Raw genomic sequence first — 57671 nt, forward strand, 5'->3', positions numbered from 1 at the left:
CTCCGTCAATCTCATGATATCTTTATAATCTGCGTATGCTTCATACAACTCGATCATCGTGAATTCTGGATTGTGACGCGTTGAAATCCCCTCGTTACGGTAAACACGACCGATTTCATACACTTTCTCCATACCACCAACAATTAGACGCTTCAAATGAAGCTCAATTGCGATACGCATGTATAACTGCATGTCCAACGCATTGTGATGCGTAATGAATGGACGAGCAGCAGCACCACCAGCAATTGCATGAAGTGTTGGCGTTTCCACCTCTAGATAACCGTTGTTATCTAAATAACGACGCATAGATTGAATAATTTTAGAACGCGTAATAAACGTTTGTTGTACATCTTGGTTCATAATTAAATCAACATAACGTTGACGGTAACGAAGCTCTACATCTTTGAGTCCATGATATTTTTCAGGCAAAGGAAGAAGTGATTTCGTTAGAACTTCAATTTCTTTTACTTTAACGGAAGTTTCACCTGTTTTTGTTTTGAAAACAGTACCTTTTACACCAACCATATCACCAAGATCAAGTAGATCAAATGCGCTGTATTTCACATCGCCTACCGCATCTTCACGCACGTAGATTTGGATTTTACCTGTGATGTCTTGCAAATGAGCAAAGCTTGCCTTACCCATCGCTCTTTTTTGCATAATACGACCTGCAAGACTAACTTCATTCGCTTGTGCATCAAGGTCTTCCTTACTTACATCATCATATGCTTTAAGCACTTCTGCTGCATGATGCGTACGGTCGAATTTGTCTCCAAATGGATCGATTCCCATCCCACGAAGTTCATCCAATTTGTTACGTCTAATCTGCAGCAATTCATTAAGCTCCACTACTTCTTCACTCATCATGATCATCTCCTTAACAGCATCTAAAAAAATAGCGATTTAAGCGGAAAAAGCTTCCAGAGGAAGCTTTTCAAAGCACATCTTATGTCATGAAAAATACCTTATTTTTTAATATCTAAAATTTCGTATTGGATTGCACCTACAGGTACTTGAACATCAACACGATCACCTATTTGCTTACCCATAATTGCTTTACCAACTGGACTTTCATTCGAAATCTTACTATTAAAAGGATCTGATTCTGCGGTACCTACAATTGTGTATTCAACCGTATCGCCAAACTCCATATCTTTAAGCGTCACAATGGAGCCTACGCTCACTTTACTCGTATCCACTTCATCATTATTAATGATTCGAGCATTACGAAGCATCTTCTCGAGAGTCAAGACTTTACCCTCAACAAAAGCTTGCTCGTTCTTCGCATCTTCGTATTCGGAGTTTTCACTAATATCGCCATAGCCGATTGCTACTTTGATTCGCTCCGCTACTTCGCGGCGTTTAACAGACTTAAGGTATTCAAGCTCTTCCTCAAGTTTTTTTAACCCGCTTTGCGTAAGAAGGACCTCTTTCTCGCTCATTTCATCCAATCTCCCGTCATGTGAATATTTTTCCAATCGCTTAACGAATGAACTCACTTTATCCTAATATATTACGAAGGCATCTCCTGATGACTTGTCATAGACGTGGGTTCTCTGGAAGTATAAATTTAAACGCATAAAATCCCGCCTCACGGATATAATCCCGCGGGGCAGATTTACCAACAAATGTTGGGAATTGCTAACTATTGACTGATTATATTGCAATGAATTCAAAAAGTCAATGAAAGCGCCTTACTGCACCATGCTCTTTGCTTCGTCATTTTCCGCGGTTACATCGGCTTCTCCAGAAGCAATATAACGCTCCAAAATGCTAACCATACCTGATCTTGTCGTTTCTTCCATAATCGCATCTTTCACCCTAGCTGCCCCACGCATTCCTTTGAGATACCATGCTAGATGCTTACGCATTTCCTTTACAGCTACCCGCTCCGTCTTAAGTGCAATGAGTCGGTCCATATGCAAAATCGCAATGCGCATTTTCTCCTCAGCCGTCGGATCTGCTGGAAGTTCACCATTAGACAAGTATTGTACAGTACGATACAACATCCATGGGTTACCCAGTGCAGCACGACCGATCATAACGCCATCACAACCCGTTTGATCCAGCATACGTCTTGCATCCTCAGGGGTATTCACATCGCCATTACCGATAACCGGAATTGAAACAGTCTCTTTAACTTGGCGAATAATGTCCCAATCTGCGACGCCTGTGTACATTTGCTCACGCGTACGACCATGAACAGACACAGCTGCACCGCCGCCACGTTCAACAGCTTTCGCATTTTCCAATACATAGATGTGGTCACTATCCCAACCGATACGCATCTTAACCGTTACAGGTTTGCTAACCGACCCTGAGACGGTACGGATCATCTCCTCGATCTTGTCAGGACGAAGCAGCCAACGTGCGCCAGCATCCGATTTTACAATCTTAGGTACTGGACAACCCATATTAATATCAATAATGTCTGCATTTGTCTGTTGATCGACAATTTTAGCAGCCTCTACTAATGTATCTGTATCTCCACCGAAAATTTGCAAAGACAGCGGCTTTTCGCGATCATCCACATACAACATCTCTAGTGAACGTTCGTTTCCATGTAAAATTGCTTTATCACTTACCATCTCTGCACAGACCAGGCCGCAACCAAACTCTTTTGCAATTAAACGAAACGCAGGATTACACACTCCCGCCATTGGTGCAAGAACGACTTGGTTTGGTACTTCAATATTTCCTATTTTAAGCATTTGCTTTACCCTCTTTCTACCGTTTGTGCCATTGGCACTTGCAATTCCTCTACTTCAACTTGAAGCACGCTTGATATGCGACTTAGCATCTTATGATCTGGTTTCTTCGCTCCACGCTCAATTGCGCCAAGAACTGCAATAGAAACCCCAAGTAAATCAGCCAACTCCACTTGTGTATATCCTTTTAATTTACGAAAAGCGCGTATGCGCTGTGCTAATGAGCTTTTCTCCATAACATGACGCCTTCCTTTCCATCCAAACCTTCTAGTATGTTCGCAAGCTTAGTCAAACGCTCTTGATTAGACATACATTGGGTTGCGACTTCAACGAACGGAATCATGACAAATGCTCTTTCCTCCATTCGCGGATGAGGAAGATGGAGATCTTCCGAATGTATCTTTTCCTCACCATATACCAATAGATCAAGATCTAATGTTCGCGGTCCCCAATGAATCTCACGTGTACGCCCAAGTTTCAATTCGATGTTTAACATCGTGTGCAGCAATTCATGAGGTGTGAGGGAAGTTCGTACAGCTATGACCATATTTAAAAATGCATCCTGATCCGTATATCCAACAGGCTCTGTCTCATAAATGGATGAGCGAGCAGCCAGTGTAATTTGCTGATCTTGTTCAAGGCATTCCATTGCTTGCTGCAGGAAGCCATTACGGTCTCCCATATTTGAGCCTAGTGCAATATAGGCTATGGACGCTTCACTAGTCATTGGCAATCGTCTCCCGGCTGCGTGTAATCTCTACTGTAACACCTTGGAAGTGAATATCAAAAGGTGGATGAGGTTTAATGACACGCACGGTTACCTCGTTAATGATAGTATAAGTATGCAACAAACGGGATGCAATGCATTCAGCGAGTGCTTCAATTAGCTTAAAAGGTTCCCCTTGTACAACCTGCTTGATATGTTCATAGGCTTCCGCATAATTAACGGACTGTTCAATGTCATCGTTTAAGCCAGCTTTGTGCAATGGGAATACCATTTCTACATCAACATAATAACGTTGCCCAAGTACATTTTCTTGTGGAATTACACCGTGATAGCCGTAAAATTCCATTCTGGTTAGTATGATTTTATCCAAGTTAAAGCCTCCTATATGAGTTCAGGTTGCATTCTTACGATGGCATCTGTCATAACAGCCACACGCTTCATTGCTTTTACATCATGTACACGCATCACATCACAACCTTGTGCAATACCAAGCGCAACAGTAGCTGCCGTGCCTTCGACAACATCCTCAGGCGGTAAACCACCAAGTGTGTTACGAATCATTCGCTTACGCGAGGTGCCTAGCAAGATTGGATATCCGAGCCTCGTCAAATCTTGCAGATGATTCATAAGCAGCAAATTCTGCTCTTGTGTCTTGGCAAATCCAATACCAGGGTCAAGTATAATTTGGTTGTCATCTACACCCGCAGCATGCGCAATTGCGATACTCTCTAGCAAGTCTTTTGCTACATCCTGCAGATAATCGACATAATCAATCTGCTCACGGTTATGCATTAATATCACAGGACAACGATGCTTTGCAGCAACCGTTGCCATCAAAGGATCACGCTTAAAACCCCAAACATCATTAATTATGGCTGCCCCGGCATGAAGGGCTTGATCTGCTACTTCTGCTTTATAAGTATCAATTGATATTGGAACGGAAAGCTCACTAGATATCGCTTGAATAACAGGTATTACTCGTCGTAATTCCTCTTCTTGTCCAACTTCTTCTGATCCAGGGCGCGTCGATTCTCCCCCAATATCAATAATGTCTGCCCCTTCAGCAATCATTTCCTTCGCCCGCTTCAAGGCTGTCTCCACTGTAACGTATGATCCTCCATCTGAAAATGAATCTGGCGTTACATTCAAAATACCCATAATAAGCGTTCTACGCCCTAATTCCAAATCTTGATTATGGTAACTTAATGTACGAATCATGCTTCACTTCCTATACATTGTTGATACACATTCAATAATAGCTGTGTAATAGGTCCCGGACCCTTTGTAGTTGAGTTTAATGAACAATCTGTCCCGTCTGGAAAAAGCAATGTATATACAGGTGAAATTTCCTGAATCGAGTTCGTCAAGAATACTTCATCCGCACACTGAAGTTCTTCCCATGTGTACAAGCCTTCTTCAATAGCTATTCCCGCTTCATGTGCTATTTTTAATATGAATTGACGCGTAATACCCGGTAAAATACCGGTAACGAGTGAAGGCGTACAAAGTTTCCCTTGGGCCACAAAAAATATATTAGAAACAATACCCTCAGCTATATACCCGTCTGCTGTTAGCATAAGGCCTTCTGCTTGTGCCGCTGCAACCTGAGGATATTGAAGCATTTCACGTTTGGCTAAAATATTATTCATATAGTGTAGGGACTTAAAGCGAACAGCACCTTCAGGTGTATTCCGTCTTAATTGCAGCAGCTGTAGCGCCTTGCCATCATGAACGATTCTTTGGTTACGCGGTGGTAATTCTTTCACATACATAATCTCTTTGGGCTGCTCGTACAATTGCCCTGGCAAACCTAATATATCGTCACCTGCGGTTATCGTGTATCGAAAATAAGCATCTTTAAGGCCATTTGCCAGCAATAAGTTTTTTACCAACTCATTTACATGGTTAACATTTGGTTTAAAGCGAATTCCCATCTCTTCACAACTTGAAGCTAAACGCTGAAGATGTTTCTCTAATAAAAAGGGTTGACCACCGTAGGTGCGAAATGTTTCAAACAAACCCATACCGTAAAGAAAACCGTGATCATAAATGGAGATCACGGCTTCTTGATCATCAACGAAACGACCATTTAAACTTATCTTCATCCGAGCACTTCTTTCTCCTTCACACGTAAAAAATTACGAAGCAGCTGTAATCCATGATCGGTAATGATGGATTCTGGATGGAATTGTACGCCTTCAATGGCATACTCTTTATGACGCAAGCCCATGATCTCACCCTCGTCTGTCCATGCACTGACTTCAAGACATTCTGGTAATGTCTCTTTACCGACAATCAAGGAATGATATCGAGTAGCTGTAAAAGGGACAGGTATTTCATTGAAAATCGTTAACCCATCATGATGAATAGGCGATGTCTTGCCATGCATCAAGTTAGCAGCACGTACCACTTCTCCACCAAATGCTTGACCAATCGTCTGATGACCAAGGCACACCCCCATGATCGGAATTCTGCCTTTAAAATGATCCACAACAGACAAACAAACGCCGGCTTCATTCGGTGTACAAGGCCCTGGTGATAGTAAAATGTGATCTGGCTTTAAAGCCTCAATACCGGCAATGTCGATTTCATCATTTCGCCTTACCACAATCTCTTCCCCGAGCTCCCCTAAATATTGAACCAGGTTGTAAGTAAATGAATCATAATTATCAATGACTAAAATCATTTTGGCTCCTCCTCTGCTCTTACCTTTTCCCTTTTTAGGATGAAGGTCTAACTACACTACGCTCTGCTCAATTCTTGCTCACTAAACTCAATTGCTTTCCATACTGCCTTAGCCTTGTTAAGTGATTCCTTGTATTCTCGGCTTGGCACTGAATCGATTACGATACCTGCTCCTGCTTGCACGTGTCCTATTCCTTGCGCAGCGACCAATGTACGTATAATTATATTAAATTCCATATCTCCGTTATAGTCAATCCACCCCATCGCACCTGTATACGGTCCTCGACGGACAGGTTCTAGTTCTTCAATGATTTCCATTGTTCGAACTTTTGGTGCACCTGTAATTGTACCTCCCGGAAATGTAGCTGCTATGGCGTCAAATGCATTTTTCCCTGCTGCAATCTTGCCTTCTACCTGTGACACAATATGCATGACATGGGAGTAATACTCAATTACCATAAAATCATCGACTTTCACGCTGCCATATTCTGAAATACGACCTAAATCGTTACGTTCTAAATCAACAAGCATAACGTGCTCAGCACGTTCTTTTTCATTATGAATTAACTCATCTGCAAGTCTTTGATCTTCTTGTGCATTAGCCCCACGACGACGAGTACCCGCGATTGGACGCGTACGGAGCACTCCTTTTTCCAATTGAACAAGAAGCTCCGGGGAGGCAGATGCAAGTGTAAAATCACCAAAACGCATGAGTCCCATATAAGGGGACGGGTTAATCATTCGTAACCATTCGTAGATCTCTTCCGCACTGGATTGCAGTGGCCGACTCTGTCTGACGGATAAATTAACTTGAAATACGTCTCCAGCAGCAATATAGGATTGAATTTTCTCCACAGCTTGTTCAAAATCTTCACGACGAAAAGCAGGTGTAAGCTCACTTAGTTTTTCAACGTCAATGGATAAACCTTCGCCACGGTTATGACTCTGCTCAAGTATTTGCTCCCGCCGTTTCCGGTGTTCAAAAGCACGTGAAGCATATACAAGCTTATTCCATTTCTCATACATGGTGTTCGCAGCACGTTCTGCTGTGCGATATGCTTCTTGTAGTGCCAGTTCATTTTGCGCAAGTTCATGAGAAAGACCTGTGTGTACAGCCATATATATTTCTTGAGTTTCCTGATCAACAATCCAAACTTCATTGTACATCGCAAAACTAAAATCAGGCACTGGTAAATCGTTCGCAGCATGCTGTGGTAAATGTTCAATACAGCGCGCAACATCATATCCCCAGAAGCCTACACAACCTCCAATAAACTTAGGTGCTTCTTCCACTCGTGGAGAGCGATAAGGGAGCATCCATTCCTTTACGGCATGCAGCGCATTCATCTCAAGTACGATTCTACGCGGTCCGCCATGCCCATCTTCTTCCCATACTTCTGCACGTTCGCTCGTACCACGAATAATGGAGGCAGGTGATAAACCAACCATCGTATAACGGCCGCCTTTTCCACTCTCTAAAACAAATGATTCCGGCGCTGCTTCTTTCCAAGTTTCTTCCCAAGAAGGAATGGTATCTTGTTCAAGTTGTTTTTTCATGATAAAAGGAAGCATGGTGTAGCTTCCACAATTCGCCCAGTCTTTCCACTTCTCAAATGATGTTACGTTCAACTGTTATTGACTCCCCTCTACAACCATTTGCTGCCTACCCTTGATGATTGTCCATTAGTATACTTCAAACTGGAAAATTTAAAAACCCCTCAGCAAGGAGCTGAAGGGTCATATCCCATTCGGGTAAAAACAATCAAAGCTTACTGTTTCAATTAATCCTCAAAATGGTAAAGAGGTGTTGATAAATAACGCTCGCCATTACTAGGTACGACGGCAAGTACTCTCTTGCCTGGACCTAAATCTTTGGCAATTTTCAAAGCAGCATAAATCGCAGCACCTGAAGATATGCCACCAAGGATTCCTTCCTCTTTCGCTACACGACGTGATGTTTCGAATGCATCATCATTCTCAACAGCAATGATCTCATCATAAATGTGTGTATCTAAAATGTCAGGTACAAAACCAGCGCCGATCCCTTGTATCTTATGCGGACCTGGCTTACCACCTGAAAGTACAGGTGAGCTGCTAGGCTCAACCGCATAAATCTTGATGTTCGGGAAGTTATCTTTCAAAACAGAACCTGTTCCTGTAATCGTTCCACCCGTACCGATACCCGCTACAAAAGCATCGAGCTTGCCATCATAGCTATTAATGGCCTCAACGATTTCTGGTCCGGTCGTTTCGCGATGTACTTTCACGTTCGCTTGGTTCTTGAATTGTTGTGGAATAAAATAGCTCGGATTCTCAGCCTGCAATGCTTCAGCACGATTAATCGCACCTTTCATCCCCTCAGCACCCGGTGTTAAAACAAGCTCAGCACCATAAGCACGAAGCAAGTTACGACGCTCCATACTCATCGTCTCCGGCATAACAAGAATCGCTCTATAACCTTTAGCTGCAGCAACCATGGCAAGCCCAATTCCTGTGTTACCGCTAGTCGGTTCTACGATTGTATCGCCGGGTTTCAACTTACCTTCTTGTTCTGCAACTTCAATCATTGAAATCGCAATACGATCCTTCACGCTAGCACCTGGGTTCTGGAACTCCAGCTTCACATAAACCTCTGCACTACCTTCAGGTACAACACGGTTCAAACGAACAATCGGTGTATTCCCAATCAATTCAGTAATGCTCTGCACAAGCTTAGCCATTGCAATCTTCCTCCTCAGCATTCGCAAAAAATATCGTTATATAATTTCCGAGTAAATCAGTTGGTTTTTATTAAGTTAATCTTATCAAGGCTTCCATAGATTGTCAACTAAATCACTCGGAATTTGGCAGAAACTTTCCGTCCAAGATTTGTGCCTTATGTTTTAAGCGAAGTGCACCTACTACGTCTTTAAGTGGAGGTGCTTTCTGAAGAGCTAGCTGTTTTTTGATCTTTTCACGAACGACTGTCGGGTCATCCTTTTCTTCTGTACGTTTGTCTTTTAGTAAAATGATGGCGTAACCGTTTGTTAAAGAGATGATCCCACTATACTCGTTCTTTTTTAATTTTTTAGCTGCTGTCATAATCGGTGTCGATACGAAAGGATCGTTTTCAAATATCCAGCCTAGATCTCCATTAGTGCTTGATGTTGTCTCATCAATGGAGCGATCTCTTACGATTGTTGAAAAATCCTGTCCCTTTTTCAGTTCTTTCAGCGCTTTATCGGCATGCTCTTTCGATGCTAAAATCATCTGCTGTATATGATATTCCGTCCGTACTTTAAACTCTTCAGCATGTGTGCGCATATATTCGTTAATCTCTTCATCTGTGATGGTAACGCTGCGTGTGGCGATATGCTCCAGTAGCAGCTTATAGTATGCATCATCATGAAGTTCCTCTTGGGACAATCCAAGTTGATCTTTCATCGCTTTAAAATAATCTTCAATACTTTCGTAACCTTCACTATTCATTTTCAGCTCACGATTGATTTCATCATCCTCAACGGTTATACCAACTTCTCTAGCTTCTACACGAATGGCCTCCCGCTCTATAATTTGATTAATCATCTGATTGCCATAATGTTTAATTAATTGGTTCTGAATCTCTCCCATTGTGATTTGGCGATCGCCGATCTTGGCAATTACTTTGGTGGAATCAACATCTCCTTTAGAGTCTTTCGGATTCCCGTTGTTGGAAGACCCTGCTTCACCGCCATTGAGCACCAAAATCAGCAGCACCGCTATACAAACACAAAGCCCGCCGATGATTGCTCCTATTCCTCTTTTTGCCATGACCCCTAATTGCTCGCCTCAGCTTCACTATAATTTGTCGATAATCGACTGAATTTCTTCCCCTGTAAACGCATATATCTCATTACAAAAATGACACTGTACTTCGGCCTTTTGATCTTCATCGAGTAGTAGTTGAAGTTCTTGCTTACCAATCGAAATCAAAGATTCTTCTACACGCTCACGAGAGCATTTGCACTTAAATATAACATCCTTCGTCTCTAACACTCGGAAAGATGGAAGCACTTCTGTCAAAATCTCTTCCAACGTTAATCCTTGCTCTAACATCGTTGTCATCGAAGGAAGTTGTGGTAATCGCTGCTCAATTGCTGTAAGTTCCTCATCTGTTAGGCCAGGCATTAATTGAATGATAAAACCACCCGCAGCTTTTACCGAGTAATCAACATCCACTAATACACCGAGTGCAACCGCAGAAGGCGTCTGCTCAGATACGCTAAAATAGTATGTGAAATCCTCTGCTAGTTCACCAGAAATGATCGGCGTTGAGCCACGGTACGGCTCTTTAAGACCTAAATCTTTAATGATGTAAAGAGCGCCATCTGTCCCTACTGCTCCAGCCACATCCAACTTACCATGAGCATTCAGTGGCAAATCAACAGTCGGGTTGGATACATAACCGCGGACTTCCCCATAAGCATTCGTATCCACGATGATTTGCCCAATTGGGCCACCACCCTGTACTTGGATCGTCAGTTTTTCTTCCCCTTTGAGCATCGCCCCCATCATTAAGCCGGCTGCTGCTGTCCGTCCAAGCGCCGCTGTTACTGTTGGTGTAGCTTGATGTCTACGACTGAGTTCATCTGTAATTGCTGTTGTACATACTGCAAAAGCGCGGACTTTACCTTCAAGTCCCGTTCCACGAATCATGTAGTCTTTCAATGAAGTCACCTCTAATACTTATATGTTCTAAACGTTTTTTTCATAAATAAGTTGCAAACCTTGCAAGGTTAAAAGTGGATTAACGACGTTAATCGTACGGGACTCAGAGGCAATTAATTCAGCAAGTCCTCCTGTTGCAACAACAGTAGGTTCCACCTTAAATTCCTCTTTAATTCGATCCACAATTCCGTCGACCTGTGACACATAACCATAAATAATACCAGCTTGCATCGCAGAAACAGTGTTTTTACCCACTACACTTTTCGGCTTCACAAGCTCAATTCGAGGCAACTTAGCTGCACGTTGATACAAAGCTTCTGTGGAAATACCGATCCCCGGAGCGATCGCACATCCTACGAGCTGACCTACTTGGTCAATGTAGTCGTACGTCGTCGCTGTACCAAAGTCAACTATTACGCATGGTGATCCATATTGCTCAAGAGCAGCTACAGCATTTACAATGCGATCCGCGCCCACTTCTTTGGGGTTGTCCACTCTAACGTTAAGACCCGTCTTTATGCCGGGGCCAACGATATAAGGTGTCTTTTTTAAATAATGTAAACATAAGTTTTCTAATACAAACATAAGTGGCGGCACGACGGAGGAGATGATGACTCCTTCGATCTGTTCCAACTTTATGTCTGCATAACGGAATAAGTTATAGACCGTCATCCCATACTCATCCGCGGTCGCTGAACGGTTTGTACTAATCCGCCAATGATGAAGCAGCTCCTTTTCCTTGTACAAACCTAGTACAATATTGGTATTACCCACATCTATAACCAAAATCATGTAAACGTGTTCCCCTTCCGCTCATTAAGATCCAATGAAATGTCCAAAGCTGCTACGGAGTAAGTGAGCTGGCCTATAGAAATAATATCTACACCTGTCTCTGCCATTACTCGAATTGTCTTGGGCGATACCGATCCAGAACCTTCCACCACAATATGCGGGGCTCGGTTCTTAATAAGAGCTACAGCTTCCTTCATTTGCGCAGGAGGCATGTTATCAAGCATAATGATGTCGCTACCTACTTGAAGTGCCTCTTCCAACTGTTTAAAGTCTTCGACTTCCACTTCGATTTTCATGGTGTGTGGAATCGCTTCTCTAGCCGCCAGAACAGCAGCTGTAATGCCACCGGCACCTTTAATATGATTATCTTTAATCATGACAGCATCATACAAACCAAAACGGTGGTTATGACCACCGCCGATACGCACTGCGTATTTTTCAAGTAAACGCAGCCCTGGTGTTGTTTTCCGTGTATCCACTAAACGAACAGGTAAATCTTCTACCGCTGCAACAAAGGAGCGTGTCTTGGTTGCGATCCCTGATAAACGCTGAAGTAAATTAAGGGCTAATCGCTCTCCAATCAAAATACTCCGTGTGCTTCCAGTAACCGTTGCAATGACCGTACCTTTGCTTACTTGGGTACCGTCAATGGCTTGAGCCTCAAATTGCAGACTGGAATCAACTTCAGCGAATACGGCTTCTGCTACTGCGATGCCAGCTAGGATACCGTCTTCTTTTACATGAATAATACCTCGGGATTGACTTGCAACAGGAATCGTAGAAAGTGAAGTCACATCACCTGTTCCTACATCCTCTTGTAACCAGTGCTGTATCTGTTCAGCTAATAATCGCTTATTTAAATTATGCATCTAAAATCCACTCCTCAGACATGCCACGCTCATTGTGGAAAACAATATGTTTTTGCCACTGGGCATTATTAGGTTCTGGAAAATCCTCACGATAATGACCGCCACGGCTTTCCTCTCGATGAATTGCTGCTTGCGCAGTTAACAGCGCACAGGTAAGTAAGTTCGCAAACTCGTATTCTTCACGTCTTGTTAAACAAGTATCAAAGAAAGAAAGCTGTCTGGACAATTCGTCGATTGCTTTATGCAAGGTCTGCGAAGTACGAAGTAGCCCCACATAGCGCAGCATGACTTTCTGTAACTTGAGCCTACGTTCTACAACAGCTTGCTGCGCAACTTCTTTACGAGATGCAGATGCATGATCAAGTGAGCTGGCATGCTCTAACGCAGCTTCATTAGAGGCTGCAGGACTACCATTAGTCACCAGTGGTTTAAGCGTTCTGATACGCTCAATGATTCGTCGACCAAAGACGATGGCCTCTGACAACGAGTTAGACGCCAGACGATTTGCACCGTGTACACCAGTGGAGGATACCTCACCACACGCGTAAAGACGCGGTACGGCAGTTTCGCCATGCAAATCTGTCTTGACCCCACCCATCATATAGTGAGCGGCAGGAGCAACTGGGATCCAATCACTTGCAAGATCTAAGCCGTAGCGCATGCAAAATTCATATATTGTCGGGAATCGATGTTTCACCATTTCTTCCGGTTCATGTGTTACATCAATATAAACATACGTCGATTTCGTTAATTCCATCTCCGAAACAATCGCTCTTGCAACAATATCACGTGGCGCTAATTCTAGCAGTGGGTGATATCGCTCCATAAAGCGCTCACCTCGTATGTTGCGAAGAATCGCACCCTCACCCCGAACCGCTTCAGATATTAAGAAACGTGGAGCACCTGGATAGCAAAGTGAAGTCGGATGAAATTGAATAAATTCGACATCTTGAATCAAAGCCCCCGCACGATAGGCAATCGCAATCCCGTCACCCGTTGCAATATCTGGATTCGTTGTATAACGATAAAGCTGACCTGCCCCACCTGTACAAAGAATCGTTGCCTGACCACGAGCCACGACACGCGAGCCATCTGGTTTTTGCACAAGCGCTCCGTAGCATTCTCCAGATTCATTCTTCAAAAGGTCAATTACAAAATGATCGTCCCAAAGTGTAATATTCGGATCACTCTTCGTCTTCTCAGACAAAGCACGAACAATCTCAGCCCCAGTTGCATCTCCATTGGCATGTAGAATGCGACGTTGGCTGTGTGCGCCCTCTTTCGTAAGTGCAAGAACGCCATTCTCTTCATCAAAGGTCGTTCCCATCCGAATCAGATCCTTTACCCCATCAGGACCTTCATGGACTAGTACATCAACAGCCTCACGAGAACAAAGACCTGCCCCAGCCATTAATGTATCTTGCAGATGATACTCAGGTGAATCATCATCTGCAATTACCGCTGCAATTCCACCTTGCGCGTATCTCGTATTTGAATCAAGTAATGACTTCTTCGTAATCATCAAAACTTGATAAGTCTCACTTGCTTTAATCGCTGTAAATAATCCGGCAATACCAGCTCCAATCACAATCACATCGGTATCGATCACTGGCAGATTGTCTATATCGACATCAACTAACGTTCTAGGTATCTTCATCGCATAAGCACCTCTAAACAAGAGAGTAGCGCATGCTACTTCACGAGTAACATGCGCTCCAGTGATTGTTTGGCTTGCTCGGCCACATGATTCGGCACATAAATTTCCGGTTTCATTGTTTCGAGCGCTTTAACCACTTTTTTCAAATTATTCACTTTCATATTTGGACATACCAAATACTTCGTTGCAAAATGGAACTTTTTCTCTGGACTATCAAAACGCAGCTGATAACCTGTTCCATCTTCCGTACCTACAATAAATTCCTGGCAAGAAGATTCTTTACAATATTTTATAATGGCAGTTGTTGAACCCACGAAATCTCCCATTGCAACTACTTCAGGTCGACATTCAGGATGCACAACAAACTCTGCATTAGGGTGCAGTCGCTTCATTTCTTCGACATCTTTAATCGTAAGCATATCGTGCGTGTTGCAATAGCCTTCCCAAATGATCATTTTTTTGTTTGTGAATTTAGATACATAGTCTCCCAAATTTTTATCTGGTACCCAGATGACTTCGTCTGAATCTACTGAATTCACAACTTTAAGTGCGTTTGCTGAAGTACAACAAATATCTGTCTCTGCCTTCACTTCTGCTGATGTATTAATATATGCAACTACTTTGGCATTCGGATGCTGGCGCTTCAAAGCTCGAAGTCCTTCTACGTTAACCATATCGGCCATCGGACAACCTGCACGCTCATCTGGAATGATAACTGTCTTGGTTGGAGCTAGTATTTTGGCGCTTTCGCCCATGAAATGCACACCGCAAAAAACGATGACATCGGCATCAGTCGAAGCTGCCTTTTGTGCTAACAAAAAGGAATCTCCGCGGAAGTCCGCAATTTCCTGTATTTCATCTCTTTGATAATAATGAGCCAATATGATTGCATTCCGCTCTTTCTTCAATTGAATAAGTCGCTCTCTTAGCTCACGATTCTGCTCTGCCTTATGCTGTAAAGCTAAAGCTTCCATGATCATCCCCCCGATCATTCACTCGTACATTTGTTCATCCATGCATTAGAATAGTGCATACGATTTACAACTAATTTACAGGAACCAACACCTAGTGTCAATCCACAATACATTAGGGAATACAAGCAAAACCGGACTGTGCAGATTGCACAGTCCGGTTCATGACTTCCTATTATACGTCTTTTGGATCTTTATTCGGATCTGATTCTTTATCTTCGATCTTAACCTCTGGTTCTGGATCAGCCTCAGGGGTAGATTCTACTGCAGGTGCAGCTTTGATAATCTCAGCATCTTTATGTGTACCAATGGTTACTTTAATATCGTCATTCGAAGATTCATCGCCCTTAATGACCCCATTTTCCAAAAGCTCGATAATTTGATCTTTGTCCAGCGTTTCGCGTTCGAGTAACGCATTTGCAACCAAGTGCACTTCTGCAGAGTGATCAGTCAAGATTTGCTTCGCACGATCGTAACAAGCACGAATCATACTTTGCATTTCTTGATCAATCTCGTAAGCAATCGCATCACTATAATTTTGTTCGTGTCCGATATCGCGTCCAAGGAACACTTGACCTTGTGATGAGCCAAATTGTAATGGACCCAGTTTCTCACTCATACCAAATTCCATAATCATGCGGCGAATAATATTCGTCGCCTTTTGGAAGTCACTGTATGCGCCAGTACCAATTTCTCCAATGAACAATTCTTCTGCAACACGTCCGCCAAGTAAACCCGTAACTTTATCAAGCAATTCGCTCTTCGTCTGAAGCATACGGTCTTCGCCTTCCTTAGGAAGCATTAACACGTATCCTCCTGCACGACCGCGAGGAATGATTGTAACTTTATGAACCATCTCTGCATTCTCAGCATAGTAACCAATAACGGCATGACCCGCTTCATGGAAGGAAACCGTCTTCTTCTCACGTTCAGAGACAACCCGACTCTTCTTCTGTGTGCCGACAATGACACGGTCGAATGCTTCTTCAATCTCTTCCATTGAGATGTCTTTACGATTACGGCGAGCTGCAATTAGTGCAGATTCGTTTAATAAATTCTCAAGATCAGCACCCGTAAATCCGGTTGTATAACGAGCAATTGTATCTAACTTAACATTACCCGCCAATGGCTTATTGCGTGCATGCACTTTAAGAACTGCTTCACGGCCTTTAACATCAGGGCGGTCAACCGTAATTTGACGGTCAAAACGACCTGGACGAAGTAAAGCCGGATCTAAAATATCTGGACGGTTTGTTGCTGCGATAATAATGATACCCTCGTTGGCACCAAAACCATCCATCTCAACGAGCAACTGGTTGAGTGTTTGCTCACGTTCATCGTGACCACCACCAAGTCCAGCACCACGCTGACGACCCACAGCATCAATCTCATCAATAAAAATAATACAAGGTGCATTCTTCTTCGCGTTCTCAAACAAATCACGAACACGGGAAGCACCGACACCGACGAACATCTCCACAAAGTCCGAACCGGAAATGGAGAAGAATGGAACCCCAGCTTCACCAGCAACTGCACGAGCGAGCAATGTTTTACCCGTTCCTGGAGGTCCGTTAAGCAGGACACCCTTCGGAATGCGAGCACCCACTGCTGAGAATTTTCGCGGATCTTTGAGGAACTCAACGATTTCCACAAGCTCTTGCTTCTCTTCATCAGCACCAGCTACATCTTCAAAAGTAACTTTCTTCTTCTCATCGTTGTAAAGACGCGCTCTGCTTTTACCAAAGTTCATCACTTTGCCACCGCCGCCTTGCGACTGGTTAAGCAGGAAGAAGAACAATACAAACATGATAACAAGCGGAATAATTGAGGTCAGGAAGCTTAGCCATAAGCTCTCGCCTTCCATCGGCAGATGCTCCTGAGTGATACCGCTATCGTCAATCATAGCGAGCATTTTATCGCTTGCTGGACCGCGTGTTTCGAACGTTGCATGGTTGCTCTTCAACGATCCTTTTATCAAATAGGTATACTTGTCAAATTGAACTTTTACTGATTCCACATTATTATTCTTCAGTTCCACTTTGAACTTATCATAACTCATTCGATCAGTTTGCCCATTCTGATTGCTTACAAAGCTGACAATACCAACGACTACCAGCACTACAATTAAATAAAAGCCACTAGTCCTAATAAACCGATTCATTCTCTACCACCTCTCAAACGACACACTTTTATTATTTTACCACAGCTGTTAAGTGCATCACAACAATGCTACTTGCAAGCTGTAGGTTGCCCTGCTTAGTTAGAATAAATCTCTGGTTTAAGAACGCCTACATAAGGAAGATTTCTGTATTTCTCAGCATAATCGAGTCCATATCCAACAATAAATGCATCCGGAATGGAGAAGCCCTTATAATCTGGCTCTAATTCAACTGTTCTACGTTCTGGCTTATCAAATAGAGCAACAACTGCGATGGATTTCGCATTTCTGCGCTCCAACACGTCGATGAGGTAGCTAAGTGTTAATCCACTATCAATAATATCTTCGACAATAAGGATATGACGACCTTCAATTGGAACATCAAGATCTTTTAGAATTTTGACGACACCTGAAGATTTTGTGGAATGTCCATAACTAGATACCGCCATAAAATCAAGTTCGAGCGGAACGGTGATCTTTTTAACAAGATCAGACATAAAAATAAATGCGCCTTTCAGAACGCAAATAACAAGCGGATTCTTATCTTCATATTCCGCTGAAAGCTGAGCGCCAAGTTCGGCAATTTTGTTCTGAATAACCTCTTCACTGTAAAGTACTTCTTGAATATCGTTGTGCAAGGGTATTCCTCCTACATCATATTATGAGTGAGTACATGTTTCCATGCTCGTGTGAGAATGCCCCTAATCGAAGGAATCCACCATCACATGCAGCACACGCCGCGTGTTCGAATCAACGGCCGCAAAGCGAGATCGCCCATAGCCTGGAATCCACAAAATCTGCTGATTTGCATCAAGTAGAAGCGGAATCCGATCACGTTCACGTGGCGCCACTTTGGCGTCAATGAACATATTTTTTACTTTTTTCGATCCATTTAAACCAAATGGTTCAATCCGATCCCCATCTCTACGATTACGAATACATAAAGGCAGTTCAAGCTGGTCTAAATCAAAAAAAGCTTCTTTCTGTTCTGCAGAAGACAAAACAAACGATCTCTCTTTTAAGTGCATATTATCATGTTGATCTATCACATGAAACTTGAATGTGGAAGCAATTTCGGGAATCGATATCGCCCCACCTAGCGGATTGCATTCATATTGGAATGAATCAGTATCCCGCCACTCTTTAATAAAAGAAAGCTGTTCGTATTCGCGAACAATGAACATATGTCCACAGATGAGCTGCCGCATATTTGGGCTGGTCTCGCGAATCATGGATTCACGAAGCATTTCAATTCTTGTAAAGTCTAGCCATTCGGCCGGGCAAGCAAGATAACTTAATATTAATTTAATCAAGCGTCGTTGTAAAGCGAGGGGGAGCTGGATGAAACGACGGTGAGGTAATCTCACTTCATCATTACGAAAAATAGCGATGTCCTGAAGGACTCGCTCCGTCTCCTGCTGCATGTAATCCTCTTCTGCTTGCATCATTTCCGCCAATCGACCAAGTGCAAGTGGAAGTTCTTCATTATATTTTTGCAAAAAAGGAATAATGTCTAGCCGAACTTGATTTCGAAAATATTTACGAGATTCATTTGAAGCATCCACGCAATATAGAATTTGCTCTTGCTGGCAGTAGGAAATAAGTTGTTCCTTGTTCATACGTAATAATGGGCGAATCAGTTTCACTTGATGATCCATTCTCTGATCCCTGATTCCACCTAATCCTGAAGGTCCTGTGCCACGTAATATTCGCATCATCATCGTCTCTGCTTGATCATCGGCATGATGCGCTAGTGCAATATGACCTGCACCATATTTCCTTGCGACATCATGAAGAAAATCATACCGCTTCTGCCTAGCTGCCACTTGCGGATTCAGAGATGTCTCTGCAATGTAGGCAGGCACATTAACTTCTGCGATCTCACATGGTAACCCAAGTGCATATGCAAGTTCAGCCACTTGAATCGCTTCTACTTTGGATTCTTCAACCCGAAAACCATGATTCACATGGGCAACAATCAACTTCCATTGATGTGCTTTAGAAAGTGAGAACAGCAGATGTAGCAGCGCCACGGAGTCAGGTCCACCTGAAACTGCAACAATAACAGTATCCCCATCAGCTAGTAATTGTTTGGCTACAATCTGCTGCTCAACTGCAGTCTTGAGTTCCATCGTATTCCCCATTTCTTGATGCACTTCCTTACACTTTTCTTTTCTTCGATTCGACTATTTGGGCCAATACAAATATAACGTAAACCCGAATACGACAAGAGATGCGGTAAAACAAATCGGCAGCCATTTCCCACGCACTGGCTCTGCCTTCTGTTTGCTTACTTTAAGAAAAAGCTGGCGCCAAACTTGGCTGGCTTCTTTCGCTGATGTGAATTGCTGCTGTAGCATTTGTTGCAGGACCGGCTTAGCACTTCGAAGCATTGGAAGTTCCTCTAAGAGTTGAAGCAGATCGCTGACACTCCGATTTTGCGGGAGCCCTTGCGACCACCGATTGATGTTCTTATCTGTATCGAACGCTCTGATCATCAGCACCGCGAACGAGAATAGATCATAACTGGGTTCTGCAACCCGTGATCCAGCACCCCAAAAGCCTCTATCATAAAGCTCTGTGAACTGTTTCACGGACCTACCTAATGGCGTAACTCCACCGAAGTCAACCAGCTCCACATGTCCATAAGTGCATACGAGCACATTTTCCATTTTCAAATCACCAAAAACAAATCCTTGTGCATGCAGCTCCTGCAGCTTATTCAGCAAATGCAGTCCAATGACATACATCCAGTCTGAATCATGCGTCTCCATAAACTGTGTGAGTGAAGTTCCTTCAATATATTTCATGACAAAGAAAGGATACTCCTTCCCTTGCCATACCAAATCATCCACATCACGCAGCATATCGCGAAACGAAGTCGATGTTGCCGAAATACTACGCAATGCGTTGATTTCTGACTGATGATCGACTGTCTCAAAACCAATTTTAAGTGCATAATGGGCTTTACCCGATCTGACAAGATACACCTGACCGTTAGCGCCCGCACCAATTAATCGCTCAATTGTATAGATTTTTCCATTCCATTTGCCGCGCAGCGTTAGACCCGCCCGCAGATCGAGATTAAACAACGTAGTCACCAAGAATCCCGTCCTTGCTACTATCCATCGATGGTTTTTCCGCAACATATTCCACTACTTGCAATAGAGCTGGACCCGTAGGTGTTGTCCCCCTCATGTTTATTTTATAGAACATCTTATGTATATTTGCAAGGTCTTGAGTCCATGGCGAATCCATCTCCAATTCCACATCACCACTTACGGAACCTGGAAAATGAAACACCGCAACCTCACTACGCCCTGCTCTCGCTCGCAATGAAAGCAGCAAGTCCTGTAGTGCTTCTCGCACGGCTGCAAGCTTCGGTTTCATTGAAGCGCTCGTATCTACGAGCAAAGCAACACGCATCGTGCTATTCTCACTCATCTCATCAATGACATGCACAACTTCAGCTCGCTTATCGGGTGGAAGCTGACTGATCTGATCGTCACCTAATATATTTCGTAATTCCTTGCCTACCGCTTTTTCAATCGTACCAACAACCGTCTTCCTTGTCATCATTTGCACCGTTTGCGAAAGTTGCCTGGATGACACGATACGACTCATTCCGTTACCCGCCCGAGCAATTTCTATAATTTCTTGCGAGCCTAGCTGCCCCAGTTCACCATGATCCACTACACCAATCACATTTACAGTAATACCTTCTTCCATCGCATGAGCAGCCGCAATCACAGGGCTTATCCCTACATTGGAACAACCATCCGTAATTAATAAAATTTGTTTTAACATTACAAATCCCTCCCTAATCTTCTAATGCTAGAATCGATATCTCTAGTTTCTCCAAAATAAGAGAGGGATAAACGATAGTTTCACTATTTTAAGTACGTATTCCTTACGCAAAAAAGCCTCCGAAACCGAATTCCTTCGATCCCAAAGGCATGATTGACGACTACAATATTTAACCTAGCTAACTATTTTAGGTCGCTCAATACGTGACAGACCCGGCCAGCGGAACGTTGCCCACTCTGGTTGGCGCTTCTCAATTCTTGCAACAACCACCATCATATCATCTTGCAATGCGCCTGTATGACGTACCACTTGATCCAACAAAGCATCTGCCATATCTTGCGTCGTCGTGACATCAAGCTCACTGATTGTTCGTTTCATCCACAGTTCTTTATTCACAGCATGCCCAGGTGCATCGAAAATGCCATCCGTCATCAGTACGAGGTAATCACCATCAAGCAGCTTCATCGATACCAGATCCACTTCAATGTCTTTAATGATCCCAACGGGAAGGTTACTCGCCACAATCGGAATCACCTCATTGCCCCGTTTAATAAAACTCGGTGTGGACCCGATCTTCATGAATGTTGTATCCGCACTATATAAATCAATTAACGCCATATCGACGGTCGCATACATCTCTTCCGGTGAGCGAAGCAGAAGTACGGAATTCACCGATTTAATCGCTAATTTTTCATCCATCCCGGATTGTAGGAATTGCTGCAGCATACCCAGAGCCGCTTCGCTCTCTTTACGTGCGCGTTCCCCATTCCCCATACCGTCACTCAGCGCAACAGCGAACTTCCCATTGCCAAGCTCCACAGCACTATATGAATCTCCCGATAAATAGCTGCCACCTTTTCCAAGTGATGCGATACCTGTCTCCACGTTATACGCCTTCGCAGAACCGAATAGCACGGATGCATACCCTTCTCCACGATCCAGCTTTTCCTCACTTTTCACTGCTATGTTCTCTCCGACAATTTCACTGAGAAGGGGAGCGATAATTTTCCTGGATTCGTCAAAACCACGTGTATACTGGTGGATCATCTCAATTTCTATCTTACCTTCATCAAGGGAGATGATATCTACACTGTGAATAGATAATCCCAAATCTTCAATCGCTTCCCGAATTTGTTCTTCTTGTAAAAATAATTCCTGTCCTTCGCGTTTAATTTCCTTCGCTAGATCTTCCATCACCTGCGACACACCTGAGAGCTGTTCAGCAACAAGTGCGCGTGAATCCGCAAGCTGCTTACGCCATTGCACATTATTTTGATAATACCCATACTGCTCTTTCATCACTTGAAGAACTGCATCTGTCTTCGTGCAAACCGATTTCCACTCCTTGCGAATATCTTTCTTATCGAATTGACCCTTCACTTCGATCTCCGTCATCATATCTGTCATGTACGAATACGTTTTATAAAAATTTTGATCCCAACATCTTTCCCGTTTAAAGCAGCTCTGACATGTCTGTGCTGTAACTGCATTCATGAAATGGTCGACATCGTTTTCCCTCTGCCGCAAAGGGCTTTCTCCTGTTAGTTGTTTAAAGGAACTCGCTAATTGACGAAATACCGCTGAAAACTGTTCAACACGCCCTGCTGTCACATCACGTACACGCCTTGCGTAATCTTGCTGTCCTTTCAAGTTCTCTTGTGTGCCTGGAACGTATTTCGCTAACGTTTGCAGTACACTTCGAGGTGTTAGTAAAAATAACCCGATCGCAACAAGCGACTCCCAAGTTGAGCTTAATATTGTACTACTGCTTCCCACGTAAAATGAAAGAATAGAAGAACCGATCAAAAGACCGAGTGATACGGTTAGCCTACGACCATCCTTCAGCATACCCGCAAGCATACCCGAAAAAGCAAGGAGACTCATCTGATAAACCGCATTCGCATCCGCCAAACTCAAGATGAGACCACTGATGACCCCCACCGATGCTCCAAATGGTGCTCCTCCCACCATCGCGAACAGTAGAATCAAGTAGCGTGACTCTACATTTTGGATCATAACAGGCCCAACACTCCAACCTACCGCACCCGTCATAACCGATGCTAGTAAGATAATTAGACAGATGATTTCTTCGCTTCTTAGCTGATAATTACGACGTGTTAAGGTGAATACAGGAAGGGCTTGTACAAAAATATAGGTCAGTACCGCACTTAATAGTGCCTCCACTGTCGTTAGCATTAATACATACCAAGTCAAGTCAGCCACCACTAAATGGAAGAACAACTTGACCATAAAAAGTGTCCCAAATACGATAATAGGTGCGATTGAAACTTCAAAGCGCTCATACTTTTCAATCGATTTCTGAATGAGTAGAAACACGCCCATTGTGATGACAAATTGCCCTACACTGGGATGTGCCGACAGTAAGCTACCACAAAATAATGCGACAATCACCCAAGGAACTAGCTCTTTGCGTTGATAATAGATGACGGCAAAATAAGCAAGTGCGAAAGGAGCAAGTTCTTCAAGTATCATTGCCCGTCCTAGCAGAAAACCCATGAAAAGCAGCAGTATGGACCATTTTCTAGCTATGATCGCTTGCACAAAACGATTCCCTATCGCAATTGTGTATAATCCATCTTGCATTCGTCCTATCACACTTGCTCCTCTTAGCCCGAACAACGTACTGATACTTCTCTTTTGCATGCCCGATCACACCACCCAATTCTATTAGTGTTCCCTATTATATGGATGCTCTAGTATAAAGTTTGTCAGAATACGTGGGCTTGTCAAAAGAAATTTCCGACACCTTGCGGCAAGTAGCGAAACTTGGCTTATGTCTGGCGTAATAGGCAATTCCCATCCCATTTCAGTTCTAAATGTCAGATTAACTCCCTGATGTCCGCCACCAATTGGTAGGGATTGCCGTAAGGATATGTCGAGAAGAGAAAACAAAAAACCACACTTATCATAATAAGTGTGGTTGAATCTCTAAACCAATTAGTCGCGTCTTCCGCCACGTCCACCGCGTTTAGACTCGGTGCTCTTTTTCAGAGACGAAATACGTTCTTCGCTATCTTTTAGGAAACGAGACATTTTATCCTCAAACGACATCCGATTGTTCGCCGGCTTGAAACCACCGCCACGAGGGCCACGATCTCCGCGAGGGCCACGGTCACCACCTGGACGACCCATACCACCGCTGCTAGGACGACCTGCGCCACCTGGAGGACGGCTACTAGATCCATCGAATCGACCGCCTTGCCGTTCTGGACGAGGGGCATCAGCAGGCTTGTCAATCGTCTGTTTAATCGATAAGCCAATTTTCCCATCCTTGTCCACATTGATCACTTTAACAGTAACTTTGTCATTCAGTTTCAAATGATCATTGACGTCTTTCACATAGTTGTCTGCAATTTCCGAGATGTGTACAAGGCCGGTGACTCCTTCAGAAAGTTCGACGAATGCTCCAAAGTTAGTGATTCCGGTCACTTTTCCTTCTAACTTGCTGCCCACTTCAATTGCCATAAAATAAAATGTTCCTCCCTTAATATGTTCAAAAAACAATGGCTATGCAGATTATAACCGATGAAAAGAGCACGGTCAACACTACTCGAGCCCTTTTTTCCATCTATACCCATTTATGGGCTTGGGGTCGTAAATAACGTTTCCCCATCTTTGGTGTAGTTCAGTTCTTTACGAATTTTTTGTTCGATATATTCCTTATCGTTCAGACGCGCAATTTCTTTCTTTGCTGTTTCTGTCGTCTGCTGAACCTGCGCCAATTCTTTACTTAAATCTTGTAACTGTAATTTCTTATCCTTAAGCATCCCTTGCTGATTCCATAATGTCACTAGAGCCCATCCTAGAAAACATAGCAGAAAAACCGGTAGTAAACGTAATTTACGACCCGATTTTTTGGAGGTCCTTTGCACCGCTTTTTGATTCGTATTATTCCGCACCGTGCAACCTTCCTCCCGCTAAGAGCAATTAAGTATCTTTACGACGAAACCGACTACGGACCCATCCGACTACACGTTTTACAAAAACAGGCATTTTGATGAATCGAATCATAGGACGAGTTATCCACATAAAGAATCGCCAAAAAGGATACAACAATTGTAGCACAGTTTTGCCTAGGAAAATAGCTATCGCACATAAAATTCCCCAAATCACCACACTAGCGCGGTATAATCCTACCACAGGTGCGATAATAAAGATTTCTACCACTCTCACACACAGCTTGTACAGCCACTTTACAGCCTGTATAAGCAGCTCTATCGTCCTTACAACAAGTCTACTGAATATAAAATAATAGACGATTACGCCTGCTACTAGGCCTATAAAAACGAACAATCGAATTTGTCCATGATTACTTTGGTATAACAAACGGAAAATCAGGATCGTCGCCACAATCCAATAGACCGTGTCGATTACCATTAAGCTCCACCGAGGTAAACGTAGTTCCTGATACAGCACACGAAATATATCATATATACTGCCCAGCGCCATACCTCCGCAGAACATCATGAATAACGTCATAAATTGAACGTGAAGTGTCACTTAAACAGCTTTCCGAAAAGTCCCTTGGATTTCTCTTGGGAGTGTGCGTCCACATAAGAAAGATCATGAACGAATCCTTCAATGGCGACAAGACCTTGCTCAAGGTTTAAATTTTTGATGTGCAGATTCTGCCCTTTAATCATTAAATAGCCACAGTCTGTCTCAAGCAAAAATTCTTCACTGTCAAAGCTCTCGACATTCAGAACACCTGAAATTTCGAGCAGCTTGCGATTTAGCATCTTGATCTCTTGACGTTTGCTTTTAGTCATATCGTTCATAGGCATATCCCCCTCCTTCTACCATTAACGTATGGAGGAGCTTGGCCATTTAGAACTAGAAAATAGCTTCCGTAATACAGCAAATAAAAAGAGAGCCCGATCCGATGATCGCAAGCTCTCTATTTTCCTAAAAAAGAGGTTCGTTCTTATAAGGTTCTTCCTTCAGAAGGGTAAACATATTGGCAGCATCTTCTTTACGTGTCGACTCCGAAAGCATGTCCACTCGCACCGTAACTTTCTTCTGTCCGAATTGAATGGCAATCTCATCGCCGACCTTCAAAGAAGAGCTTGCTTTCGCATCTCGTCCGTTAATCCAAACTCGGCCTTGGTCCGAAACGTCCTTAGCCACTGTCCGGCGTTTAATCAGTCGAGATACTTTTAAAAACTTATCTAAACGCATTACTTAACTGCTTCTTTAAGCTTGTTACCAGCTTTGAATGCTGGGATTGTGGATTCAGGGATTGAAATCTCTTTACCTGTTTGTGGGTTACGTCCAGTACGACCAGAACGTTTGCGAGTTTCAAATGTACCGAATCCGATTAGTTGTACTTTATCTCCTGAAGAAAGAGCTTCCGTAATTTCACCAAGAACACCGTTTAATACCGTTTCAACGTCTTTTTTAGTTAATCCGCTTTTTGTCGCGATGTTGTTAATCATATCCGTCTTATTCATAATTTCATTTACCTCCCAAAAAATAGTTGAATGAGTTCAATGCAAATCGTATGATCCGCATTTCTTTATTCTGGATAGCCTTTCAAATTCCTGCTTTCGACAACTAGGATCGAAGAACTTTTTTCGTGATATCCAATTCAAGGACGATGTTTCCCTTTCTCCTTCGCTTCTTGCCACAAGGCTTCCATCTCTATTATATCAGTTTCGTCAAAAGATTTCCCCTGTAGGCGCAAACCCTGTTCAATGTAATGGAAACGATCAGTAAATTTACGAGTAGCAGCAATTATCGCTTCCTCCGGATCGATTTGCAGCTTTCTAGCTACATTCACGATAACAAAGAGTAGATCGCCTAATTCCTCAAGCTGATCTGGCTGATGACCGCTCTCGATTGCCTCACGTACTTCAGTAAGCTCCTCTTGTACTTTATCCAGTACGTCCAACGCACTTGGCCAGTCGAAACCGACTTTGGCTGCCTTCTTCTGCAGCTTCCATGCTTTTAAAAGGCCCGGCAAATCTCGCGGTATTCCTGCAAGTATGGATTGTTCCTTTGGTTCGATACCTTTGCTTCGCTTCTCCTCAGCTTTAATACCATCCCAATTCGCAAGCGCTTCTTCGGCATTATTCGCATTACGATCACCAAATACATGTGGATGACGTCGAATAAGCTTCTCATTAATCGCTTGAATGACGTCATAGATGGAAAATACACCTGTCTCTTCTTCAATCTGAGAGTGGAACATAACCTGCAGCAGCAAGTCACCTAATTCCTCGCGCATCGCATCTGGATCATCATCATCAATGGTTTCAAGCACTTCATATGTTTCTTCGATTAAATTGTTACGAATCGAAGTATGTGTCTGATCACGGTCCCAAGGACAGCCTTCTGGGCTGCGTAAAATCGCGACAATTTCGTGCAAACGATCGAATGAACGAGCTTTCACGATCTCATTGTCTGAACGCGGCACCCAAATGAGTGACAGATTGCCGTAATCTTGAATGTGATCCAATTCATAAATGGGCACTTGCTTTATCTTCTCTTGCCCAGGCACACCTAAAGCGTGTCCAACTGTGACCTTATAATCATCTGGATAGCGCTCCATGAGCGTAAGCTTCGCATCAGATGCCGTATACACATCGTACACTTGTCCAATGATCATATGGGTTTGTGTATTTAGCATACCTGCTGTCATACTTGTGGCATCTAGCAGTTGGAAACCATCAATCGGATCAAAACCAAATCGTAAGAAGGCTTGATCCAAAAAGCTCTCACCACCCAAGATCTGAAGCTCAATACCTAACTCTGGGCATCTTGTGCGAAGCAATTGTACCGTAAACTCTGCCACCATTGGATGCCCCGGGACTGCATAAATGATTTCCTGATCCGCATGTTCGGTAGCTCGTTCCATCAATTCATGGGCTATGCCTTCATATACTTCCTCAAAGCTTGCACTTTGCTCATATTGCGCATCAAATGATACGTAAGCGATGTTGTTGTCATGAAGCAGGCTAATCATCGGGTGTTGATCCGTTCGAAGATAGACTTTATTCGCAGCTTGCAGCTTCCGCCATACGCCAAGTGTTAGTTGATTCTCATCACCAGAACCTAGTCCGACTACCGTAATTCGACCGGAATGTAACGTCATCTGTTGTATCCTCCTTCAAAAATATAAGATCAGCTAGGGTCGCCTAGCGCTTCTTCAGAAAAGGTTTCAGCCGCTTATATACGGCTGGCACATGCTCCAAGGTGCTGATGTCCAGCACCTTCAGCTTCAGCAAGGCGCCGACATATACAGCGGCGCCCACAAGCACGGCGACCAGCGTCAGCACGGTCGCCGCAAGACGCTCTGGCAGCGGATGTCCCGCTGCCGCCAGCCCTGCCTCGCCTCCCCTTAGGAGGGCGAGCACCACAACTCCCATCACGCCGCAGGCGACGATGGAGAGGATTACCGCGCGCCAGCCCGTCTGCGCCGCGCTTGTACTTGTGCGCGCACGTACGCGCACCAGGTTGAGCGCCGCGCAGACGGCGAATGCCGCGACGGCGGCGGCTGCTCCCCCCGCAATGCCATAGCGGGGGATGAGCACAAGATTGCCGATGATCTTGACGGCCACGGCAATCAGCATGTTAACGGCGGGGGCACGTACCTCGCCGATACCATTGAGCACGCTGGTCGTGACGATGTTCAGCGTGCTGAAGATAGCAGCGAATGCAAGTATCGACATCGCCGTCGTTCCTTCCGTGGTCGCATACAGCATAACATCGACCGGCTCTGCCATCAATGCCAGCCCAACCGAGGCGGGAAGCCCGATCAGCCACGTAAGGCCGATCACAGTCTGGGCACTTTTGTGAAGCAGTATCTCTTGACCGCTTGCCTTTGCTTCTGCAAGAGCAGGCACAATCGCCGCTCCCATGGCGGATGCAATCATCGCCACAAGCTGCACGAGAGGAAGACCATGATTATATAATCCAAATTGGCGCATCGCCTCTTCAGAACCATCACTACCCACATGCAGCAGCCTAGGCATTGTGAATGTATCCACAATATTGAGAAGTGGTACTGTGATTGTCCCCAAACATACCGGAATCGCATAAAGGAAAATACGACGTGCGAGTTGGCCATTACTCTCTTGTCCGAATCTTGCTCGCTTCGGATATGTATGAGAGGAATAGTTATCTTTGCCTTTCGCAACACCAGAGCGCCACCAATAATAAAGCATCACAATTAATCCAGCCACTGCACCTAGAACAGAACCAAACATACCGCCAGCTGCAATTGTCGCAGCATCCTGATGAGCTCGTACAAAAAACCATAACATGATGAGCATACCGGCAACACGTACAAGCTGTTCAACTACCTGAGACACCGCAGGCCCCGTCATTTGTTGATAGCCTTGAAAATATCCACGTAATACGGACATAAGCGGAATAACCAACATGGCCCATGAAACTGCACGTATGGCCGGTGCTGTACCTGCTACCCCAATCCAACTTGCAAGTATGTCCGCCCCAAAGTATGTCAGCATAAAGCACAAGATCCCCGACACACTTAGCAGCCAGCTGCTCACACCAATGACTCGTCTTGCTCCAAGGTAATCCCCTAATGCAACCCGTTCCGAAACAAAAGCAGCGACTGTCGTTGGGAATCCAGCCGTAGCAAGGAACACGATAAAGATATAGAGGGGATACACCGCGCTATACAGCCCGAATGCCTCGTCCCCAGCCATATTTTGCATCGGAATTTTTTGCAATGTACCTAGTAACTTAGACAAAATCGCAGCTAAAGCAAGAATAGCAGCACCTTTAAGCAACCTACTGCCGCCAACGCTTTCATTCCCCATAGGCTTCACGATTTCATTTGATTCCTGCTCTATATCAGTTTTACCATTTCGTTTATTTTCAGACGGCTTACTCGCTTGACTATGCGTCATTGCATCGTTCCCCTTCACTTGCTTGACCCCATTATAGCTTAACCCAAACAAAAAAGCTTCGCCTACTCATGAACGACAACGTCGTGAGTAGGGAAGCTTATCGCTTTTTGCATTCATCTTACTGTTCCATTTGTTTAGCAAGGAAAGCTGCTGCCGTTTCAGACATCTTCGTTTCCATTTGAGACATTTTTGCATTGTCATCTTTTGTGATCAAGATAACAGAACCAATTGGATCTCCACCTGCTACAATTGGAGCAACCACAAACGAACTGTAAGTTTCCGGCAAATCCTTTAAGATGTCATAGCTAGCTGTGTTGCTCTCCAAGGTCGACTTACGGTTCTCCATACAACTTTCTACAATGGAGCCAATTTGCTTGTCCAAGTAATCTTTCTTCGATCCACCTGCAACCGCAATAACGTTATCACGATCTGTGATGATCGTTAAATGACCTGTACCTTCAAACAAAGATTCTGCATATTCTTTTGCAAAATCACCTAACTCACTGATTGGCGAATATTTTTTAAGGATAACTTCCCCATCACGGTCTACAAAAATTTCAAGGGGATCCCCCTCGCGGATACGTAGTGTGCGACGAATTTCCTTTGGAATTACAACTCTTCCCAAATCGTCAATGCGACGAACAATGCCAGTAGCTTTCATATTTCTAGTTGCCTCACTTTCCTCGGATGAATAATTAACTGGGCTTCAATTACCTTTTATCGTTGCAAGCGGAGGGAGACATCCAACTTTAGCCATAGTATTTATCGTCTCTCTCCAACTTATACAAGATGCTTCCAATCATCCCAATCCTATGTACATCTTTATGGAAGCTGTTGGTTTAATTATGTCCATAAAAAGCAAATAAAAACAGGATGCTCCTACAAGCATCCTGGTAAGTTATTACTTTGTTGCAGGACTAGGACTCGGACTTGCGCTTCCTTCTGGTTTCTTGCTTGGTTCAGCGCTTGGTGATGGTGTTGGGGTTGGTTTCGGCAAATTATTTTTCTCAATTAGACCCGGAGCCTCTTTTTCAGTGAACTCACTCATTTGCTCTTGGGCTAATGAAGAACGAAGTTTTTGCTTTAACTCGTCAAGTGTGCTTGTTTTACGTGAATCCACACGCATGACATGATAACCAAATTCAGACTTAACTGGCTCACTGATTTCATTAATCGGTAAAGTCGTCGCGGCATTTTTAAATGACTCAACAAAAGTATTCATCATTTGAGAGTCTACATTTTCATATAGACCGCCTTTATCTTTTGAACCTGGATCATCGGAATACTCTTTGGATAGCGCATTAAAGTCGCCACCTGATTTTAGCTTCGCTTGTACTTCTTTGGCTCTTTTAAGAGCTTCATCTTCCGTGCGAAGATCTTTTTGAGTTTGCGCATCTTTTGTCGCAATTAAAATGTGGCGAACATTAGTCATTTCAAACGCATGCTTATCTTCCACAAGACGCTTGTCATACTCCGCTTTTACTTGCTCTTCTGTAATCTTGCTCTCAGCTGCGGAAGCTGCATAAAAACTTAACTTCATGAAGTCCTCGATATCCTTGAATTCAAGCTTATTATCTTTAAGGATCTTGTCCTTACCGCCTTCTTGTTGTTGAAGCATTTCATCAAAAGCTTTCATTTGCTCAGCTAGTTTTTTGTCTGCTTCTGCTTTCACTTTATCGTCAGCTTTAGCTGCTAATACCTTATATGAGACAAGTTGCTTCAGCAATTCTTGTTGAAATGCAGGATCTGTTGTGTACTGCTTGAACATGGGATTGAGCATGGCATTCAAGTTAACGAACGTATCAAATTCTTTTTGTGTAACTGTGCCATTGCCTTTGTAAGTCGCGGCAATACTTTCTTTTTTCCCACATCCCGAAAGTGCGGCAACGACTACTAAAACGGCGATTAGAGCAAGTGACCATTTCTTTGACCATTTGTACTTATTTTGCTGCATTCTGTAGTTCTCCCTTCGTCTTAAGAGCATCTTTATATTTTATTAAAAATTGTTCGATTGCATCTAGCGCATCTTGTTGTTTCAAGCCTTTTCCCTGATAGGTGACAATAAGCTGTGCACCTGCAGTAAGCTTGATTCTACCGCCGAAGCTATTTGCAATTTCAAATAATTTTTGACCATCAACTCTAGTGTTCTGATCTGGATGTACTTTTATAAAGTAATCGTCACCTTTTTGACCGAACGACTCGATGTGATACTCAGCACCATAGGCTTTAAGCCGTGTGGCTGCCAGTAATTGTACGACTGCGAGCGGCGGTTCACCGAAGCGATCCAATAATTCATCATACAGATCTTCTGCTTCTTCTACCGTGCGAATCGCTGCCACTTTTTTATAAATCTCTATCTTCTGCATGCTATCATAGATATAGTCAGAAGGCAAATAAGCGTCTAGTTGCAGTTCTATCGCTGTATTCCACTCGTCCGCTGGCTCTGTATTTTCCCCGCTCATCACCAGTTTTTGCTTCTTAATTTCATCCGCCAGCATTTGTGAATATAAGTCAAATCCGACTGAAGCAATAAAGCCATGCTGCTCTGCTCCCAGTAAGTTTCCTGCACCACGGATGGACAAGTCTCGCATTGCAATTTTAAAACCAGAACCGAGCTCCGTAAATTCTTTAATGGCTTGTAAACGTTTCTCAGCTACTTCAGTCAATACTTTATCTCGCTGATACGTAAAGTACGCATAGGCCACTCGATTCGAACGACCTACCCGTCCACGCAGTTGATATAGTTGGGAAAGTCCCATTTTATCCGCATCATGAACGATGAGTGTATTTACATTCGGAATGTCCACACCTGTCTCAATAATGCTCGTAGATACAAGTACATCGAATTCACCCTCAAGAAAATCCAAGATCGTCTTCTCAAGTTCCTGCTCACCCATCTGACCATGCGCAACAGCAACACGAGCATCAGGAACAAGCATCGAAATTTGCTCCGCGATCTGAGTAATGCCTTGTACGCGATTGTACAAATAGTAGACTTGCCCTTCACGAGCTAGCTCCCGCTCAATCGCTTCGCGAGTGAGAGTATGGCTGTGCTCAATGACATAGGTCTGAACCGGGAACCGGTTCTCAGGCGGTGTCTCAATAACCGATAAGTCACGAACACCGAGCATGGACATATGAAGCGTACGCGGAATCGGTGTTGCGGTCAGAGTCAGCACGTCCACATTCATTTTTAACCGCTTAAGCTTCTCTTTGTGGGATACACCAAAGCGCTGCTCTTCATCAACGATAAGAAGACCTAAGTCTTTAAACACGACATCTTGCGACAACAGACGGTGTGTACCGATAATGACGTCGACAACACCCTTCTTGACCCCTTTTAACGTTTCGGTCTGTTCTTTCTTCGATCGGAAGCGACTCAATACCTGTATATTAAATGGATAGCCAGAGAACCGCTCTTTAAACGTTTCATAATGCTGCTGCGCCAAGATAGTCGTTGGAACCAGTACAGCCACTTGCTTACCATCAATAGCTGCTTTAAATGCAGCACGTATAGCAACCTCTGTCTTTCCGTATCCCACATCTCCGCAGAGGAGACGATCCATCGGACGGCTAAGCTCCATATCGCCTTTGATTTCTTCAATCGTCCGCAATTGATCATTCGTCTCATCATAAGGGAACATGCTTTCAAATTCGTTTTGATAAGGACTATCCTTAGAGAAAGCATATCCTACTGTCGCTTGGCGCTGTGCATACAGTTTAATGAGATCATCTGCAATATCCTTCACGGATGAATGAACTTTACTCTTCACACGATTCCAGTCCGCGCCACCTAATTTATAGACCTTTGGCTCTTTCTCTTCGGAACCGACATACTTCTGGACCAATTCAATTTGGTCAATCGGTACAGAAAGCTTGTCGCCACCTGCGTAAAGAATGTGCAGATAATCTTTATGCATACCACCCACGACTAACGTACCAATACCAACATACTTCCCTATACCATGATTGACATGAACTACGTAATCGCCGATTTTTAATTCTTGATAGCTTTTAATCCGTTCAGCATTCTCTATCTTCTTATCTACTTTTCTAGCTTTCCGCTGTTTTTGCGTAAACATTTCGCCTTCCGTAATAACGATCAAGTGAATGGAAGGTAGTTCAAAGCCAGCTTGCAGGTTGCCATTGACAATCTCAGGTTCCGAAATGCCATAGTCGCTTAGCACACGCTTCACACGATCGATCCGCTCCTCGCCAGAAGCAACAAGCATCACTTTACCGCCTGTCTTCTTCCAACGTTCCATCTCTGTTTTAAGTAAGTTCATTTGACCGTGGAAATTTTGCATGGCACGACTCATGAAGTTCACGATGTTTTGCGGTTGTGTTTGTGGCACTTGGCGCAGAAACAGCGACAAATACACCGTAGGCCACGCCTTGCGGTGAAGCAATGTTTCATATGATTTTGACAATACAAGAGCAGGCAAAGAATGTCCGTCCTGCAAGGCATGCATCATCCACTCCGCTTCATCTCGCTCTAATTGCTTCGCAGTCTCTATTAACCGTGTCGGTTCTTCAATAATAAGAATCGAGTCATTCGATACGAAGTCGAGGAATGTCTGACGTTCTGGATACAAGAGTGAAATATAAGAAAATAACTCGGTAAAGATAACGCCTTCGCGCATACGCTCAATATCATGATTGATGCCTTCAACGAGTCTATCTTTGGCTGTACGATCCGCCATCTTTGCTAGCTGAGCTTGCAGCAATTCATACGCTGCATTCGCCGCTATATCCAATCGCGTCCGATCCGCTAATATTTCACGACAAGGCAATACCGTTATTTGTTGCAGTTTCTCAATGGAACGTTGATCTGCCACATCAAAGGTACGGATTGAATCAATTTCATCATCGAACCATTCAAAACGAACCGCATTGGACGATGTTAATGGGAAGAAATCGACAATTCCACCGCGAACACTTAGCTCACCTTTGGACTCCACACGCTCTACACGTTCATAACCAAACAACGTCATCCGCTCCAAGAAGGCTTCCATTGCAAGTGATTCGCCAACTTTCAGATGAAGCTGTGAGGACATAAACACTTCTTTATTCGGCAAAAATCTCCGGATACCCGCATAAGGGACGACGACAATACCCCGATAACCACATGCAAGCTTGGTCAAAACTTCAATACGCTGTGCCATCATCTCTGGAGAGGCGACTGCTGTTTCTGCTGCTAGGAGTTCCTGTGCTGGATAGAGCAACACCTCATCTTCAGACATACACTCCACTAAATCTTCTGCAATTTTTTGAGCGGCAAACATATTGTGAGTCACCACAACAAGGGGTTTATCAAGGTCTCTGTACATCGCTGCGATCATAACCTGTCGGGAGGAGCCTGCCAATCCAGCAACCAGTTGTTCTTTCATTCCACCGCGTATACCTGTCACAATGGATTGAAAATCAGAATCTGCGGAAAAAGCTTTGATCAGTGCTTGCAAACAATTACACTCCCCTCACAAAAAGAAGCCGAGGCACGAGCCTAGGCTATGTTTATTTGAAATTTTAGACCGCGAAATAGGATGAATTACTGCAAAGGATTCCCTAAAAGGGAAAGCTCCGGATTCGTATGAAGCGCTTCCTTACAATAATCACACACGACCCGTACGGTTACATCTCCATTTAAGTCATACGATATTATATCGTTCCGCTCTTCAGGGGTCAAGAAATGGAAACCCAACTGGTACTCCGAAACTGTGGAACCTTGAATTTCCCCCAGATTCGTCTGGCAATGAGGGCACATATACTTTATTGTCATCAATGTATGCCTCCTTCTGCGATCATATTACTTCCTAGTATGACCAATTCTTCAGAAAGTAGGCATCCTATCTCAGATTTTATTAAAACGGGTTACACGCTATTACGTATTAAACTTTGCCATTGTTCGCTCAAAGTCATTTGTTAGCACGAATTCCATTGCATCACTGAGCTTGTCCAAAATCGGATCCATCGTCTTGAATTCCTCTTTGCTAAAAGGTGACAACACATAGTCCACAATTTCCTTGCCAGGTAGTGGTCTTGAAATTCCGATGCGCATTCGATTAAACTCCTGCGTACCTGTATGCTGAATGATCGATTTAATGCCATTGTGACCACCAGCACTTCCCTTATACCGAAGTCTAATGTTGCCATAATTCGTATCCATATCATCATATAACACAATGACATCAGCTAAATCAATTTTATAAAAATCCATAAGGGCACGCAGCGATTCCCCAGATAAGTTCATATAAGTCAAAGGTTTGAGTAAATAAACTTTCTGTCCATTTACGTTTCCTTCCGCTAGTAGGCCTTTGCACTTTTTCTGATACGAGCTGAAGTTCCATTTTTTCGCAAAATGGTCTACAGCCATGAATCCGATATTGTGCCGCGTATTGGCATACTGGGTACCTGGATTTCCTAAACCTATGAAGCACTTCATTGGTTGTCCTCCTTGCAAACAAAGGTTACGACCGCAAGTACGGCGTAACCAGTTCATGATGAATTATTACTTTTTGTTACTACGAGCTTTTAATTTATTACGCATGATTTCTGCATAACCTACCTTAGTCTCTTGACGTACCCGTGCAACCGCAAGGTCATTGTCATCCACATTATGTGTAATCGTAGAGCCTGCTACAACAAAACTTCCGTTACCAATCCTAACTGGGGCAACAAGATTCACATTGGAACCGATGAAGGAGCCGTCGCCTATTTCTGTCTTATGCTTATTGAAGCCATCATAATTGACTGTAATCGCGCCACAACCGAAGTTAACATCTGATCCGATTGTCGCATCTCCCACATAGCTTAAGTGTGACACTTTGGAGTTATCACCAATCGTCGCATTCTTCACTTCAACGAAATCGCCGATTTTCACACTCTTGCCTAGCTTAGCACCAGGACGAAGGTATGCGAACGGACCCACATGTGCCTCATCATCAACTTCTGCATCCAAGAGAACAGATTTATAAATCTCAACGCCATTACCAATCTTGGAGTTCGTAATTTCCGTTTCTGGCCCAATAACACAATCTTCTCCGATAACTGTATCGCCTTTAAGAATCGTCCCAGGCTGTAGAACCGTATCTGAACCAATACGAACACCTTTTTCAATATACGTATGCTCTGGATCAATGATCGTAACGCCATTTACCATGTGACTTAAGTTAATTCGCTCACGCATATAACGTTCTGCTTCTGCTAGCAACACACGATCATTTACCCCGATTGATTCTTTCACATCATTTGAACAGTAGGCTTGAATACGCTCACCGCCAGCTTTCATAATGTGCAAAACATCCGTTAGGTAATATTCGCCTTGCGCATTGTCATTTGTGACTTGTGCAAGTGCCGCAAACAATTTCTCATTATCAAAAATATAAGTCCCTGAATTAATCTCAGAAATAAGTGCTTCTTCACGTGTACAATCTTTTTGCTCCACGATCTTCACGACATGACCTGCATCATCACGAATGATGCGTCCATAACCTGTTGGGTTTGGCATTTCTACCGTAAGAATCGTCGCAGCTGAACCCTGCTCACGATGCTGCTCCAGCATAATCTGCAAGGTATCCGCCTTAACGAGTGGGGTATCTCCACAAATCACAATCGTTGTACCTTCAAGACCAGCTAAAAGCTGATTGGTCTGAAGGACAGCATGACCTGTTCCCTGTTGCTCTGCTTGCAATGCATATTCCAATCCATCGCCTAAGTATTGTTGTACAGCTTCCGCTCCATGACCGACAACTACAACCGTACGATCTACATGTATCTCATTTAATGTATCTACGACATGACCTACCATTGGTTTGCCACACACGGGATGCAAGACTTTATACAATTTTGACTTCATTCTTTTGCCTTGTCCCGCTGCTAGTACGACCGCATATAGACTCAATCCTAACAACCCCTTTTAATCGTTTCACTCTTCATTTCTCTTGGAACCATCTACTCAACTATATTCACAATCAATATATCTTAATTCGTTTCAAAAGAAAAGAGAGCCCATTATGGGCTCCCGTTTCGTCTAACATCCTATGCGCCTTCTTCGATAACTTCTTCTTCCGCTGCTGCGCGATCGTATTCCGCTAGCACTGCCGCTTGAATCTTCTCACGAGTTGTGGAAGAAATAGGGTGGGCTATGTCTCGGAATTCCCCATCTGGAGTACGCTTGCTTGGCATTGCTACGAACATACCATTGTTACCATCGATAACACGAATATCGTGAACAACGAATTCATTGTCGATCGTAATAGAAGCAATCGCTTTCATTCTTCCTTCGGAGTTTACCCGACGAAGTCTAACATCTGTAATTTGCACTGTGCTCACCACCTTTTTCCATCGAAGACTTGCTGTATATTTCAACATTCCAATTTAAATTCCTGCAAGAAAAACTAACAAATTGCTTAAAAATTAAAAATAAATTGTAAATTGATTATTATTCGACAAAAGTGTATAAAAATAGCGTTTATTCGACATTTTTCCCAACTTATAAAGGGGAAACTTTCATGTGAATAAACTGCTGTTTTTATGACTTATTGGAAAAATAATTTCCTGGTTCAACGATTACTTGCTTCGTTTTGGAATCCACACCAGAAAGTTTAGCAAGTGAAACAAAATCCTCCACTAAATGCTCTTCCACTTCACCAGACTCTACAAACACACCGACACCACTTACACTTGCTTTGAATTCTTTAAGTAAATCTTTCATCCCTTGGATGGTTCCACCTGCACGCATGAAATCATCGATGATCAACACTTTAGATTCTTCTTTAAGTGCACGCCGTGACAACGACATCGTCTGAATACGCTTATTGGAACCAGAGACGTAATTAATCGATACAACAGAACCTTCTGTTACCTTATTATCCCGACGAACAATAATGACAGGTACGTTCAAGTACGAAGCAACTGCATAAGCAAGCGGAATCCCTTTCGTCTCAACAGTCATTACACAGTCTGCTCCACTATCCGCAAAGATCGTAGCGAACATCTTCCCAACTTCATTCAGAATCGCAGGTTGACCTAAAATATCCGACATGTATAAATATCCGCCCGGCAATATGCGATCTGGTTGTCTTAAGTCCTCACAAACCTTCTGTACAAATTGAAGGGATACATCCTTCGGAAGCTTCGGTATAAACTTCACACCGCCTGCTGCACCGGCCATCGTATTTAACTCGCCAAGTCCCTCTTCCTCAAAAACTTCTTTAATAATCGTTAGATCCTCACTAATTGAGGATTTAGCTGAATTGTAACGTTCTGCAAAAGTAGTTAATGGTATGAGTGTATGGGGACGAAAGAGCAAATACTGCGTCATTTCAACCAATCTGGCGCTTCTTTTTAACTTTTTCATACCGCACCCCCTAAAATCCGAATATTGTAATCAAAATATATCATTTTTATCCGGGTTTACACAAGCTTTAGACAAATAGTAAGAAAAACCTAGCCCGAGGCTAGGTCCTTTTAACTCTTCGTATAATCCCAAACGCTTAATATACTATAATTAATCGCTAGGTTTCTCTGTACCCTTCACCATCCTTCGATGCTTCCAGCTCCATACTTTCTCTTGTAATGATCTCACTAATTTTTGTCTTCAGGATGTCCGATTTCGGACCGAAAATCGCTTGAATATTATTACCGACCTCTAATACGCCAGAAGCCCCGAGCTCCTTCAACTGACTTTTATTTACCTCTGCCGAGTTCTTCACGCTCACGCGCAGCCGCGTAATACATGCATCCAGCGATGTGATATTCTCTTGACCGCCGAGTGCTACCAGAATATTGCGGGGCAGTTCATCCGCATCCTTCGCACTAACCGTTCCTCTTTCTCGGATAACTTCTTCTCTACCTGGAGTCCTTAGATTAAAGGCACGAATAGCAAAACGGAAGCCAAAATAGTAAATAACCGCCAGTATAAGACCAACCACGATAACTAACCACCAACGCGTACGATTCGGCAGTACACCAAACAGCAAGAAGTCGATGACGCCGCCTGAGAAGGTCATCCCTATTTTCACATTTAACAATTGCATCGTCATGAACGATAATCCTGCAAATAACGCATGCACCGCGAAAAGAAGGGGTGCAACGAATAAGAAGGAGAACTCTAACGGTTCCGTAATTCCTGTCAGGAAGGACGTCAGTGCTGCTGAGCCCATTATCCCAGCCACCAGTTTCTTTTGCTCAGGTCTTGCTTCATGGTACATCGCTAACGCTGCTGCAGGTAATCCGAACATCATGAACGGAAATTTCCCGACCATGAACGTACCTGCTGTTAAGTTCACGCCATCCGCTAGTTGGGCAAAGAAGATTTTCTGATCTCCGCGGACGAGTTCCCCGGCTTTATTCACATACTGACCGAACTCGAACCAGAACGGCGAATAGAAAATGTGGTGCAATCCAAAAGGAATGAGCGATCGTTCAATAACCCCGAATACGAATGCCGCCAAAGTCTGATTTTTATCAATCATACTGTGGGAGAATGCATTCAAGCCGCCTTGAATCGGGGGCCATAAAAATACCATGATTATCCCGATTATCAGAGAGGATGCCGCTGTAATAATCGGAACAAATCGTTTACCTGCAAAAAATCCTAAATAGGAAGGAAGCTCGATCGTAAAAAACCTCTTATACAGCACTGCTGCCAGTACACCAACGATGATCCCCCCGAATACCCCGGTCTGCAGCGTACTAATCCCCAACACGTTGGCATACGACAAATTCGTGGCGACCATTGCCGGTGTAATACCAATGACGATTTTCATCGTCACATTCATAACGAGATATCCGATAATTGCCGCCAATCCAGCAACACCATCACCGCCGGCAAGACCAATAGCCACCCCCACCGCAAACAATAAAGATAAATTATCGAATATGATTCCTCCCGCATGCTCCATAACTTCTGAAATCCCTCGGACGGTTTCATTGTCAAGAGAAGGAATCCATTCCAGCAATGACGGGTTATGCAATACATTCCCTAAGGCAAGTAGGATCCCCGCAGCCGGCAATATCGCTACCGGAAGCATCAGTGCTTTACCGACTTTTTGAAGTACTCCGAAAATATTTTTGAACATCCCATTAACCTCGCTTTAACAATTAGCTGACTGTGCCGCTTGTTGAAATTTTGAAGTTATTATGTCCTGGAATAGAATAATTACCAAGCTGTTATTTTGCCCTTTCCAAAATAAATAGCCCGTAAAATCCATAATAGGATTCTACGAGCTATTTAGCATTTGCTATGTTAACATCCTGACTGCATACACATCTTTGCAAAATCCTCGTAAGCCGTTATAAATCCGAGCTACCTTAGATTCCTTTGACACCAAACCAAATACGGTCGGTCCCGAACCTGACATAAGTACACCGTCAGCTCCCAACCTCTGCATACATTCTTTCAGATGACGAACTTCTGGATACAAATCCAAAGTTACCTCTTCTAGCACGTTGCCTAGACCCTGACATAGCTCATCGAACTGCTTGTACCTGATGGCATCTGCTACACGCTGTGTGGAGGGATGCGATACAATTTTGGAAGCATCTAATTTGCCATACACTTCTGCAGTCGATACATTGATGGGTGGTTTCGCCAAAATGACCCAACATTGAATCGGATTCACGATCGGCTCTAGAATTTCACCGCGTCCACGAGCAATAGCTGTTTCCCCTGTAATACAGAAAGGAACATCCGACCCCAGCTTCTCGCCAAGCTTTTGCAACTCTGTTGTACCAAGACCAAGTCCCCACAGACGATTGAGTCCACGCAGTGTCGCTGCCGCATCACTGCTCCCTCCTGCAAGTCCTGCAGCAACGGGAATCTTTTTATCCAAATGTATGTATACGCCTTTTTTCACACCACAATAATCTTTAATGAGTTTGGCCGCTTGAAAAGCTAAATTCTTCTCATCGAGCGGAATATACCCCGCTTGTGAGGAGATGATAATGGTATCCCGTGGTAATTCCTGCATTTCGATACGATCTGCCAGATCGACCATCGTCATGATCATCTCCACATCATGGTAGCCATCTTCCCGTTTACTTAGCACATCAAGAGACAAATTGATTTTTGCGGGCGCTTTTTCAAATACTTTCATTGATTCACCTACTTTATTTGTGCGTTTGCCCAGAAATATTTGATCCTATTATAGCAAATGCCCATAAGAAAAGCTAAAGCACTCTCGGGCTTTAGCTGAATCGTTTAAAAAACCTATTATTTAAGTCCTTTGGAAGCGGCATTTTCTGCAATCTGGATTGCACGCTTGACCATATTTCCTGCATCTTTCGTGCGAATGCCTCCCCAGCCTTCTTTTTCAACCGTTTCATAGAAACCTAAGTCCTTTGCTAACTCATACTTGAACTGTTCCGACATGACACTGCGTCTACGAGCCAAATTTCATGCCCTCCTTTGTTTGTAAGGTACAGTTAGTATGTGCATGGAACCCGCTGCTCATTCTAATGTCAGAGCACAAAAAAAAGAAGTAAGCTCTTGGGGAAGCTTACTTCTTAATTCTGTATATAGGTGATTCGAACTTGTCCATCATTATCACATACGGTAACTTCTACGGACTCAGTCAGTATATCTGCATAACTGTAAGACACACGTTTGAACGATTGTTGTTCTTCGTCCAACTTCACAATGAAAACAGATGGGTAGGTTTCTTCTAGTACACCAGAGCGTTCAATGGTTTTACGACGGCCACCGTTCGCACGCAACATGATCTTCTGACCAACATGAGGTTCAAGACTACGTTTGATTTCGAGCAGAGCATTCTTTGCCATTACGACTACCACCTCTTTCCATTCAATTATAACCGATTGTCCTCCGCATGTCAAACAAAGACAAATATTATATCAGTGTAGTAAATCAGTTGTCAACGGTACTTCTCACATTTTCAACTTTACGACTTTATATTTTGTAATTGCAGTTATTTTTATACATTGTACGACAAAAAAACACCAGAAGCTTGCTTCCGGCGTTAATAAATTGAATGACAATTTAGGTGAACGACTATACGGACAACGGTTTTTGTGATGGAATTTTTTCCAATCTTGGAAGTCCCATTCGATGACAACCCCTTGATTCAACACCGCCTAATCCTTCGAGACCAGTCACTGTGGACTCCATTAACTCAAGCATGGAAATCGTGTTTTTGGTCGGGGTATAAGATACCTTCGAAGCGATAAAAAGTGGATCTAAAGCATGGATCAGTACCCTCGCAGGGGAGGAGGCAAAATTAGCCCCGGCACTTAACAGTGCCTCGAAGTGAGATTGGCAAGCTCCTGCAATGACAATCAGCGCATCACGATTACGTTCATAATTTCGAGCCACTTCTACCGCTTTCACGAAATGTCCGGAATTTTTATAGGATGATAAGGAGTAAATATCAAGGTCAGAGCGATTTCTGATAAAACCGTCATGACCAGTCACAACCACAATATCCGGTTTAATTTGTGGTAACAAACGTTCCAAAGCTCCTGCCATTTGAGATTCCGCCATGTGAAGCCCCTGAACAGGAATACGTAAATCTTCATACATCGTCATACATTTGCGTAGGTAGAGCGGATCCCCATCCAAATGCAGTACTTTTCCAGGCACCTCAAAATAATAATTTCCTACTTGCTGTCCCTTATTCGTATGAATATTACTTTGTTCTCGGTGCATCGCCACCCGATCACGCACTAGCCGACGCATCGGTTCAATAGTCTGTGGTGAATGAAAACGAGAAGAATCCTCGATAGGATCAGCCTTCACTTGTATAAGATCAGAAACAGGAGCATCTGCAAGCAGCCTATAGTCCACGCCGCGCAGAACGACCCGCTGGTTGATTTGATCTACCGATTCTACACGAAAAACAATGTCTCCGCCGTATGACTTCCTTTTAACTAGGTCACCCTGCCCAATCACAGAATCCCCTCCTTAGAGTTTATCCTATGGTTAGTGGGCGTAATAGGTGCCTATCCCGAGTCACTATTCTTTCACTTGAGCCAAATGTGCACGAAGCTGTTTACTTAACTCTGCAAATTCACTAATACTCAGCGTCTCTGCACGTCGATTCGGCTCAACACCACTTGATAAAAGAATCGCTTCTAAGTTTTTCTTCGTTTCTTTGGAGAAGAAGCGTGCCCCTAAATTGTTATAGATTGTCTTCCGACGTTGTGTAAAGGAAGATTGAACCACATCAAAGAAGAACGCTTCGTCTTCAATCTCAACTGGCGGCTTACCGCGTAAAGTCAATTTGATAACGGCTGAGTCGACATTCGGTGCTGGTACGAATACCGTCCGCGGCACAATGCATACAATCTCCACATCACAATAATATTGAACCGCAATCGATAACGAACCGTAATCCTTGCCACCTGGATTTGCAGCCATGCGATCGGCTACTTCTTTTTGAATCATAACGACAATATGCTCAAAAGGAAGCTTTTCTTCGAGCAGCTTCATAATAATCGGTGTCGTAATGTAATAAGGCAGATTGGCAACTACACTCACACCATCAAGCCCACTGAAATGTTCTTCGAATATACCAGAAAGATCCTGTTTCAATACATCTCCATGTACAACGGATGCATTCGGATAAGGTTCTAATGTTTCTTCTAAAATCGGTAATAATCGTTGGTCAATCTCTAGCGCCACAACTTTACCTGCTGCCTGTGCTAGTGGTTGTGTCAAAGCACCAATACCAGGTCCAATTTCTAACGCCCCTTTACTTGGCGATAATTCAGCTGCCCCTACAATTTTACGCAAAATATTTGCATCTGTTAAAAAGTTTTGACCTAAGCTTTTTTTCATGACTAAGCCGTATTTTTTAAGAATTTGATTCGTTCGGCTTGGTGTCCCAACACCTTCGTGTGAAGCTTGTTTATGATTATTCATTTATGACCCTCTTTTATCTATAAGTTCGACTGCCGCCTCAAATTCCTCACGGGAGATTTGGAAAGCTGTACAGCGTTTATGAAACTGTTTTCCATTACAATACCCTATTCCGAGAATTTTGCCCACTTCTAGACGCCGTGCAGCCGCCTGTGGGTGAACAAGCATGCCTGCTTCTACTAAATCCTCTACCGTCAAGACAGATACAGCACCTGTATATTCTGTCTTAACTTGGCTAAGCGCATGGCGTATGGCTTCAGGCGAAGCATTCTCCACTCCAATATCACCACGATACTCTGCAAGCTCTCTTGGAAGGAAAGCATGTTTACAACCGGGTACTTTAGATGAAATAATTTTGCGGATGCGTTCCCCAGCATGATCAGGATCTGTAAAGACAATCACGCCACGACGCTGCTGCGCAAGCGCAATTCGATCCAGAATCGCTCGATTAATCGCTGATCCTCCTGTTTCGATCGTTTCCGCTTGAACTGCGCGCTTGATAGCTACTGTATCATCTTTTCCTTCGACAACGATTATTTCTTGGATCATAAGCTCCCGCTCCCTTCCTTTCAAAACACACTTATACGCACAAAAAGAAGAGGGGACTCCCTCTTCTTTGCAATTCTCCATCTATAAAGTATACAATATATTTCCCAAAATCGGTAATTTTACTCGGTCTCCGGTTTTTTAGGTCCTATTACATATACGGTATATCCCCGTTTACGACCGAAACGGTTCACATAATCTGCACTGTCATAGTATACATCCATTACCATACCCTTCACAGCACTACCCGTATCTTCTGCTCGACGGTATCCAATTCCTTCGATGTACACCCACCATCCTAATGGAACTACATTAGGGTCCACGGCAATCGTTCTTCCTTCAACAGCTCTTGTACCTGTGGCAGTCATGCCATAGTTCGGGGTTCCTTTTGCCTTACCACCATCACCTGCAGAATAGGCAGTTAAAGAAACATTATTTAAAATTTGCTTGGCTGCAAAGTTCTTACCTTTTGCTAATCCATCTGTACTACTTGCACTTAGCGTGCTGACTTCTTTCTTCGTTCCGACCGCAATAACCTTTTCCACGCTTGGCGTCTGCACTAACTCCTCAAGTACATTACTGGAGATAAGCACACCATTTTCATACACTTTTTCCATCTGCTTCACTTTTGTGCCTTCTTTACCTTGTTGAACGACTTGCTCTTTCCCTTTGGCAAGCTTGGCTTCATCTTGTTTAACAGTCTCAAACGGAATCGTCTCTGTAATCTTTTCTGTTTCCTTACGAACTCGAATAATCTTAATATCAGTACCGGCAGCGACTGGCTGCTCTAACGCTGGTATCGCTCGATCAAGTTCCCCTAGCTTTATATGTGAATCATTCAATACTTCTCCCACCGTTTTAGCGGCAGTGTACACAGTTGCGGTATCTCCATCTGCTGTTATCTGAATTGGTGAAGCATAATCGATTATGATCTTTTGACCTTGTTTGATTGTTGAATCAAGGGCTAATGAGATTCGATCGTGTTCTCCAACCCGAATAGCTTGTTCATCCAGTAGGCGTTTTAGGACCCATTGTTTTGTTTTTACAATGGTTTCTTGTCCGTTCACAACTACGGATACGCTCTTGGTAGCCGTACCGTATAACAACACCAAAAACATGAAAGTCATAGCGATTGAAGTGATAGATATTATTGAGATCAAACGCAAGTTTTCACGCTTCCATCGCATTACGAAGGACATGCTGGATGATCGTTTTACATGGGTCTCTAAATCTGAGATATTTCCCACTTCTTCGGTCCTCCTTCAAAGCCTCGCCGTCGAGTTTTACGCATGATTAGAATTGACGCGACTTGATAGATTTAAATTATGGTTAACTGTCCGTGAATTCGATCCATTTCCATAAGTGAAATGTTCGAACCTTCCTCGTCCACCTCCTTCATCACGGTTATGATTAAACAAAAGACAAACTCCTGCTAATCCAATTGTGAAATAAAAAGAGACCAAGAGGAAGAAGAGAAATCTTCCCGCGGTCTCTGTACACACATGTGTAGACACGACAACGATAATGATTCCCTCTCAAAAATACGCTTACGAGGTTAGCTGACGGATTCGGGCGCGAGAGTCGCCCTACCTTGGCCCATAAGTGTTAACCGAAGTTAAACTTACTTCCAAGGATTCACCCCAATTGTTTCTGCTACAACCGAGACAATTACTTTGGTCCCAGTTTTTACAGCGGTTCCCCCGTTTCCCAAAATGGAAACTCAGCGATAAGAAATGAATGATCGTAATTAAGTTATATGACAAGAATATTACTTTGAACTTAAGAACCTGTAAAGCGAACTATTTGATCAAATTTGGCTAAAATTATCATTTTTATTGGTAAAACTTACTTATTTGTTCTCGATAACCCTATTTTTCTTATGAATGCTCCTGTTTTTGCCATTTTTATTGGTTAATGTTACTATTTTGTGTGAAAAGGGCTCTTTTTTAACGCGGAAATTTGGATCTGAGACCCTAATTCTAGCGCACTATTTCCAATGAATAGGTAGGTGGGACTTATGACGGACATGCTTCAAATCACAAATTTATATGGCGGTTATTTACCAGGCAAACCGATCCTGAAGGACGTTACATTTTCTGTTAAAAAAGGAGAGATGGTTGGCCTAATCGGTTTAAATGGCGCCGGGAAAAGTACAACCATTAAACATATTCTAGGTCTTATGCTTCCACAGCAAGGCAGCGTTCATATGAATGGACAAACACTTGCGGAAAATACGGAGGTATATCGTAAATCTTATGCTTTTGTCCCTGAAACCCCAGAGTTATATTCGGAACTTACGGTGTGGGAGCACTTGGAACTAACTGCGATGGCATATAACATTCCTCGGGATGAATTTGAAAAGCGAACAGCACGATTACTCCAAGAATTCCGAATGGAAAATAAGAAGAACAGCTTATCCACTCAGCTATCTAAGGGCATGAAACAAAAAGTGATGATTATGAATGCACTGCTTATTGAACCATCACTATATATTATTGATGAACCGTTCTTAGGACTTGACCCCCTCGCCATGCGATCCTTGCTGGAAACCATGGATCGATTACGGCAGAATGGCGCATCATTTCTGATTTCCTCGCATATTTTAGCGACAATTGAATCTTACTGTGATCGATTCGTCATTCTTCACGCGGGTCAGATCGCTGCACAAGGAACATTAGAGGAATTGCGACAAGAAGCGAGTGCATCAGGTGGTGCAAATCTATCAAATAGGCCGATGTCGTTAGACGATCTCTTCTACTATTATATTACTCGGGAGGAGAATCGAGAATGAACATGCAGGCCCTATGGCAGCGTCGCCGGCAGGCATTTAGTCAGGAAGCTGTGAAGTATTGGCAGTTCGTGCTACGAAGTAACTTTGTTGGCTATGTCTTTCTACTATTTATTGTTTCTACCTATTATTATATTCGCATCTTAAGTGATATCCCGACAAATTTCCCTTATATGTGGGTTGCGGTAGTGGTGCTGCTGCCATTACTTGCACCAAGCCCGATTCGTACCTATATCCAGGCAGCGGATCGTATGTTTCTGCTTCCGATGGAAGGCAGGCTAAGCGCCTATTTTCGCTCCGCGCTCAGGTACAGCTTTGTCGTGCAAGGCATCCGACTTGCACTTGGTGTTTTGGCGATATGGCCACTTTATCGCCAATGTGCTGCCACAGCTGCGCAGCCGCTGTGGTTTGTACTTGGCCTGCTGCTACTGGCCAAGGGAGCTTACTTGCTCTCCGCTTGGCAGGAGAGCCGGATGGTAACCGCGCGAGCGCGCGCGGTGAGTTCCCTGCTGCGATGGATTGGCGCAGCAGGAATAATCCCCCTTGTGCTAAGCCAAGGGGGATTCTGGGCCGCACCGCTATTGATCGGTGCGATACTCATTTGGACGCTTGCAATGCGAGTCGTCCCACGTTACCAAGTGGGATGGGACACGCTCATTGCAAGAGAAGAAGCAGCGAGACGAAGACATTTTCGCTTCTTCTCCTACTTCATCGATGTGCCGCAGCTTCCTTTTCAAATTAGGACGCGAAAATGGGCTGTTTGGGTAACAAACTTGTATCCCTTCACAGCCCATTATGCACAAAGCTATTTATTTACGAAAACTTTACTTCGTTCGGACTTGTTCGGTATGTTTCTTCGTACGACAATTGCTGGACTCATTATTACAGCCGTCGTATCTAGTGATGTAGTACGCATGATCGTCACGATTATCACTATATTAGTATCTTCCGTCCAGCTTAGTACACTGCAGGAAGCACATCGCTATTCCTTCTGGCTTAGCATGTATCCCTTGCAAGCTGCAAGACAAATCCAAGCAGTTATTCAAATCATGATCTGCTCCCTTGCCGTTTCAACCGTGTTACTTACCATTTCATTACTTATTCGTTCGATGGAGCCTATCTACACTTTAGCTCCCTTGCTTACTTTCATAGTGGTAACACTGTACCTACGCTTCATATTACGCCGTAAGTGGGAACGCCTACTTGAGTCCGAGTAGGCGAATTGCATTCGCTGTTGTAATTTCGGCCAGTTCTTCCACACTCATACCCCGGATTTCTGCAGCCGTTTCTGCGACGAGACGCACATAAGATGTCTCATTGCGTTTACCGCGGAACGGATGTGGCGTTAAGTATGGCGCGTCCGTTTCAATCAGCAGGCGGTTAAGTGGGACTTGAGCCAATATTTCTTTTGGCAACTTCGCATTTTTGAACGTAATGGGTCCACCGAATGACAGATGAAAGTTCATATCTAAACATGCTTGTGCCGTTTCCCAAGAACCGGAGAAGCTATGCATGATGCCGCCGACTTCGGCGGCTTTTTCTTCTCTCAATATTTTTAACGTATCGTGATGCGCATCTCGGTTATGGATAATAATCGGCTTACCTATGCGGCGTGCCAGACGAATTTGCTCTCGAAACACACGATCTTGTACATCCTTCGGTGATGTATCCCAATAATAATCGAGGCCAATCTCTCCAATTGCTACAACCTTTGGGTGCTTACAAAGTTCTTCGATCCAGCTTAAATCTTCAGGAAGCATATCCTTTGCATCTTGAGGATGCCAGCCCACCGCTGCATATACAAAATCATATTTTTCAGCTAATGCCATTGTTGTTGGAATCGTTTCACGGTTAAAACCGATATTCACAATCCGTGTTACTCCCGCTTCCAATGCTCGGTTTATCGCCTCGTCACGATCCTCATCAAACGCCGATGCATCCATATGTGTATGTGTGTCTGTTAACATCATTAATAAACTCCTTTATATCTTTAAATACCAAACCATTCACGAAGCTGTCTACGTCGATCTTCGCCTATCCGTTCTAGAATTTCTTCTGGGTAATAAATATGACATTTTCCCATATGCAAACCTGAAATCGAGCGCACAATCTCGGATTTCTCGGATATTTCCGTTAAACCATTACCTTCATTAAGTAATAAAATGGGCAGCTTCTCAGTTTGCCCTGGACGATATATATCATAAGAAAGATCGGCTGGAAAATCTACCTCGAAGTAATAAGCAGGATCAAACCCACTCTCCTCAAGTGTATCACGCAATATTTGAAAATCAGCATTATCCGGCAAATCGATCGTAATAAATTTATATAACCTGCGATGCAAAAATCTTGTACATAAATCCGCAAGTATCTCATCCTGCTCTTTCGTCCAGCACATTAATACCGTCTGCATGAAAGATTCATCTAATAGGAAGTAATCCGCTACTGTGAGCTTTTTACAAAATAGCTTGTCCATTGGACTCAACATAAACCCAAACATATAACCCTCTTCATAAAGATCATGTGCTCGTTCGAAAATTTTATTCAAAATGACCTCAGCGCTGCGAGTTACAGGGTGGAAGTAGACCTGCCAATGCATCTGATATCGTGACATCAAGTAATCCTCAACCGCATGCATTCCGCTTTCCTTCACAACAATATGCCCTTGGTAAGGACGTATCACGCGAAGAATTCGCTCTAAATCGAATGTTCCATAATTCACTCCTGTAAAATAAGCATCCCGCAATAAATAATCCATTCGGTCCGCATCGAGTTGCGATGAGACAAGAGCAACAACGACTTCTCGTGGATAGGTTTTGGAAATCACACTGGCAACTGCTTGTGGAAAATGAGGGGATACTTGAGCGAGCACAGCATGAACCTCTGTATCTTCAAGTAGCATTCGACAAGTCCAAGCTTCATGATGCGTCCCAAACACACGCTCCACAGAATGTGAAAAAGGTCCGTGTCCGATGTCATGCAGCAAAGCTGCACATAGACAGACAAGCCGCTCTTCCTGCGGCCAATCTTCATAACCATTACGTTCAAACTGCGAAATAATTTTTCGAGTCACTTCGTAAACGCCTAATGAATGAGAAAAACGGCTATGTTCTGCCCCATGGAATGTTAAGAAGGAAGTCCCTAGCTGCCTTACTCTCCGAAGTCGTTGGAATTCTTTTGTATTAATCAGATCCCAGATCACTTTATCATCCACATAGATGTATTTATGTACCGGATCTTTGAACACCTTCTCTTCTTTCATGTCGAAACCTCCCCTCGATTTCCCCCATAATTTCGACAAAAAAACTCGTATTTTGTCGAATAACATTAATTTTTAATTCCCAATAATGACCATTACTCAACTGCTAATCTTTCAAGTATAATTTTACTTATCTTCATTAGTTCTATTAAAATAACCGAATTTCCTGTTAATTCATGGACACTTTTGAAATTAGTAGATTTAGTTCGTGTCTTGGTGTCCATTTACACTCAAAAAGTGGTTGACTATTTTGGGAATCGTTGGTATTATAGCTAATGAAAAGAATGTCGAAAGTTGACGATTACATATTTTTTTTATATTACAGGAGGATTTATACATATGATGAAATCTACCGGAATTGTTCGTAAAGTTGATGAGCTAGGTCGTGTTGTTATTCCTATCGAGCTTCGTCGTACACTAGGTATCGGCGAAAAAGACGCTCTTGAAATTTATGTAGATGGCGAGCGTATCATGCTTAAAAAATATGAGCCGGCTTGTATCTTCTGTGGTAACGCAGAAAACGTTACATATTTTAAGGGAAAAATTGTTTGTCATATTTGTTTATCAGAAATGCCAGTACCTGTGACAAAATAAGAAAAATAGTATATAATAGAAGTATCAACATTTCCTATGGTAATTCTAACCTTTTTCATACTCCTTTATATCTCTAATAGCGAGCAGCACGCTTCGCGATTAGAGATGTTTTTTTGTTCCGATAATCATTGAACTATCTTTCATGCAGTGCGTTATACACATCACGTTTCGGTACACCACGATCGACGGCAGCAAGCTTAATGGCTTCCTTCTTATTCCCTGAAATTTGAGAATAGTGTTCTACATGCTCGTGAATGGATAAGTGTGCCCACCACTTCGCATCACTACCTTCTTCCGAATCGCCTTTACCGACACTTCCTTCAACAACAATGCAGTACTCGCCAAGTGGCGCTTGTTCCTCCAGATAAGTAATCGCTTCTAACAAAGTGCTGCGTGCAAATTCTTCATGCTTCTTCGTAAGTTCTCGCGCCAAACAGATACGACGATCTCCCCATACTTCAGCCATTGCATTTAAGGTTTTTACAACCCGATGCGGAGCTTCATAAAAAATTAACGTTTCGCAAAGTGTTTTCAGTCGCTCAAGTTCCTTCGTTATGCCTTTCTTCTCTCTTGGCAAGAAACCGATAAACGTAAACTTCTCCGTAGACAGTCCAGAAGCAATTAAAGCAGACAAAGCTGCGTTAGCACCTGGGATCGGTACAACAGGGATCGAGCTTTCAGTTGCTAAACAGACAAGATCATAACCTGGATCTGATATAGCAGGAAGTCCAGCATCACTCACAAGTGCAATAGACTGTCCTTCCGACAATAGACGAATAAGTTCAGGTCCAGAATTCATCTTATTATGCTCATGGTAAGCAAATAGACGTGATGGCGATATTTCAAAATGGGACAACAACTTACGTGTTTGTCTTGTATCTTCTGCTGCAATGATCTCGACCTCTTTCAAAATACGAACCGCTCGATATGTCATATCTTCTAAATTACCAATCGGAGTGGCGACAAGATAGAGCGTGCCCCACGATCCCTCATCTTTATAGCTTTTTTGTATATTCATAGTGATTCCCTCTTTCCACAGAACACACCTTCAAGCTCAGGTCCATATTGTCTACCATCATCATTATAAACAATTAATGGAGGCAGCATGCGAACTTCAGGTTTGCCATCCTTCATTCCTTCGATAAGAATCATATTCGCTTCCTCATCGATCCGAGAATGAACAAATCTCACGCGCTTTGGTTCAATTCGGTATTTACGCATAATTGTCATAATGTCAACAATTCGTGCTGCACGATGCACCATCGCGAACTTTCCACGAGAACGTACAAGCTTTGCAGAAGTTGATATCACATCTTCTAACGTACAATGAACCTCATGACGAGCAGCGGTAAAATGTTTATTCTCGTTCTGGTCCCCCGCTGGAACTGGTAAATAAGGTGGATTAACGGTTACTAAATCATATTGTCCGTGTCCTAGATCATGATGAACATTGCGCAGATCTCCATGGACCATACGAATTTGTTCACCAAGATCATTCATTGTTACGCTACGCTGTGCCATGTTCTCAAGTCGATCTTGGATCTCAACACCGGTAATGTGCGCCTTGGTACGTGTTGACAGCAGCAATGGAATGACCCCATTACCTGAACACAAATCGATGATCTTTCCTTTTGTCGGCACCGTACAAAATCTTGCGAGCAGCACGGCATCCAGCGAGAAAGCGAACACTTCTTCACTTTGTATAATACCTAAACCGTGTGTTAATAAATCATCGACTCGCTCTGATGGATGAAGCTCTACTTCTTTTATCATGTTTTTGCCTCCTTGATTCACATCTAGCCTACAACTCGTAGTACAAAAGAAAAACCGCAGAGCGCTCTTGATGAGAGGAGGTGAGGAAGATGAATTCCACTACCTTACACTACCATCAAGAGCTCTGCGGTATCTACTTTTTAAGAAAAGACAAGCAGAACAGACAATCGCCTTCTGTACGAAGGTGTCCGTAATATACATTGCAGATGTGGAACCCTTCTTGATATAGGCGGGCCAAATTATCAATACCCCCACCACTTATCGGTACAACAGGTTCCTTGATTCCAGTAACCCCAGTTACAGGTTCTTCATCATCTACTTTTTTGAGCACTTTACGGAGCTGCTGATTCTCGATGTTCAGACGCTGATTTTCTTCTAGCAGTAGAATAACCCGTTGTTTCAGCGCACTTAAATCCGCATAAGCCATGCCCATTTGCTCTTCTAGTTGATGGATTTGTGCAAAAATGTCTTGTTTATCCACTGTCTCACCTCAGCGCATTTCGCATCTGTCAATCTTATATGTTACCATCTTGTTCGACAACGTCATCAAACGGCAAATCTAATACTTTTCCCATATCAAAAAGGTGCACTTTCGCCGTACGATCACTCATGTTCAGCGCTAAAACTTTACCGTTTCCGTAAGATGTGACGACCATTTTACCAACTGTCGGCAAAGAATCTTTGGCACTTTCATAATTATCATGCTCATATTTCAAACAGCACATCAAGCGACCACAAAGCCCTGATATTTTGGTTGGGTTCAAGGACAAGTTCTGATCCTTCGCCATTTTAATGGATACGGGTTCAAAATCTCCTAAGAAAGATGAGCAGCATAATACACGACCACATGGACCAATACCGCCTAGCATTTTAGCTTCATCCCGAACACCGATTTGTCTAAGTTCGATTCTTGTCCGGAAAATGGATGCCAGATCCTTAACCAATTCACGAAAATCGACTCGACCCTCCGCTGTGAAATAGAAAATAATTTTATTGCGATCAAACGTATATTCTACATCAACCAGCTTCATCCGCAAATTATGCTCTTTGATTTTCTCAAGGCATATAGAGAATGCGTCTTTTGCTGCTTTCTTATTCTCTTCCACTAATTTGGCGTCCGTATAATCGGCAATGCGGATTACTTTTTTGAGCGGTAACACCACATCGTTTTCTTGTACCGTTTTTTTGCCGATCACAACTTTACCATATTCAACGCCTCTTGCTGTTTCAACAATAACTGAGCTTTCCTTGTCTATATCAAAATCAAGCGGATCAAAATAATACACTTTACCCGCCTTCTTAAAACGGACACCAACGACCGAATACATCCTACACCCCCTGCATAACAACAAACATTTTCTCAATTACTAATTGTGGATTCGCATTAAAGCGTAATCGCTTCTGCAATTCCACGGCTTTTTCTAACATACCAATCCATGAAGCCACACTTCGACTATAGGATAGAGCTGTCATCCATTCGGTTTGATCTATATAAACGAGCTTGTCTTTATGCCCTACACATAGCTGTACCATGTCTTTGATCCATAAAATCAGTAAATCGAACATTGTCCCCACATGATCAGCAAGTTCGGATTTGGTCCATTTCTGACCTACAGTTACAAAGGAAGAAGGAAACCTCGTCAACGTTTCCCTTGCTAATTGTATCACTACGTTTCTGATTTCTGCAAACCAATTTGTTTCGATAAGTTCTTTGGCTGCTTCAAGCCCCGCAGTTAGATAACTGGATGGGTAAACCAAATGAGCAGGATGCCCGTCGGCCAGCAGTTTAGTGATCATTTCATCACGTGCCATCGGGTTAAACGAAATCCACTGCGCACGAGACTGAATGGTAGGCAACAACGCTTGTCCATTTTCTGTGATGAGAATGGCTACAACACGAGAAGACGGTTCTTCTAGAAACTTGAGAAGTGCATTGGAAGCCTGTGAAGTCATTTTCTCTGCTGCATGGATCATGTAGATTTTTGTTCCTGAAGTGGTTGCTGTTGCGCGGTATGCAAAATCTTTTTGTAACTCTCGGATTTGATCGATTTTAATCGAAGCCCCATCTGGTTCCACAACATGTACATCAGGATGATTGCCATGTTCAACTTTACGGCACTCTAAGCAATGCCCGCAAGCATCATCCTGCATATTTTCACAAAATATAGCTTGAGATAGTGTAATGGCCATCGCTTTACGACCTGTTCCCACAGGACCGCTAAATATATAAGCATGCGAAATCTTATCCAATCTTAGACTTTGCTGTAAAATTCGTTTCGCTGATTGTTGACCTTGGATTTGATTAAAAGACATTCGTTCTCTCCAGTGCTACTGTCACTCGTGACATATTAAAATAATAAATTCACCAGCATGCCGCGAATTTCACCGACACGCTGTAACAATTCAATTCGTCCCTGCTCAGATTCAAGCAGTTCGTCGGCCATTGCGAGCAATTCCTGATCAATTTCATCGAGAATCTTATAGCGTTTACCCCGACCTCGACGGTCCCAACCTCGGGTATCCTTAAGCCCCACACCTCGTCTAGCTGTTTCTTCTAAAAACTGCTTCACAAACTGCTTATATTGAAGCAGTTCTCTAACCGTCATCGCTTTGGACAAGCGATCACCTTGTTGATTAATTTGCTGTAACAAGCGGTTCATCTGTTCTTTCGATGTAACTTCATCCTGTCTTTTCAGCACATCACCAAAATTCCTTATAGTTGCCTGTGGAGGCACCATGTTGTCATTTACTTTAACGTTCTTGCCAATTGGACTCCAGCCAGGATTAATTTTCAAGGTGAACGCTCCTTATATCTATGAATAAGCTCGTGACTAAAAATGTTCGAATCGTTCTACTGGAAGTACAAATACGGCTGCGCCACCAACCTGTACTTCAACAGGAAACGGAATATAAGAGTCAGCTGTTCCCCCCATGGGTGAAACCGGTGTAACAAGCTGATCACGTACTTTACAATTGGTTTGAATAATCTTGAATACTTCCTGAATCCGTTCATCTTCAATCCCAACCATAAAAGTGGTATTACCTGCTCTTAGAAACCCGCCAGTAGAAGCTAATTTAGTTGCACGAATGCCCTCTTTTATTAATGCGTTGGATAAGCGGTTGCTGTCTTTATCTTGAACTACAGCTACAAGAAGTTTCACGGATATCCCGTCCTTTCATTATAATAGATAACAGCGTATTTGGCTTACCTAAAACCCCTGTTACCAATAATTGTTCCTTCATCTATATAAATTAGACATCTAACATGAATAATCCTGCATTTTCATGTTTAATATATTATACTCCACAGCTGCCCATTTGCTCCAATGTGTACAAATACTACTTGTATCAAAATAAAAAACACCTCATGATGAGGTGTTTTTATCCTTAATTTTTTGCATAATCATGCGATTGACTTCCTTGCATATTTCGGATGGCTCACGCTCAGCATCTACCTTTACGATGCGGTTAGGATATTTTCCAAGCAGGATGTGGTAACCCTCATATACTTTATCGTGAAATTGATTTGTCTCCAGATCAAGCCGATCTACATCACGATCTGCATTTGCATGTATCCTTGCTAATCCAACCTCAGGCCTAACATCCATAAAAATCGTCATATCTGGCATACAATCAAGGATTGCAAATTGATTAATGTTATAAACTTCATCCATTCCAAGCCCACGCGCATATCCTTGGTACGCTAAGCTGCTATCAATGAATCGGTCACATAATACAACTTGACCTTCTGCCAGTGCAGGGATGACTTTCTCAACCAAATGCTGACGACGTGCTGCAGCATACAAAAGCGCTTCTGTTCGTCCATCCATCGTCGTATTATTTTTATCTAAAACAATGGTACGAATTTTCTCCGCAATC

General features: G+C 43.2%; 60 protein-coding genes and 1 riboswitch (2 of these 61 cut by a window edge). Of the genes, 3 read left to right on the forward strand and 57 right to left on the reverse strand.

From position 1 onward, the window contains the following. The 47 genes from lysS to ACSBOP_RS19270 form a co-directional block, all read right to left on the reverse strand. On the reverse strand, positions 1–864 hold the 5' portion of the coding sequence (gene lysS, locus ACSBOP_RS19040; protein ID WP_442604531.1) for a lysine--tRNA ligase. The gene continues 639 nt to the left of window position 1, outside the view; only the first 864 of its 1503 coding nucleotides appear in the window; its start codon is at positions 862–864; the stop codon falls past the left edge of the window. A 101-nt stretch (positions 865–965) separates the two neighbouring features. After that, positions 966–1442, reverse strand: coding sequence for a transcription elongation factor GreA (gene greA, locus ACSBOP_RS19045; RefSeq protein WP_442602064.1), 477 nt, complete (start codon positions 1440–1442; stop codon positions 966–968). Between the two features lie 252 nt (positions 1443–1694). Next, entirely contained in the window at positions 1695–2711 is a 1017-nt protein-coding gene (gene dusB, locus ACSBOP_RS19050) for a tRNA dihydrouridine synthase DusB (RefSeq protein WP_442602065.1), read from the reverse strand. A gap of 5 nt (positions 2712–2716) precedes the next feature. Then, positions 2717–2944: a helix-turn-helix domain-containing protein gene (locus ACSBOP_RS19055; RefSeq protein WP_442602066.1), complete on the reverse strand. Its 228-nt coding sequence runs from the start codon at positions 2942–2944 to the stop codon at positions 2717–2719. Next, the gene (folK, locus tag ACSBOP_RS19060; protein ID WP_442602067.1) at positions 2926–3435 is read right to left on the reverse strand and encodes a 2-amino-4-hydroxy-6-hydroxymethyldihydropteridine diphosphokinase; all 510 of its coding nucleotides are present in this window, start codon (positions 3433–3435) and stop codon (positions 2926–2928) included. Before folK ends, ACSBOP_RS19055 begins: the two co-directional genes overlap by 19 nt. Next, positions 3428–3805 carry a dihydroneopterin aldolase gene (gene folB, locus ACSBOP_RS19065; protein WP_442602068.1) on the reverse strand — a complete coding sequence of 126 codons (378 nt, stop codon included), beginning with the start codon at positions 3803–3805 and terminating at the stop codon, positions 3428–3430. The genes folK and folB overlap by 8 nt, the downstream gene beginning before the upstream one ends. Before the next feature lie 11 nt (positions 3806–3816). Next, the gene (gene folP, locus ACSBOP_RS19070) at positions 3817–4653 is read right to left on the reverse strand and encodes a dihydropteroate synthase (RefSeq protein WP_442602069.1); all 837 of its coding nucleotides are present in this window, start codon (positions 4651–4653) and stop codon (positions 3817–3819) included. Next, positions 4650–5540, reverse strand: coding sequence for an aminodeoxychorismate lyase (pabC, locus tag ACSBOP_RS19075; protein WP_442602070.1), 891 nt, complete (start codon positions 5538–5540; stop codon positions 4650–4652). The genes folP and pabC overlap by 4 nt, the downstream gene beginning before the upstream one ends. Beyond that, complete coding sequence (pabA, locus tag ACSBOP_RS19080) at positions 5537–6121, reverse strand: aminodeoxychorismate/anthranilate synthase component II (protein WP_442602071.1); 585 nt, start codon at positions 6119–6121, stop codon at positions 5537–5539. Before pabA ends, pabC begins: the two co-directional genes overlap by 4 nt. Positions 6122–6177: 56 nt before the next feature. Continuing rightward, entirely contained in the window at positions 6178–7749 is a 1572-nt protein-coding gene (locus tag ACSBOP_RS19085; RefSeq protein WP_442602072.1) for an anthranilate synthase component I family protein, read from the reverse strand. A 152-nt stretch (positions 7750–7901) separates the two neighbouring features. Continuing rightward, the gene (gene cysK / locus ACSBOP_RS19090; protein WP_442602073.1) at positions 7902–8840 is read right to left on the reverse strand and encodes a cysteine synthase A; all 939 of its coding nucleotides are present in this window, start codon (positions 8838–8840) and stop codon (positions 7902–7904) included. 112 nt (positions 8841–8952) lie between these two features. Beyond that, positions 8953–9909, reverse strand: coding sequence for a peptidylprolyl isomerase (locus tag ACSBOP_RS19095; RefSeq protein WP_442602074.1), 957 nt, complete (start codon positions 9907–9909; stop codon positions 8953–8955). A 27-nt stretch (positions 9910–9936) separates the two neighbouring features. Then, positions 9937–10806, reverse strand: coding sequence for an Hsp33 family molecular chaperone HslO (hslO, locus tag ACSBOP_RS19100; protein WP_442602075.1), 870 nt, complete (start codon positions 10804–10806; stop codon positions 9937–9939). 27 nt (positions 10807–10833) lie between these two features. Then, positions 10834–11598, reverse strand: coding sequence for a type III pantothenate kinase (locus ACSBOP_RS19105; RefSeq protein WP_442602076.1), 765 nt, complete (start codon positions 11596–11598; stop codon positions 10834–10836). Next, positions 11595–12467 carry a carboxylating nicotinate-nucleotide diphosphorylase gene (gene nadC / locus ACSBOP_RS19110; RefSeq protein ID WP_442602077.1) on the reverse strand — a complete coding sequence of 291 codons (873 nt, stop codon included), beginning with the start codon at positions 12465–12467 and terminating at the stop codon, positions 11595–11597. Before nadC ends, ACSBOP_RS19105 begins: the two co-directional genes overlap by 4 nt. Further along, the gene (nadB, locus tag ACSBOP_RS19115; RefSeq protein ID WP_442602078.1) at positions 12460–14124 is read right to left on the reverse strand and encodes an L-aspartate oxidase; all 1665 of its coding nucleotides are present in this window, start codon (positions 14122–14124) and stop codon (positions 12460–12462) included. Before nadB ends, nadC begins: the two co-directional genes overlap by 8 nt. Positions 14125–14159: 35 nt before the next feature. Beyond that, complete coding sequence (nadA, locus tag ACSBOP_RS19120; RefSeq protein WP_442602079.1) at positions 14160–15098, reverse strand: quinolinate synthase NadA; 939 nt, start codon at positions 15096–15098, stop codon at positions 14160–14162. 172 nt (positions 15099–15270) lie between these two features. Further along, a complete protein-coding gene (ftsH, locus tag ACSBOP_RS19125; protein WP_442602080.1) occupies positions 15271–17256 on the reverse strand; it encodes an ATP-dependent zinc metalloprotease FtsH in 1986 nt (661 codons plus the stop codon). A 95-nt stretch (positions 17257–17351) separates the two neighbouring features. Then, complete coding sequence (gene hpt / locus ACSBOP_RS19130) at positions 17352–17891, reverse strand: hypoxanthine phosphoribosyltransferase (RefSeq protein ID WP_442602081.1); 540 nt, start codon at positions 17889–17891, stop codon at positions 17352–17354. A gap of 63 nt (positions 17892–17954) precedes the next feature. Next, positions 17955–19397, reverse strand: a complete 1443-nt coding sequence (tilS, locus tag ACSBOP_RS19135) for a tRNA lysidine(34) synthetase TilS (protein ID WP_442602082.1) — start codon at positions 19395–19397, stop codon at positions 17955–17957. Between the two features lie 42 nt (positions 19398–19439). Then, positions 19440–20354 carry a protein kinase domain-containing protein gene (locus tag ACSBOP_RS19140; protein ID WP_442602083.1) on the reverse strand — a complete coding sequence of 305 codons (915 nt, stop codon included), beginning with the start codon at positions 20352–20354 and terminating at the stop codon, positions 19440–19442. After that, a complete protein-coding gene (locus ACSBOP_RS19145) occupies positions 20338–21060 on the reverse strand; it encodes a hypothetical protein (RefSeq protein WP_442602084.1) in 723 nt (240 codons plus the stop codon). Before ACSBOP_RS19145 ends, ACSBOP_RS19140 begins: the two co-directional genes overlap by 17 nt. Positions 21061–21234: 174 nt before the next feature. Beyond that, on the reverse strand, positions 21235–23724 hold the full coding sequence (gene spoIIE, locus ACSBOP_RS19150; RefSeq protein ID WP_442602085.1) for a stage II sporulation protein E: 2490 nt from the start codon (positions 23722–23724) through the stop codon (positions 21235–21237). Positions 23725–24018: 294 nt separating this feature from the next. Next, positions 24019–24546, reverse strand: coding sequence for a S1 domain-containing RNA-binding protein (locus ACSBOP_RS19155; protein ID WP_442602086.1), 528 nt, complete (start codon positions 24544–24546; stop codon positions 24019–24021). Between the two features lie 113 nt (positions 24547–24659). Continuing rightward, positions 24660–24872 carry an FtsB family cell division protein gene (locus ACSBOP_RS19160; RefSeq protein ID WP_442602087.1) on the reverse strand — a complete coding sequence of 71 codons (213 nt, stop codon included), beginning with the start codon at positions 24870–24872 and terminating at the stop codon, positions 24660–24662. Between the two features lie 136 nt (positions 24873–25008). Continuing rightward, positions 25009–25581, reverse strand: a complete 573-nt coding sequence (gene yabQ, locus ACSBOP_RS19165) for a spore cortex biosynthesis protein YabQ (RefSeq protein ID WP_442602088.1) — start codon at positions 25579–25581, stop codon at positions 25009–25011. After that, positions 25578–25859: a sporulation protein YabP gene (yabP, locus tag ACSBOP_RS19170; protein ID WP_442602089.1), complete on the reverse strand. Its 282-nt coding sequence runs from the start codon at positions 25857–25859 to the stop codon at positions 25578–25580. The genes yabQ and yabP overlap by 4 nt, the downstream gene beginning before the upstream one ends. A 127-nt stretch (positions 25860–25986) precedes the next feature. After that, complete coding sequence (locus ACSBOP_RS19175; RefSeq protein ID WP_442602090.1) at positions 25987–26259, reverse strand: RNA-binding S4 domain-containing protein; 273 nt, start codon at positions 26257–26259, stop codon at positions 25987–25989. After that, complete coding sequence (locus ACSBOP_RS19180) at positions 26259–26531, reverse strand: HU family DNA-binding protein (RefSeq protein ID WP_442602091.1); 273 nt, start codon at positions 26529–26531, stop codon at positions 26259–26261. Before ACSBOP_RS19180 ends, ACSBOP_RS19175 begins: the two co-directional genes overlap by 1 nt. Positions 26532–26668: 137 nt before the next feature. Beyond that, complete coding sequence (gene mazG, locus ACSBOP_RS19185; protein ID WP_442602092.1) at positions 26669–28174, reverse strand: nucleoside triphosphate pyrophosphohydrolase; 1506 nt, start codon at positions 28172–28174, stop codon at positions 26669–26671. Positions 28175–28217: 43 nt separating this feature from the next. Further along, on the reverse strand, positions 28218–29957 hold the full coding sequence (locus tag ACSBOP_RS19190; RefSeq protein WP_442602093.1) for a putative polysaccharide biosynthesis protein: 1740 nt from the start codon (positions 29955–29957) through the stop codon (positions 28218–28220). A gap of 118 nt (positions 29958–30075) precedes the next feature. Beyond that, positions 30076–30618, reverse strand: a complete 543-nt coding sequence (spoVT, locus tag ACSBOP_RS19195; RefSeq protein WP_442602094.1) for a stage V sporulation protein T — start codon at positions 30616–30618, stop codon at positions 30076–30078. Positions 30619–30858: 240 nt separating this feature from the next. Next, the gene (locus tag ACSBOP_RS19200) at positions 30859–31911 is read right to left on the reverse strand and encodes a foldase protein PrsA (RefSeq protein ID WP_442602095.1); all 1053 of its coding nucleotides are present in this window, start codon (positions 31909–31911) and stop codon (positions 30859–30861) included. After that, positions 31898–35419 carry a transcription-repair coupling factor gene (gene mfd / locus ACSBOP_RS19205; protein ID WP_442602096.1) on the reverse strand — a complete coding sequence of 1174 codons (3522 nt, stop codon included), beginning with the start codon at positions 35417–35419 and terminating at the stop codon, positions 31898–31900. The genes ACSBOP_RS19200 and mfd overlap by 14 nt, the downstream gene beginning before the upstream one ends. A gap of 86 nt (positions 35420–35505) precedes the next feature. Continuing rightward, the gene (locus tag ACSBOP_RS19210; RefSeq protein ID WP_442602097.1) at positions 35506–35736 is read right to left on the reverse strand and encodes an anti-sigma-F factor Fin; all 231 of its coding nucleotides are present in this window, start codon (positions 35734–35736) and stop codon (positions 35506–35508) included. Positions 35737–35838: 102 nt separating this feature from the next. Continuing rightward, entirely contained in the window at positions 35839–36399 is a 561-nt protein-coding gene (pth, locus tag ACSBOP_RS19215) for an aminoacyl-tRNA hydrolase (protein ID WP_442602098.1), read from the reverse strand. 66 nt (positions 36400–36465) lie between these two features. Further along, entirely contained in the window at positions 36466–37857 is a 1392-nt protein-coding gene (glmU, locus tag ACSBOP_RS19220; protein WP_442602099.1) for a bifunctional UDP-N-acetylglucosamine diphosphorylase/glucosamine-1-phosphate N-acetyltransferase GlmU, read from the reverse strand. 137 nt (positions 37858–37994) lie between these two features. Next, entirely contained in the window at positions 37995–38279 is a 285-nt protein-coding gene (spoVG, locus tag ACSBOP_RS19225) for a septation regulator SpoVG (protein WP_036655543.1), read from the reverse strand. Between the two features lie 208 nt (positions 38280–38487). Then, positions 38488–39315, reverse strand: a complete 828-nt coding sequence (gene purR, locus ACSBOP_RS19230; RefSeq protein WP_442602100.1) for a pur operon repressor — start codon at positions 39313–39315, stop codon at positions 38488–38490. A 157-nt stretch (positions 39316–39472) separates the two neighbouring features. After that, positions 39473–41038: a glucose-specific PTS transporter subunit IIBC gene (ptsG, locus tag ACSBOP_RS19235; RefSeq protein WP_442602101.1), complete on the reverse strand. Its 1566-nt coding sequence runs from the start codon at positions 41036–41038 to the stop codon at positions 39473–39475. A 162-nt stretch (positions 41039–41200) separates the two neighbouring features. Then, the gene (gene ispE / locus ACSBOP_RS19240; protein ID WP_442602102.1) at positions 41201–42055 is read right to left on the reverse strand and encodes a 4-(cytidine 5'-diphospho)-2-C-methyl-D-erythritol kinase; all 855 of its coding nucleotides are present in this window, start codon (positions 42053–42055) and stop codon (positions 41201–41203) included. A gap of 116 nt (positions 42056–42171) precedes the next feature. Continuing rightward, positions 42172–42330 carry a small, acid-soluble spore protein, alpha/beta type gene (locus tag ACSBOP_RS19245; protein WP_442604532.1) on the reverse strand — a complete coding sequence of 53 codons (159 nt, stop codon included), beginning with the start codon at positions 42328–42330 and terminating at the stop codon, positions 42172–42174. A gap of 134 nt (positions 42331–42464) precedes the next feature. Continuing rightward, on the reverse strand, positions 42465–42740 hold the full coding sequence (veg, locus tag ACSBOP_RS19250; protein ID WP_258210045.1) for a biofilm formation stimulator Veg: 276 nt from the start codon (positions 42738–42740) through the stop codon (positions 42465–42467). A gap of 229 nt (positions 42741–42969) precedes the next feature. Next, complete coding sequence (yabG, locus tag ACSBOP_RS19255; RefSeq protein WP_442604533.1) at positions 42970–43863, reverse strand: sporulation peptidase YabG; 894 nt, start codon at positions 43861–43863, stop codon at positions 42970–42972. A gap of 66 nt (positions 43864–43929) precedes the next feature. Continuing rightward, positions 43930–44838, reverse strand: a complete 909-nt coding sequence (gene rsmA, locus ACSBOP_RS19260; protein WP_442602103.1) for a 16S rRNA (adenine(1518)-N(6)/adenine(1519)-N(6))-dimethyltransferase RsmA — start codon at positions 44836–44838, stop codon at positions 43930–43932. Continuing rightward, positions 44839–45384 (reverse strand): ribonuclease M5, encoded by a 546-nt coding sequence (gene rnmV / locus ACSBOP_RS19265; protein WP_442602104.1) that lies wholly within the window; start codon positions 45382–45384, stop codon positions 44839–44841. A gap of 119 nt (positions 45385–45503) precedes the next feature. Beyond that, entirely contained in the window at positions 45504–46628 is a 1125-nt protein-coding gene (locus ACSBOP_RS19270) for a G5 domain-containing protein (RefSeq protein WP_442602105.1), read from the reverse strand. 280 nt (positions 46629–46908) lie between these two features. Beyond that, positions 46909–47117: riboswitch (cyclic di-AMP (ydaO/yuaA leader) on the reverse strand. A gap of 281 nt (positions 47118–47398) precedes the next feature. On the opposite strand from ACSBOP_RS19270, the gene ACSBOP_RS19275 reads away from it, so the two are divergent. Further along, the gene (locus ACSBOP_RS19275; RefSeq protein ID WP_442602106.1) at positions 47399–48172 is read left to right on the forward strand and encodes an ABC transporter ATP-binding protein; all 774 of its coding nucleotides are present in this window, start codon (positions 47399–47401) and stop codon (positions 48170–48172) included. Beyond that, entirely contained in the window at positions 48169–49386 is a 1218-nt protein-coding gene (locus tag ACSBOP_RS19280) for an ABC transporter permease (protein ID WP_442602107.1), read from the forward strand. The genes ACSBOP_RS19275 and ACSBOP_RS19280 overlap by 4 nt, the downstream gene beginning before the upstream one ends. On the opposite strand, the gene ACSBOP_RS19285 is transcribed toward ACSBOP_RS19280, so the two are convergent. Continuing rightward, positions 49369–50136, reverse strand: a complete 768-nt coding sequence (locus ACSBOP_RS19285; RefSeq protein ID WP_442604534.1) for a TatD family hydrolase — start codon at positions 50134–50136, stop codon at positions 49369–49371. The two genes, ACSBOP_RS19280 and ACSBOP_RS19285, sit on opposite strands and share 18 nt — an antisense overlap. Positions 50137–50159: 23 nt before the next feature. Continuing rightward, the gene (locus ACSBOP_RS19290; RefSeq protein ID WP_442602108.1) at positions 50160–51428 is read right to left on the reverse strand and encodes an HD domain-containing protein; all 1269 of its coding nucleotides are present in this window, start codon (positions 51426–51428) and stop codon (positions 50160–50162) included. A gap of 336 nt (positions 51429–51764) precedes the next feature. Between ACSBOP_RS19290 and ACSBOP_RS19295 the strand changes: the two genes are divergently transcribed. Then, the gene (locus tag ACSBOP_RS19295) at positions 51765–52019 is read left to right on the forward strand and encodes an AbrB/MazE/SpoVT family DNA-binding domain-containing protein (protein ID WP_258210053.1); all 255 of its coding nucleotides are present in this window, start codon (positions 51765–51767) and stop codon (positions 52017–52019) included. A gap of 133 nt (positions 52020–52152) precedes the next feature. Here the strand turns inward: ACSBOP_RS19295 and rsmI are convergent, their stop codons facing one another. The 8 genes from rsmI to tmk all read right to left on the reverse strand — a co-directional run. Continuing rightward, on the reverse strand, positions 52153–53037 hold the full coding sequence (gene rsmI, locus ACSBOP_RS19300) for a 16S rRNA (cytidine(1402)-2'-O)-methyltransferase (protein ID WP_442602109.1): 885 nt from the start codon (positions 53035–53037) through the stop codon (positions 52153–52155). Continuing rightward, a complete protein-coding gene (locus tag ACSBOP_RS19305; RefSeq protein ID WP_442602110.1) occupies positions 53034–53792 on the reverse strand; it encodes a tRNA1(Val) (adenine(37)-N6)-methyltransferase in 759 nt (252 codons plus the stop codon). The genes rsmI and ACSBOP_RS19305 overlap by 4 nt, the downstream gene beginning before the upstream one ends. A 133-nt stretch (positions 53793–53925) precedes the next feature. Next, positions 53926–54273: a DNA replication initiation control protein YabA gene (yabA, locus tag ACSBOP_RS19310; protein ID WP_442602111.1), complete on the reverse strand. Its 348-nt coding sequence runs from the start codon at positions 54271–54273 to the stop codon at positions 53926–53928. A gap of 34 nt (positions 54274–54307) precedes the next feature. Next, positions 54308–55120, reverse strand: a complete 813-nt coding sequence (locus ACSBOP_RS19315) for a PSP1 domain-containing protein (protein WP_442602112.1) — start codon at positions 55118–55120, stop codon at positions 54308–54310. Position 55121: 1 nt separating this feature from the next. After that, complete coding sequence (gene holB / locus ACSBOP_RS19320) at positions 55122–56105, reverse strand: DNA polymerase III subunit delta' (protein ID WP_442602113.1); 984 nt, start codon at positions 56103–56105, stop codon at positions 55122–55124. 35 nt (positions 56106–56140) lie between these two features. Beyond that, positions 56141–56587: a YaaR family protein gene (locus tag ACSBOP_RS19325; RefSeq protein ID WP_442602114.1), complete on the reverse strand. Its 447-nt coding sequence runs from the start codon at positions 56585–56587 to the stop codon at positions 56141–56143. Positions 56588–56623: 36 nt separating this feature from the next. Further along, the gene (locus ACSBOP_RS19330) at positions 56624–56953 is read right to left on the reverse strand and encodes a cyclic-di-AMP receptor (protein ID WP_442602115.1); all 330 of its coding nucleotides are present in this window, start codon (positions 56951–56953) and stop codon (positions 56624–56626) included. A gap of 204 nt (positions 56954–57157) precedes the next feature. Then, a protein-coding gene (gene tmk / locus ACSBOP_RS19335) for a dTMP kinase (RefSeq protein ID WP_442602116.1) crosses the window boundary here: on the reverse strand, positions 57158–57671 show its 3' portion. Its footprint extends 134 nt past the window's final position; only the last 514 of its 648 coding nucleotides appear in the window; its start codon lies off the right edge, out of view; the stop codon is at positions 57158–57160.

Source organism: Paenibacillus sp. KN14-4R (assembly GCF_052180255.1).
In the GTDB taxonomy this organism is placed as follows: Bacteria; Bacillota; Bacilli; order Paenibacillales; family NBRC-103111; genus Paenibacillus_AM.

Coding starts and splice junctions, on each gene's coding strand:
- greA (WP_442602064.1), bottom strand. CDS start 1,442: ATGAGCGAGAAAGAGGTCCTTCTTACGCAAAGCGGGTTAAAAAAACTT.
- dusB (WP_442602065.1), bottom strand. CDS start 2,711: ATGCTTAAAATAGGAAATATTGAAGTACCAAACCAAGTCGTTCTTGCA.
- ACSBOP_RS19055 (WP_442602066.1), bottom strand. CDS start 2,944: ATGGAGAAAAGCTCATTAGCACAGCGCATACGCGCTTTTCGTAAATTA.
- folK (WP_442602067.1), bottom strand. CDS start 3,435: ATGACTAGTGAAGCGTCCATAGCCTATATTGCACTAGGCTCAAATATG.
- folP (WP_442602069.1), bottom strand. CDS start 4,653: ATGATTCGTACATTAAGTTACCATAATCAAGATTTGGAATTAGGGCGT.
- pabC (WP_442602070.1), bottom strand. CDS start 5,540: ATGAAGATAAGTTTAAATGGTCGTTTCGTTGATGATCAAGAAGCCGTG.
- pabA (WP_442602071.1), bottom strand. CDS start 6,121: ATGATTTTAGTCATTGATAATTATGATTCATTTACTTACAACCTGGTT.
- cysK (WP_442602073.1), bottom strand. CDS start 8,840: ATGGCTAAGCTTGTGCAGAGCATTACTGAATTGATTGGGAATACACCG.
- ACSBOP_RS19095 (WP_442602074.1), bottom strand. CDS start 9,909: ATGGCAAAAAGAGGAATAGGAGCAATCATCGGCGGGCTTTGTGTTTGT.
- ACSBOP_RS19105 (WP_442602076.1), bottom strand. CDS start 11,598: ATGATTTTGGTTATAGATGTGGGTAATACCAATATTGTACTAGGTTTG.
- nadC (WP_442602077.1), bottom strand. CDS start 12,467: ATGCATAATTTAAATAAGCGATTATTAGCTGAACAGATACAGCACTGG.
- nadB (WP_442602078.1), bottom strand. CDS start 14,124: ATGAAGATACCTAGAACGTTAGTTGATGTCGATATAGACAATCTGCCA.
- nadA (WP_442602079.1), bottom strand. CDS start 15,098: ATGGAAGCTTTAGCTTTACAGCATAAGGCAGAGCAGAATCGTGAGCTA.
- ftsH (WP_442602080.1), bottom strand. CDS start 17,256: ATGAATCGGTTTATTAGGACTAGTGGCTTTTATTTAATTGTAGTGCTG.
- tilS (WP_442602082.1), bottom strand. CDS start 19,397: ATGGGGAATACGATGGAACTCAAGACTGCAGTTGAGCAGCAGATTGTA.
- ACSBOP_RS19145 (WP_442602084.1), bottom strand. CDS start 21,060: ATGTTAAAACAAATTTTATTAATTACGGATGGTTGTTCCAATGTAGGG.
- spoIIE (WP_442602085.1), bottom strand. CDS start 23,724: ATGCAAAAGAGAAGTATCAGTACGTTGTTCGGGCTAAGAGGAGCAAGT.
- ACSBOP_RS19155 (WP_442602086.1), bottom strand. CDS start 24,546: ATGGCAATTGAAGTGGGCAGCAAGTTAGAAGGAAAAGTGACCGGAATC.
- yabP (WP_442602089.1), bottom strand. CDS start 25,859: ATGAACGATATGACTAAAAGCAAACGTCAAGAGATCAAGATGCTAAAT.
- ACSBOP_RS19175 (WP_442602090.1), bottom strand. CDS start 26,259: ATGCGTTTAGATAAGTTTTTAAAAGTATCTCGACTGATTAAACGCCGG.
- ACSBOP_RS19180 (WP_442602091.1), bottom strand. CDS start 26,531: ATGAATAAGACGGATATGATTAACAACATCGCGACAAAAAGCGGATTA.
- mazG (WP_442602092.1), bottom strand. CDS start 28,174: ATGACGTTACATTCCGGTCGAATTACGGTAGTCGGACTAGGTTCTGGT.
- ACSBOP_RS19190 (WP_442602093.1), bottom strand. CDS start 29,957: ATGACGCATAGTCAAGCGAGTAAGCCGTCTGAAAATAAACGAAATGGT.
- spoVT (WP_442602094.1), bottom strand. CDS start 30,618: ATGAAAGCTACTGGCATTGTTCGTCGCATTGACGATTTGGGAAGAGTT.
- ACSBOP_RS19200 (WP_442602095.1), bottom strand. CDS start 31,911: ATGCAGCAAAATAAGTACAAATGGTCAAAGAAATGGTCACTTGCTCTA.
- ACSBOP_RS19210 (WP_442602097.1), bottom strand. CDS start 35,736: ATGACAATAAAGTATATGTGCCCTCATTGCCAGACGAATCTGGGGGAA.
- pth (WP_442602098.1), bottom strand. CDS start 36,399: ATGAAGTGCTTCATAGGTTTAGGAAATCCAGGTACCCAGTATGCCAAT.
- purR (WP_442602100.1), bottom strand. CDS start 39,315: ATGAAAAAGTTAAAAAGAAGCGCCAGATTGGTTGAAATGACGCAGTAT.
- ptsG (WP_442602101.1), bottom strand. CDS start 41,038: ATGTTCAAAAATATTTTCGGAGTACTTCAAAAAGTCGGTAAAGCACTG.
- ispE (WP_442602102.1), bottom strand. CDS start 42,055: ATGAAAGTATTTGAAAAAGCGCCCGCAAAAATCAATTTGTCTCTTGAT.
- ACSBOP_RS19245 (WP_442604532.1), bottom strand. CDS start 42,330: ATGTCGGAACAGTTCAAGTATGAGTTAGCAAAGGACTTAGGTTTCTAT.
- veg (WP_258210045.1), bottom strand. CDS start 42,740: ATGGCAAAGAATGCTCTGCTCGAAATCAAACGTAGTCTTGAACCTCAT.
- rsmA (WP_442602103.1), bottom strand. CDS start 44,838: ATGAATAATCATAAACAAGCTTCACACGAAGGTGTTGGGACACCAAGC.
- rnmV (WP_442602104.1), bottom strand. CDS start 45,384: ATGATCCAAGAAATAATCGTTGTCGAAGGAAAAGATGATACAGTAGCT.
- ACSBOP_RS19275 (WP_442602106.1), top strand. CDS start 47,399: ATGACGGACATGCTTCAAATCACAAATTTATATGGCGGTTATTTACCA.
- ACSBOP_RS19280 (WP_442602107.1), top strand. CDS start 48,169: ATGAACATGCAGGCCCTATGGCAGCGTCGCCGGCAGGCATTTAGTCAG.
- ACSBOP_RS19285 (WP_442604534.1), bottom strand. CDS start 50,136: ATGTTAACAGACACACATACACATATGGATGCATCGGCGTTTGATGAG.
- ACSBOP_RS19290 (WP_442602108.1), bottom strand. CDS start 51,428: ATGAAAGAAGAGAAGGTGTTCAAAGATCCGGTACATAAATACATCTAT.
- ACSBOP_RS19295 (WP_258210053.1), top strand. CDS start 51,765: ATGATGAAATCTACCGGAATTGTTCGTAAAGTTGATGAGCTAGGTCGT.
- rsmI (WP_442602109.1), bottom strand. CDS start 53,037: ATGAATATACAAAAAAGCTATAAAGATGAGGGATCGTGGGGCACGCTC.
- ACSBOP_RS19305 (WP_442602110.1), bottom strand. CDS start 53,792: ATGATAAAAGAAGTAGAGCTTCATCCATCAGAGCGAGTCGATGATTTA.
- ACSBOP_RS19315 (WP_442602112.1), bottom strand. CDS start 55,120: ATGTATTCGGTCGTTGGTGTCCGTTTTAAGAAGGCGGGTAAAGTGTAT.
- holB (WP_442602113.1), bottom strand. CDS start 56,105: ATGTCTTTTAATCAAATCCAAGGTCAACAATCAGCGAAACGAATTTTA.